This window comes from Kitasatospora sp. NPDC051914 (assembly GCF_040680995.1).
GTDB lineage: Bacteria > Actinomycetota > Actinomycetes > Streptomycetales > Streptomycetaceae > Kitasatospora.
Genome location: NZ_JBFAXX010000004.1, coordinates 110,508 through 166,062, shown reverse-complemented (window position 1 = coordinate 166,062; position 55,555 = coordinate 110,508). Strand labels below are relative to the sequence as shown.

General features: G+C 75.3%; 51 protein-coding genes (2 of these 51 only partly in view). 19 read left to right on the top strand and 32 right to left on the bottom strand.

Annotation, left to right across the window (positions count from 1 at the left end; all coding sequences use genetic code 11):
* The 3 genes in view from AB0M03_RS05005 to AB0M03_RS04995 are tightly spaced (each overlapping or abutting the next) and all read right to left on the bottom strand, a layout consistent with a single transcriptional unit that may run on beyond the window.
* On the bottom strand, positions 1-948 hold the 5' portion of the coding sequence (locus AB0M03_RS05005) for an SDR family oxidoreductase (protein WP_363488500.1). It extends 6 nt beyond the left edge of the window; only the first 948 of its 954 coding nucleotides appear in the window; the start codon lies at positions 946-948; the stop codon falls past the left edge of the window.
* The gene (locus AB0M03_RS05000) at positions 945-1,865 is read right to left on the bottom strand and encodes an alpha/beta hydrolase (protein WP_363488498.1); all 921 of its coding nucleotides are present in this window, start codon (positions 1,863-1,865) and stop codon (positions 945-947) included. The genes AB0M03_RS05005 and AB0M03_RS05000 overlap by 4 nt, the downstream gene beginning before the upstream one ends.
* On the bottom strand, positions 1,862-3,415 hold the full coding sequence (locus AB0M03_RS04995) for an NAD(P)/FAD-dependent oxidoreductase (protein ID WP_363488496.1): 1,554 nt from the start codon (positions 3,413-3,415) through the stop codon (positions 1,862-1,864). The genes AB0M03_RS05000 and AB0M03_RS04995 overlap by 4 nt, the downstream gene beginning before the upstream one ends.
* Before the next feature lie 161 nt (positions 3,416-3,576).
* Between AB0M03_RS04995 and AB0M03_RS04990 the strand changes: the two genes are divergently transcribed.
* The gene (locus AB0M03_RS04990; protein WP_363488494.1) at positions 3,577-4,359 is read left to right on the top strand and encodes a MerR family transcriptional regulator; all 783 of its coding nucleotides are present in this window, start codon (positions 3,577-3,579) and stop codon (positions 4,357-4,359) included.
* Positions 4,360-4,425: 66 nt separating this feature from the next.
* Entirely contained in the window at positions 4,426-5,316 is an 891-nt protein-coding gene (locus tag AB0M03_RS04985; protein WP_363488492.1) for a DMT family transporter, read from the top strand.
* Positions 5,317-5,357: 41 nt separating this feature from the next.
* Here the strand turns inward: AB0M03_RS04985 and AB0M03_RS04980 are convergent, their stop codons facing one another.
* The gene (locus tag AB0M03_RS04980; protein WP_363488490.1) at positions 5,358-6,053 is read right to left on the bottom strand and encodes a (2Fe-2S)-binding protein; all 696 of its coding nucleotides are present in this window, start codon (positions 6,051-6,053) and stop codon (positions 5,358-5,360) included.
* A 455-nt stretch (positions 6,054-6,508) separates the two neighbouring features.
* Here AB0M03_RS04980 and AB0M03_RS04975 point away from each other — a divergent pair, with 455 nt between their 5' ends.
* The 5 genes from AB0M03_RS04975 (at position 6,509) to AB0M03_RS04955 (ending at position 13,366) form a co-directional block, all read left to right on the top strand.
* Positions 6,509-7,705: an ATP-grasp domain-containing protein gene (locus tag AB0M03_RS04975; RefSeq protein ID WP_363488488.1), complete on the top strand. Its 1,197-nt coding sequence runs from the start codon at positions 6,509-6,511 to the stop codon at positions 7,703-7,705.
* Between the two features lie 83 nt (positions 7,706-7,788).
* Positions 7,789-9,417 carry an IucA/IucC family siderophore biosynthesis protein gene (locus AB0M03_RS04970; RefSeq protein ID WP_363488558.1) on the top strand — a complete coding sequence of 543 codons (1,629 nt, stop codon included), beginning with the start codon at positions 7,789-7,791 and terminating at the stop codon, positions 9,415-9,417.
* Between the two features lie 47 nt (positions 9,418-9,464).
* Positions 9,465-11,216, top strand: coding sequence for an IucA/IucC family protein (locus tag AB0M03_RS04965; RefSeq protein WP_363488486.1), 1,752 nt, complete (start codon positions 9,465-9,467; stop codon positions 11,214-11,216).
* The gene (locus AB0M03_RS04960; RefSeq protein WP_363488484.1) at positions 11,213-12,412 is read left to right on the top strand and encodes an alanine racemase; all 1,200 of its coding nucleotides are present in this window, start codon (positions 11,213-11,215) and stop codon (positions 12,410-12,412) included. The genes AB0M03_RS04965 and AB0M03_RS04960 overlap by 4 nt, the downstream gene beginning before the upstream one ends.
* A 147-nt stretch (positions 12,413-12,559) precedes the next feature.
* Positions 12,560-13,366, top strand: coding sequence for an inositol monophosphatase family protein (locus AB0M03_RS04955; protein WP_363488556.1), 807 nt, complete (start codon positions 12,560-12,562; stop codon positions 13,364-13,366).
* A gap of 39 nt (positions 13,367-13,405) precedes the next feature.
* On the opposite strand, the gene AB0M03_RS04950 is transcribed toward AB0M03_RS04955, so the two are convergent.
* From AB0M03_RS04950 to AB0M03_RS04935, 4 genes are all read right to left on the bottom strand, one after another.
* Positions 13,406-14,611, bottom strand: a complete 1,206-nt coding sequence (locus AB0M03_RS04950) for a cytochrome P450 (protein WP_363488482.1) — start codon at positions 14,609-14,611, stop codon at positions 13,406-13,408.
* Between the two features lie 29 nt (positions 14,612-14,640).
* Positions 14,641-15,360 carry a tRNA-dependent cyclodipeptide synthase gene (locus tag AB0M03_RS04945; RefSeq protein WP_363488480.1) on the bottom strand — a complete coding sequence of 240 codons (720 nt, stop codon included), beginning with the start codon at positions 15,358-15,360 and terminating at the stop codon, positions 14,641-14,643.
* Positions 15,361-15,785: 425 nt separating this feature from the next.
* Positions 15,786-17,264: a pyridoxal-dependent decarboxylase gene (locus AB0M03_RS04940; protein WP_363488478.1), complete on the bottom strand. Its 1,479-nt coding sequence runs from the start codon at positions 17,262-17,264 to the stop codon at positions 15,786-15,788.
* The gene (locus AB0M03_RS04935) at positions 17,261-18,622 is read right to left on the bottom strand and encodes a diaminobutyrate--2-oxoglutarate transaminase family protein (protein ID WP_363488475.1); all 1,362 of its coding nucleotides are present in this window, start codon (positions 18,620-18,622) and stop codon (positions 17,261-17,263) included. The genes AB0M03_RS04940 and AB0M03_RS04935 overlap by 4 nt, the downstream gene beginning before the upstream one ends.
* A gap of 225 nt (positions 18,623-18,847) precedes the next feature.
* Here AB0M03_RS04935 and AB0M03_RS04930 point away from each other — a divergent pair, with 225 nt between their 5' ends.
* Positions 18,848-19,447, top strand: coding sequence for a class I SAM-dependent methyltransferase (locus tag AB0M03_RS04930; protein ID WP_363488473.1), 600 nt, complete (start codon positions 18,848-18,850; stop codon positions 19,445-19,447).
* Here the strand turns inward: AB0M03_RS04930 and AB0M03_RS04925 are convergent, their stop codons facing one another.
* Positions 19,448-20,146, bottom strand: coding sequence for a response regulator (locus AB0M03_RS04925; protein WP_363488471.1), 699 nt, complete (start codon positions 20,144-20,146; stop codon positions 19,448-19,450). It abuts the gene before it with no gap.
* Positions 20,143-21,777 carry a sensor histidine kinase gene (locus AB0M03_RS04920; protein WP_363488469.1) on the bottom strand — a complete coding sequence of 545 codons (1,635 nt, stop codon included), beginning with the start codon at positions 21,775-21,777 and terminating at the stop codon, positions 20,143-20,145. Before AB0M03_RS04920 ends, AB0M03_RS04925 begins: the two co-directional genes overlap by 4 nt.
* Positions 21,778-21,930: 153 nt before the next feature.
* Here AB0M03_RS04920 and AB0M03_RS04915 point away from each other — a divergent pair, with 153 nt between their 5' ends.
* Complete coding sequence (locus AB0M03_RS04915; protein WP_363488467.1) at positions 21,931-23,295, top strand: cation:dicarboxylase symporter family transporter; 1,365 nt, start codon at positions 21,931-21,933, stop codon at positions 23,293-23,295.
* Positions 23,296-23,396: 101 nt separating this feature from the next.
* Here the strand turns inward: AB0M03_RS04915 and AB0M03_RS04910 are convergent, their stop codons facing one another.
* The 11 genes from AB0M03_RS04910 to AB0M03_RS04860 all read right to left on the bottom strand — a co-directional run bounded on the left by AB0M03_RS04910 (position 23,397) and on the right by AB0M03_RS04860 (position 35,989).
* Entirely contained in the window at positions 23,397-24,326 is a 930-nt protein-coding gene (locus tag AB0M03_RS04910; protein WP_363488465.1) for a hypothetical protein, read from the bottom strand.
* A 750-nt stretch (positions 24,327-25,076) separates the two neighbouring features.
* On the bottom strand, positions 25,077-25,757 hold the full coding sequence (locus AB0M03_RS04905) for an HAD-IB family hydrolase (protein WP_363488463.1): 681 nt from the start codon (positions 25,755-25,757) through the stop codon (positions 25,077-25,079).
* A gap of 391 nt (positions 25,758-26,148) precedes the next feature.
* Positions 26,149-26,802 carry a TetR/AcrR family transcriptional regulator gene (locus tag AB0M03_RS04900; RefSeq protein WP_363488461.1) on the bottom strand — a complete coding sequence of 218 codons (654 nt, stop codon included), beginning with the start codon at positions 26,800-26,802 and terminating at the stop codon, positions 26,149-26,151.
* A gap of 339 nt (positions 26,803-27,141) precedes the next feature.
* On the bottom strand, positions 27,142-27,762 hold the full coding sequence (locus tag AB0M03_RS04895; RefSeq protein WP_363488459.1) for a ScbR family autoregulator-binding transcription factor: 621 nt from the start codon (positions 27,760-27,762) through the stop codon (positions 27,142-27,144).
* Positions 27,763-27,995: 233 nt separating this feature from the next.
* Positions 27,996-28,589, bottom strand: coding sequence for an ATP/GTP-binding protein (locus AB0M03_RS04890; RefSeq protein WP_363488457.1), 594 nt, complete (start codon positions 28,587-28,589; stop codon positions 27,996-27,998).
* Positions 28,570-28,899, bottom strand: coding sequence for a DUF742 domain-containing protein (locus AB0M03_RS04885; protein ID WP_363488554.1), 330 nt, complete (start codon positions 28,897-28,899; stop codon positions 28,570-28,572). Before AB0M03_RS04885 ends, AB0M03_RS04890 begins: the two co-directional genes overlap by 20 nt.
* Before the next feature lie 104 nt (positions 28,900-29,003).
* A complete protein-coding gene (locus AB0M03_RS04880; RefSeq protein ID WP_363488455.1) occupies positions 29,004-29,414 on the bottom strand; it encodes a roadblock/LC7 domain-containing protein in 411 nt (136 codons plus the stop codon).
* Complete coding sequence (locus AB0M03_RS04875) at positions 29,411-32,089, bottom strand: ATP-binding protein (protein WP_363488453.1); 2,679 nt, start codon at positions 32,087-32,089, stop codon at positions 29,411-29,413. The genes AB0M03_RS04880 and AB0M03_RS04875 overlap by 4 nt, the downstream gene beginning before the upstream one ends.
* Before the next feature lie 54 nt (positions 32,090-32,143).
* Entirely contained in the window at positions 32,144-32,941 is a 798-nt protein-coding gene (locus AB0M03_RS04870) for an MHYT domain-containing protein (protein ID WP_363488451.1), read from the bottom strand.
* 518 nt (positions 32,942-33,459) lie between these two features.
* Entirely contained in the window at positions 33,460-34,806 is a 1,347-nt protein-coding gene (locus tag AB0M03_RS04865) for a cytochrome P450 (protein WP_363488449.1), read from the bottom strand.
* A gap of 115 nt (positions 34,807-34,921) precedes the next feature.
* On the bottom strand, positions 34,922-35,989 hold the full coding sequence (locus AB0M03_RS04860; RefSeq protein WP_363488447.1) for an RNA ligase (ATP): 1,068 nt from the start codon (positions 35,987-35,989) through the stop codon (positions 34,922-34,924).
* A gap of 224 nt (positions 35,990-36,213) precedes the next feature.
* Between AB0M03_RS04860 and modA the strand changes: the two genes are divergently transcribed.
* The 3 genes from modA to AB0M03_RS04845 are packed head-to-tail and all read left to right on the top strand — an operon-like array spanning position 36,214 to position 38,934.
* Positions 36,214-37,035: a molybdate ABC transporter substrate-binding protein gene (gene modA / locus AB0M03_RS04855; RefSeq protein ID WP_363488445.1), complete on the top strand. Its 822-nt coding sequence runs from the start codon at positions 36,214-36,216 to the stop codon at positions 37,033-37,035.
* Between the two features lie 50 nt (positions 37,036-37,085).
* Positions 37,086-37,856, top strand: a complete 771-nt coding sequence (locus AB0M03_RS04850; protein WP_363488552.1) for an ABC transporter permease — start codon at positions 37,086-37,088, stop codon at positions 37,854-37,856.
* A 16-nt stretch (positions 37,857-37,872) separates the two neighbouring features.
* Positions 37,873-38,934 carry an ABC transporter ATP-binding protein gene (locus tag AB0M03_RS04845; protein ID WP_363488443.1) on the top strand — a complete coding sequence of 354 codons (1,062 nt, stop codon included), beginning with the start codon at positions 37,873-37,875 and terminating at the stop codon, positions 38,932-38,934.
* Positions 38,935-38,943: 9 nt separating this feature from the next.
* Here AB0M03_RS04845 and AB0M03_RS04840 read toward each other — a convergent pair whose 3' ends face one another.
* A complete protein-coding gene (locus tag AB0M03_RS04840) occupies positions 38,944-39,591 on the bottom strand; it encodes a response regulator transcription factor (RefSeq protein ID WP_363488441.1) in 648 nt (215 codons plus the stop codon).
* On the bottom strand, positions 39,588-40,751 hold the full coding sequence (locus AB0M03_RS04835) for a histidine kinase (RefSeq protein WP_363488439.1): 1,164 nt from the start codon (positions 40,749-40,751) through the stop codon (positions 39,588-39,590). The genes AB0M03_RS04840 and AB0M03_RS04835 overlap by 4 nt, the downstream gene beginning before the upstream one ends.
* Positions 40,752-40,879: 128 nt before the next feature.
* On the opposite strand from AB0M03_RS04835, the gene AB0M03_RS04830 reads away from it, so the two are divergent.
* The 3 genes from AB0M03_RS04830 (at position 40,880) to AB0M03_RS04820 (ending at position 43,706) form a co-directional block, all read left to right on the top strand.
* Complete coding sequence (locus AB0M03_RS04830; RefSeq protein ID WP_363488437.1) at positions 40,880-41,794, top strand: ABC transporter ATP-binding protein; 915 nt, start codon at positions 40,880-40,882, stop codon at positions 41,792-41,794.
* On the top strand, positions 41,791-42,528 hold the full coding sequence (locus tag AB0M03_RS04825) for a hypothetical protein (RefSeq protein WP_363488435.1): 738 nt from the start codon (positions 41,791-41,793) through the stop codon (positions 42,526-42,528). The genes AB0M03_RS04830 and AB0M03_RS04825 overlap by 4 nt, the downstream gene beginning before the upstream one ends.
* A gap of 212 nt (positions 42,529-42,740) precedes the next feature.
* Complete coding sequence (locus tag AB0M03_RS04820; protein ID WP_363488433.1) at positions 42,741-43,706, top strand: EamA family transporter; 966 nt, start codon at positions 42,741-42,743, stop codon at positions 43,704-43,706.
* 212 nt (positions 43,707-43,918) lie between these two features.
* Here AB0M03_RS04820 and AB0M03_RS04815 read toward each other — a convergent pair whose 3' ends face one another.
* Genes AB0M03_RS04815 through AB0M03_RS04805 form a run of 3 tightly spaced genes read right to left on the bottom strand, consistent with a single transcriptional unit; the run spans position 43,919 to position 46,323 of the window.
* On the bottom strand, positions 43,919-44,659 hold the full coding sequence (locus tag AB0M03_RS04815; RefSeq protein WP_363488431.1) for a methyltransferase domain-containing protein: 741 nt from the start codon (positions 44,657-44,659) through the stop codon (positions 43,919-43,921).
* 2 nt (positions 44,660-44,661) lie between these two features.
* Positions 44,662-45,372 carry an aminoacyl-tRNA hydrolase gene (locus AB0M03_RS04810; protein ID WP_363488429.1) on the bottom strand — a complete coding sequence of 237 codons (711 nt, stop codon included), beginning with the start codon at positions 45,370-45,372 and terminating at the stop codon, positions 44,662-44,664.
* 30 nt (positions 45,373-45,402) lie between these two features.
* Entirely contained in the window at positions 45,403-46,323 is a 921-nt protein-coding gene (locus AB0M03_RS04805; RefSeq protein ID WP_363488427.1) for a hypothetical protein, read from the bottom strand.
* 218 nt (positions 46,324-46,541) lie between these two features.
* On the opposite strand from AB0M03_RS04805, the gene AB0M03_RS04800 reads away from it, so the two are divergent.
* Positions 46,542-46,913: a YbjQ family protein gene (locus tag AB0M03_RS04800; RefSeq protein ID WP_363488425.1), complete on the top strand. Its 372-nt coding sequence runs from the start codon at positions 46,542-46,544 to the stop codon at positions 46,911-46,913.
* Positions 46,914-46,971: 58 nt separating this feature from the next.
* Positions 46,972-48,075: an FAD-dependent oxidoreductase gene (locus AB0M03_RS04795; RefSeq protein ID WP_363488423.1), complete on the top strand. Its 1,104-nt coding sequence runs from the start codon at positions 46,972-46,974 to the stop codon at positions 48,073-48,075.
* A gap of 38 nt (positions 48,076-48,113) precedes the next feature.
* Here AB0M03_RS04795 and paaE read toward each other — a convergent pair whose 3' ends face one another.
* The 6 genes from paaE to AB0M03_RS04765 form a co-directional block, all read right to left on the bottom strand.
* Positions 48,114-49,181 carry a 1,2-phenylacetyl-CoA epoxidase subunit PaaE gene (gene paaE / locus AB0M03_RS04790; protein WP_363488421.1) on the bottom strand — a complete coding sequence of 356 codons (1,068 nt, stop codon included), beginning with the start codon at positions 49,179-49,181 and terminating at the stop codon, positions 48,114-48,116.
* A complete protein-coding gene (paaD, locus tag AB0M03_RS04785; RefSeq protein WP_363488418.1) occupies positions 49,182-49,664 on the bottom strand; it encodes a 1,2-phenylacetyl-CoA epoxidase subunit PaaD in 483 nt (160 codons plus the stop codon).
* A complete protein-coding gene (gene paaC / locus AB0M03_RS04780; protein ID WP_363488416.1) occupies positions 49,664-50,545 on the bottom strand; it encodes a 1,2-phenylacetyl-CoA epoxidase subunit PaaC in 882 nt (293 codons plus the stop codon). Before paaC ends, paaD begins: the two co-directional genes overlap by 1 nt.
* Before the next feature lie 31 nt (positions 50,546-50,576).
* Positions 50,577-50,870 carry a 1,2-phenylacetyl-CoA epoxidase subunit PaaB gene (gene paaB, locus AB0M03_RS04775; protein ID WP_030265759.1) on the bottom strand — a complete coding sequence of 98 codons (294 nt, stop codon included), beginning with the start codon at positions 50,868-50,870 and terminating at the stop codon, positions 50,577-50,579.
* Positions 50,867-51,814, bottom strand: coding sequence for a 1,2-phenylacetyl-CoA epoxidase subunit PaaA (gene paaA / locus AB0M03_RS04770; RefSeq protein ID WP_363488414.1), 948 nt, complete (start codon positions 51,812-51,814; stop codon positions 50,867-50,869). The genes paaB and paaA overlap by 4 nt, the downstream gene beginning before the upstream one ends.
* A 236-nt stretch (positions 51,815-52,050) precedes the next feature.
* Positions 52,051-53,445: a M20 family metallopeptidase gene (locus tag AB0M03_RS04765; protein WP_363488412.1), complete on the bottom strand. Its 1,395-nt coding sequence runs from the start codon at positions 53,443-53,445 to the stop codon at positions 52,051-52,053.
* 536 nt (positions 53,446-53,981) lie between these two features.
* Between AB0M03_RS04765 and AB0M03_RS04760 the strand changes: the two genes are divergently transcribed.
* Both AB0M03_RS04760 and AB0M03_RS04755 read left to right on the top strand, forming a co-directional pair.
* Positions 53,982-54,989 (top strand): aldo/keto reductase, encoded by a 1,008-nt coding sequence (locus tag AB0M03_RS04760; RefSeq protein ID WP_363488410.1) that lies wholly within the window; start codon positions 53,982-53,984, stop codon positions 54,987-54,989.
* Between the two features lie 36 nt (positions 54,990-55,025).
* Positions 55,026-55,555: the 5' portion of a TetR family transcriptional regulator gene (locus AB0M03_RS04755; RefSeq protein ID WP_363488408.1), read on the top strand. The gene runs 58 nt beyond the window's last position; 530 of the gene's 588 nt are visible here — the first part of the coding sequence; it begins with the start codon at positions 55,026-55,028; its stop codon lies beyond the right edge, outside the window.

Genomic DNA, 55,555 nt, shown 5'->3' with positions numbered 1-55,555 from the left:
GGCCGCCGGGTCCACCGGACGCGCCGCCGCTTCACCCGAAAGCCGGGCACCTGAAAGTGGGGCACCCGGGTGCTCCCGGGCCGCGGTGTCGGCGGCGCCGCCCGCCCCCACCGCCTGCAGCCGCTGACCCGCGGTGGCCTTCAACTCCGGCTCCAGCCTGACCATGTCGCGGCGTCCTCCGAGTGCCACCACCGAGGGCACCAGCCAGCGGACGGGCTGCATGCCGCGCAGCCAGGCCTGGGCGTAGACGTGCACCGAACGGCGGGCGATGCCGGCGATCAGCCGGTCCACCGCGGGGCCCAGCGGGTAGGTCTTGTTGGCCGGCCACGGCAGCCGGGCCCGCATCTGCTTCAGCACGGTGTCCTGGTCGGCGCCGCGCACCATGTCGGTGTCGGTCCAACTGAGGTAGCCGACGCCCACCCTGACCCCCTGGTGGGCGACCTCCGCGCGCAGCGCGTGGGCGAAGGCCTCGACGCCCGCCTTGCTGGCGCAGTACGCGGACATCAGCGGGGCCGGGGTGAGCGCGGCCAGCGAGGCGATCTGCAGCAGGTAGCCGCGGCTCTCGGTGAGCGCCGGGAGGAAGGCCCGGGCGGTGGCGACGCTGCCCAGCAGGTTGACCTCGATCACCCGGGTGAAGGCCCGGTGGTCGCTGTCCAGCAGCGGGCCGCCGATGGCGATGCCGGCGTTGGCGACCACGGTGTCGATCCGGCCGTAGCGGTCCTGGATCTGCCGGGCGACCGCGGTCAGTGCGTCCAGATCGGTGACGTCGGCCTCCCAGGCGGAGGCGTGCGGACCGCACTCGGCGGCGACCGTCTTGAGCTCGGCGGGCTCCAGGCCGACCAGGGCGACCTTGGCGCCCTGCGCGGAGAGCCGGCGGGCCATCAGGGCGCCGATGCCGCGGGCGGCACCGGTCACCACCACGACCTGGGAGGACAGGGGCGGGTTCATGCGGTGGCACTCCTCGGGGTGTCGGCGGTCAGGGTGACGATCCGGCGGATCTCGGCGGCGACCTCCGAGGGCCGCTCCATCGGGGACATGTGGCCGACCCCGGGCAGCTCCAGCAGGCCCCGCCCGTCCGGCAGGGCCGCGGCCATTCGGCGGGCGTGCACCGGCGGGGTGAGCCGGTCCCGGCTGCCGACCACCACGGCGGTCGGTGCGGCCAGCTTCGCCAGACCCGCCGTCACGTCCAGTTCGCCGAGCACCTTCGCCCAGCCGTGCCGGACGGCGGTGGGGCAGGCGTGCACGATCCGCGCGCAGGCGTCCACCCGGGCGGCGGGCGTGCCGGGGCCCATCGTGGCGTACTTCAGCAGGGCGCGGCTGACGCCGTTGACCGGGCCGAGCGGCAGCTTGGACTCCAGCACCAGCCGGTGCAGCGCCCGGCGCAGCCCGGGGGCGCGCACGGCGGCGGGCACCACCAGCAGTTCGGCGACCAGGTCGGCGGGGCCGGTGCTGATCAGGACGGCGCCGGCGGTGCGGGCGGCGACCTCGCCGCGGTCCGCGGCGGCCATGATCGTCATACCGCCCATGCTGTGGCCTGCCAGTACCGCGCGCCCGCCCGCCGGGACGACCGCGGCCAGCACCGCCTCCAGGTCGTCGGCCAGCTTCGCGGTGCCGTACCCGGCCGGGCCGGCCGGCACGTCGCTGCGGCCGTGGCCGCGCTGGTCGTAGGCGACCACCCGGTGGTCGGCGGCCAGCAGGTTGACCACCGGCGCCCAGAACGGGGTGGAGCACGTCCAGCCGTGGGCGAGCACCACCAGGGGCGCGCCCTCGGGCCCGTACACCTCCACGTTGAGGCCGGTGCCGTCGGCGGAGCGGACCCGGCGGACCTCGGCGGGGTCGGGCAGCACGCAGTCGGCGGGGATCACGCCGGCACCTCCTCGGCGAGCGGGGCCGCGGCGAGCGGGGCGGTGCGCTTGATCAGCTCGTACTCGGCGAGGTCGACCCGGCGGGTGGCGCGGCGGAAGGCGGTGGTGGAGGCGGGCCACAGCACGGTGTTCTTCCCGCCCTCGTCCAGGTACCAGCTGGTGCAGCCGCCGGTGGTCCACACGGTGCGGTCCATCCGGTGCTGGAGCTCGAGGTTCCAGTGCTTCTGGGCGCGGGCGGTGGGCTGCATGGCGGTGGCGCCGACCGAGTCCAGGGTGGTGAGCGCGTCGACCAGGTAGTTCAGCTGGGACTCGATCATGAGGATCATCGAGCTGTTGCCGAGGCCGGTGTTCGGGCCGATCACGAAGAACAGGTTGGGGAAGCCCCGCACGGTGGAGCCGCGCAGCGCCTCCATGCCGCCCTTCCACTCCTCGGCGAGGCTCTGCCCGCCGATGCCGAAGACCCGCCGGGCGATCGGCATGTCCGTGACGTGGAAGCCGGTGCCGAAGACGATCGCGTCCGCCTCGTGCTCGCTGCCGTCGGCGCCGACCAGGGTGGAGCCGCGGACCTCGGCGAGCCGGGAGGCGACGAGGTCGGTGTTGGCCGCGGCCAGCGCCGGGTAGTAGGTGTTGCTCAGCAGGATGCGCTTGCAGCCGATCCGGTAGTCCGGGGTGAGCCTGGCCCGCAGGGCGGGGTCGGCGACGCCCTGCGCGATGTGCCGCTCGGCGATCTTCTGAACCAGCTTCAGCAGACCGGGGCGGCGGACGAAGGCGTCCACCTGGAGCTCGCGCAGCGCGAAGAGCGCGCCGCGGCGCAGCGCGCCGGTCGGCGGGAGGGCGCCGTGCAGCCACTTCTCCAGGCCGGTGATCTCCCGGTCGCGGCGGGGCAGCACCCAGGCGGGGGTGCGCTGGAACACGGTGAGCCGGCCGACCCGGGGCTGGATCGCCGGGACGATCTGGGCGGCGGAGGCGCCGGTGCCGACGACGGCCACCCGCTTGCCGGCGAGGTCGTAGTCGTGGTCCCAGCGGGAGGAGTGGAAGACCTTGCCGGGGAAGTCCGCGAGGCCGGGGACGTCGGGGATCTGCGGGTCGGCGAGGGGGCCGGCGGCCGAGACCACGGCGTCCGCCGTCCAGGTGCCGGCCGTGGTGGTGATCCGCCAGCGGGCCGGGCCCTCCTCCCAGCGGGCCTCGGTGACCTCGGCGTCGAACCGCAGGTGCGGGCGGAGCCCGAAGGTGTCGGTGACCCGCTCCAGGTAGGCGCGGATGTCGGGCTGGCCGGAGAAGCTGCGCGGCCACTCGGGGTTCGGCGCGAAGGAGAAGGAGTAGAGGTGCGAGGGGACGTCGCAGGCGCATCCCGGGTAGCTGTTGTCGCGCCAGGTGCCGCCGACGGCGGCGGCCCGCTCGAGGATCACGAAGTCGGTGATGCCCGCGCGGCGGAGCCGGACGCCGGCGCCGAGGCCGCCGAAGCCGGAGCCGATCACGGCGACCCGCACGTGCGGGTGGGCGGCCCCGTCCGGGGCGGGTTCTGAGGGCTTCTTGCTGCGGGATGCCATGCGGCGGCTCCAGGGCAGGTGGGGGACGGCGGGCGGCGGGCACGACCATTGAAACCATGCCAGTAATCACTGGCACGATTGGCAGGGTAGCCGCTGCCGCCCCGGCGGGGAAGAAGGCGGGACAGGACCCGGCCCACCGGAGCCGTCCTATGCTGAGCGGCGTGGCGGAGATCACCAGCAGCACCGGGCAGCCCCGCGAGTACCGCGTCGAGGAACTCGCCGAGGCCGCCGGCATCACCACGCGGACCCTGCGTTTCTACCGCGAGCGCAAACTCCTCCAGCCGCCGCGCAAGGAAGGCCGGATCGCCTGGTACGGCGAGCACCACCTCGCCCGGCTGCGGATGATCGGCGAACTGCTGGAACGCGGCCACACCCTCGGCGGCATCACCGAGCTCATCGGCGCCGGAGAGAGCGGCCGCGGCGTCGCCGACCTGATCGGCCTGCGGGACGAGATCGCCGCCCCCTGGTCCGACGAGACGCCCGTCCGGCTCGGCTGGGACGAACTGCTCGCCGCCTTCGGCGACCAGCTCACCCCCGAGAACACCGCCGAGTCCATCGCCCAGGGCTACATCACCGTCCAGGACGACGGCATCACCCACATCAGCCGCCGCCTGATGGACGCCACCCTCGCCCTGGTCGCCGAGGGCGTGCCGCTCGCCGCCGTACTCGCCGTCAGCCGCCGGTCCCAGGAGCACCTGGACGCGGTCGCCGAGGCCTTCACCGAACTCGCCCGCGACCACCTGCTCGGCGGACTCGCCCACGTCGACGACCTGACGCCCGGGGAGGCCGCCGAACTCACCGAGCGCATCCGCCGCGTCCGCCCGCTCGCCCGCGCCACCGCGGACGCCCAGTTCATGCTGGCGATGGACCGCAAGGTCGGGGCCGCCCTCCGCGGCCTGCTCACCGAGAACGAGAACGAGGGCGGCGACGACGGTGACGGCTGATGCGGGCCCGTTCCCGCGGCGGTAAATCCGTCGGCGCCGAACCGTCCCGCCGGTAGCGTGCGCGGCATGGACAGCACCCCCACCGACCTCGCCGCACCGCTCGACGGGCGCGCCCTCGCCGCCGCAACCACCACCGTCCTGCTGTGGGCCTCCGCCTTCGTGGTGATCCGCGACGCCGGCGCCCACTTCGGGCCCGGTGCGCTCGCCCTCGGACGGCTGGCCGTCGGCGCCCTCGCCCTGACCGCGCTGTTGCTGGTCCGCGGCGAGGGGCTGCCGCCACGGGCCGCCTGGCCCGGCATCGCCGCCTCCGGGGTGCTCTGGTTCGGGCTGTACATGGTGGCGCTCAACTGGGGCGAGCAGCAGGTCGACGCGGGCACGGCCGCGATGGTCGTCAACGTCGGACCGCTGCTGATCGCACTGCTCGGCGGGTGGCTGCTGCGGGAGGGCTTCCCGCGGGGCCTGGTCGCCGGGCTGGCGGTGTCCTTCACGGGGGCCGTCGTCACCGGGCTGTCGATGTCCGGCGGGGCCGGCGGGGGCTCGTTCCTCGGCATTGCGCTCTGCCTGCTGTCGGCGGGCGCCTACGCGGCGGGCGTGGTGCTCCAGAAGCCCGCGCTGCGGCACGCCACTCCCCTGCAGGCCACCGCCTTCGGCTGTCTGATCGGCGCGGTCGCCTGCCTGCCGTTCGCCTCCGGCCTCTGGGACGACCTCACCCGGGCGCCCGCCTCCGCCACCCTCGGCCTGGTCTACCTCGGCCTGTTCCCCACCGCCCTGGCCTTCACCACCTGGGCGTACGCGCTCTCGCGCACCACCGCCGGCCGCATGGGCGCCACCTCCTACGCCGTCCCCGCCCTCGTGGTGGCCATGGCCTGGCTCCTCCTCGACGAACTCCCCGCCCCCGGAGCCCTCGCCGGCGGCGTCCTCTGCCTCGCCGGCGTGGCCGTCTCCCGCCGCACCTGAGGCGATCGCCCAGGGGCGCGGGCCGCCCTCGAGGTGCCCCTTCAGGCCTCCAGGCGGCGGATGCGTTCCGCGTCGGGCGTGCGGGGGCAGGTGGTGCAGGCCTCGTCGGGGCGGACGGCGTAGTAGAGGCAGCAGCCCTGGCGGGTGCGGGTCCAGTGGGTGCGGCCGGCCGTGCCGGGGAGGCGGCGGAAGGAGGCGGCGCCGTTGAACGGCGGGGTGCCGCCGGGCAGCAGGGCGGAGGCGGCGGCCACCCCGCGGCCCTCCTCGCCCAGCACCCGGCCGAGGTACCAGAGGGCGGAGACCAGATCGTCCGTCACCATCCCCCACAGTGCGTGCGGGCCGCGCCTCACGTACGGCTGGAAGGCGCCGAGGACGGGCCCGGCGTGGGCGGCGACCGCGGCCCGCAGCCCGTCCGGTCCGGCCGGCCCGTCGGAGGGCAGGTCGGCGAGCAGGGCGAGGTCTCCGGTGGACTCCTCGATCCAGAGGGCGCTCGGCGCGATCCGGGCGGCGCACCCGTCGAGGTACCAGGGCCCGGCGGTGAGCAGGCACAGCGACCAGAGGTAGTGGTGCAGCAGCCGGGAGGCGGCGACGTGGGGGCGCGGTGCGGTGCCGTGCGCGGCGGCGATCCGGGCGGCCTCCGCCGCGACCAGTGCTCCGGCGCGGGATGCCAGGGCGTCCCCGGCGCACCACCGTTCGCGGTCGGACGGGGGCCGGTCGAGCAGGGTGACGGGCAGCACCGGGCAGATGTCGACAAGACGCCGAATCGATGCCGGTGCTCCCACGGCGGCGCCACTGCGCACAGCCGTCAACTGGAGCATCGGAGGACTCCCGAGATCAACTAAGGTATGCCTCACCTTACATGCACCTGACGGTCCGTCGGAACAGCGGCACCCCCACCGCTCGGCCGATTTGACGTGATTAGGTACGCCTAACCTAATGTTCCGTTCCGTGCCCATCACGGAACCCCGCGTGGCCGCCGGACCCGCCGCGACCTGCGCCGACACCCGCACCGCGCACCCGCGCCGACCGCGCCGCGGTTTCCGGGCGCCGCCCCCGGGCACGATCGACCGCACCGGGCAGGCCGCCTGAACACCCGTCGGGCGACCGCACCCGGCCGTCCGACGCCTACCCGTGCCCGCACCGGACCCGCTCCCCGCGGGACCTCGCCACCCACACCGAGGACGACGCCCACATGCGGCTGTACCTGCTCGCCCTGAACCCCACCGACTCGGTCACCGAGGGCTTCCTGCCCGCCGCCGCCCGGCTCGGCCTGGCGGTCACCGTGCTCACCGACCAGCCGGACGCGCACCGCGCCGCGTACACCGGTCCCGCCGACCCGCCGGAGGTGCTGCACTGCGAGGTCCGCGACTTCCGCGAGGTCGTCGGGCTGATCTCCCGCCACCACCCCGCGGACGCGGTGTTCAGCAACAGCGACCACCTGCAGACCCAGACCGCACTCGCCGCCGACTACTTCGGGCTCCCCGCCAAGGACTGGCGGGCCACCCTGCGGGCCAAGAACAAGGCCCAGCTCCGCCGCCACCTCGCCGCCGCCGGCCTGGACGCCGTCCGCGCCCTCGAACTCGCCCCCGGACAGCCGGTATCCGAGCTCGACCCGCCGTTCCCCTGCGTGGTCAAGCCGCGCGAGGGCGTCGCCAGCGAGGACGTCGCCCTGGTCGCGGACGCCTCCGAACTCGCCGCACGCTGCGCGGAGATCAGGCAGCGGCGGCCGCAGGACGCCCTGGTCGTCGAGGAGTTCCTGACCGGTGAGCTGCACACCCTGGAGACCCTCGGCGACGGCGTCCGCCGCCATGTGCTCGGCGGCTTCCGCACCCGGCTCTCGCCGCCGCCCCACTTCGTCGAGGAGGCACTGGAGTTTGTCCCCGAGCACCCCCGGCCGGTGGTCGACCAGGTGCTCGCCCAGCTGGACGCGCTCGGCGTGGGCCTCGGTGCCTGCCACACCGAGTTCGTCGTCCAGCCGGACGGCAGGGCCCGCCTCATCGAGGTCAACTACCGCGCCATCGGCGACCAGTGCGACCTGATGCTGGCCCGGCTGCTGGACATCCCGTACTTCGAGCACGTGCTCCGCGTCCACCTCGGCGGCACGCTGCCCGCCGACCTCGGTGCCCGCTCCGGCCGGCACGGCTACAACCGGCCCGTCCTCGCCGACCGGGCCGGCACCCTCACCGCCGCACCCGCCGCCCAGGAGCACGAGGACGACGGCGTGCAGCTGGTCTACCGGCCGTTCCGCGCCCTCGGCGAGCACCACGAGCACCACCGCACCAACCGGGACTACCTCGGCGTGGTCTGGGCCGTCGGCAGCGACCGGCGGGCGGTGGACGGCGCCGTCGACCGGTTCCTCGCCGCCAACCGCTGGGAGATCACCCCGTGACCGCAGCCGTCCGCCCCGCCCCGGAAGCCGCCGAGGACCCGACCGACCCGGCGGACCGGCTCACCCGGCGCGTCCTCGCCGCCCTGCACCGCGAGGACGTGCTCGGCCTGCGCACCGGCGGCCTTCTCGAACAGCGCGCCGACGGCCCCTGGCTGCGCGGCGGACGGCTCGCCCTGCCGGTCGCCGAGGACGGCTTCCAGAGCCGCTGGACCGCCCGCCGGCCGCTCCTGGAACTCGACGGCCGCCCGCTCACCGCGCTCGACGACGTGCTCGCCGCCGTCGCCTCCCTCGCCGACCCGCGCGACCGCGACGGCCACACCGCCTTCGCCGAGGAGTGCCGGCAGGCCCTCGCCACCATGCGGCTGCACCGGAGCGCCCGGCCCGGCGTGCTCGCCGCCCTCGCCGACCGTTTCGGCCCCGACCCGGCCGACTGGACGGGCCCCACCGCCTCGCTCGGCTTCGACACCCTCGCCGCCTACCTCGACCACCCCGTGCACCCCGCCGGGCTCGGCCGGGCCGGCCTCACCGAGGACCATCTCCGGGCCCACGCACCGGAGTTCCACCCCGCCTTCGAGCTGCGCTGGCTGGTGCTGCCCGAACGCGCCCTCACCGTGCACGGCACCGGGCCGCTGCCCGCCTGGTGGCCCACCCCCGCCGACCTCGGCTGCACCGGCCGCGGCCTCACCCTGCCCGTCCACCCGCTCACCGCGGCACCGGAGCTGGCCGCCCTCGCCCCCGGCGCGCACCTCGCCGAGCGCCGCTACCTGACCGTCCGGCCCACCCTCTCGATGCGGACCGTCGCAGTCGTGCAGGACCCGTCCCTACACCTCAAACTGCCGCTCGCCACCTCCACCCTGGGCCTGCACAACCGGCGCACCATCAAGCCCGGCAGCCTGGTCGACGGCGCCGCGGGACAGCGCCTGCTCGCCGCCGTCACCGCCCGCGAGCCCCGCTTCGCCGAAACCGTCCTGCACGCCGACGAACAGTGCTTCGCGCACGCCGGCCACGAACTGCTCGCCGTCCTGCTGCGCCGCCAACCCGCCGGCCTGGACGAGGCGGTGACCGTCCCACTGGCCGCCCTGCTCGCCACCGCGCCCACCGGACGCACCGTCCTGGACCACCTCGCCGACCGCTTCCACGGCGGCGACGTGCTGCGCCTCTACGACGACCTGCTGCGCCTGCTGCTCGACTGGCACACCGCACTCTTCTCGTACGGCATCGCCCTCGAGGCCCACCAGCAGAACACCTCGCTGGTGCTGGACAGGCCCGGCGGCCGCACCCGGCTGCGGCTGCTGCTCAAGGACGACGACGGCCCGCGCATCAACACCGCCCGGCTCGGCGAACTCGCGTCGCACAGCCGCGAGTTCGCCGACGCACGGATATCCGGCACGGACGACCGGCCGGTCACCGACCTGTTCGCCACCATCACCGGCCACCTGTGCACCGGCTCGCTCGCCTTCGGCCTCGCCGAACTCGGCCGCGCCCCGCTGGCGCACACCCTCGGCCTGCTGCGCAGCCGCCTCGCCGAGGCCGTCGACCGGATCGGCCCGGCCGGCGCACCGCTGCGCGCCGCCCTGCTCGACGCCGAGGAACTGCCGGTGAAGGCCATGGTCACCGCCGGCACCCTGCTCAGCAAGGAGCGCTCGGGCGCCGCCGACATCAACAAGCACTACACCACCGGGCCCAACTACCTTCGGGCGGCGACCGGGTGAGCCCTGCCGCCGGTGCCCGCCGACCACACCCGCGAGGGAGCAACCGTATGACCCCACGGCTCGACGCCCGCCACACCTGCGCCCCGACCGGGCTGCCCAGCGCCGACCACGCCGTCGCGCACACCCTGCTCAACTGCCTGCTGCGCGAGGTCTCCGCGCCCGAGCACCAGACCGCGGTCATCGACGACCACCTGCTCGTCCGGCTGCCCCGCCGCGGCGCCCTGCTGCGGGTGGCCCTGCGCCGCACCTCGCTCTCCGGCGCGCACCGCTTCACCGGGCCCGTCCACTCGCACGGCCCGGACGGGCCCCGCGAGGTCGGCTGGCGCGAACTCGCCGAGCACGTCCAGGCCGAGCTGGGCCTGCGCGGCGGCTCCGGCAACGACGAGTTCCTCGCCCAACTCGCCTCCAGCCACGCCGGGGTGGCCGCCGCACTGCACGGCCGGCCGTCCCCGGGCCCGGACCGCTACCTGGAGTCCGAGCAGGCCCTGGTCTACGGCCACCGCTTCCACCCGGCGCCCAAGGCCCGCTCCTCCGGCCGCACCGGCGACAGCGGCGCCTGGGCCGCGTACGCCCCCGAGGCCCGCGCCGCCTTCCGCCTCCGGCACCTCGCCGTCCGCACCGCACTGCTCGCCGAGGACACCGCCGACCCGTCCGCCACCGCCCTGCTCGACGGCCTGCGCAGCGGCCTCCCCGAGGGCTACCGGCTGCTGCCCGCCCACCCCTGGCAGTACGCGCTGCTGCGCGACCACCCGCTGCTGACCGCCGCCCTCGCCCGCGGCGACGTGCTCGATCTGGGCCCCGGCGGCAGCCCGTTCACCGCCACCGCCTCCGTCCGCACCCTGTACGGCTCCGGCGCGTTCCTCAAGTTCAGCCTCAATGTGCGGATCACCAACTGCCTGCGCAAGAACGCCGCGTACGAGCTCGCCGGCGCCGTCGCGCTGACCCGCCTGCTCGAGGCGCCGTTCGCCGACCTCACCCGCCGCTTCCCGGACGCCGCCGTGCTGCGCGAACCCGCCTTCCGCACCCTGGCCCTGCCGGGCCCCGGCGGCCGCCCCGACACCGCGCTGTACGAGGGCCTCGGCCTGATCGTCCGCGAGGGCCTGGCCGGCGCCGTCCGCCCCGGCCTCACCCCGCTGCTGGCCGCCGCCGTCGCCGACGAGTACCCCACCAGCTCCGCCCAGGTCGCCGCGCTGCTGGACGGCGCAGGGCCGGCCGCCGCCCGCGACTGGTGGGCCCGCTACCTGCGGCTGGTCGTCCCGCCGGTGCTGGCCGCCTACACCGACCACGGCGTGGTGCTGGAGCCGCACCTGCAGAACGTGCTGATCTGCGTGGACGGCGACGGCCTCCCCGCACAGGTGCTCTTCCGCGACCTGGAGGGCACCAAGCTGCTGCCCGAGCACCACGCCGGCGCCCTCGCCGCACTGCCGCCCGAGGTCGCCGCCCCGATGACCTACGACGCCGACCGCGGCTGGGACCGCGTGGTGTACTGCCTGCTCGTCAACCACCTGTCCGAGCTGCTCGCCGCCCTCGCCGACCAGGCCCCGCCCACCGGGGCAGCCCGGCTGGAGGCCGCGCTCTGGGCCGAGCTGCGGACCGTCCTCGCCGAGTGCGCGGACGCCCTCGGCCGCCCGGCCAGGCTCACCGCCCTGCTGGACGGCGCCCCGCTGCCCGCCAAGGCCAATCTGCTCACCCGGTGGGAGCGCCGCCCGGACCGCGAGGCCGGCTACGTACGGCTGCCCTCCCCGCTCGCCCCGCGGGTGCTCGCCGAGGCCGCCCGCACCTCCGGGGCGGCCCGGTGAGCGCCGCCCCCGGCGCGCTCGTCGCCGCCCGTGTCGACGCCCTGCCGTCCGAGCAGCTGCCCGCCTACCTGTACGACCTGCCGGCGCTGCGCGCGCACGCCGCCGCCGTCCGGGCCGCCCTGCCCGGGCGGGTCGAGCTGTACTACGCGGCCAAGGCCAACCCCGAGCCGGCCCTGCTCACCGCACTGCGGCCGTACGTGGACGGCTACGAGGTCTCCTCCGGCGGCGAGGCCGCGCACGTGCGGGCCGCCGTCCCGGGCGCGCCGACCGCCTTCGGCGGGCCCGGCAAGACGCCCGCCGAGATCGCCGCCGCACTGGCCGCCGGGGTGCACCGCTGGCACGTGGAGAGCGTCCACGAGCTGCGGCAACTCGCCGCCTCCGGGCAGCCGGTGGACATCCTGCTGCGCGCCAACCTGCCGGTCGCCGAGGGCGGCCTGGCGGGTGTCGCCCTCGCCATGGGCGGCCGGCCCAGCCCGTTCGGCATGGACCCGGACGGCATCGCCGAGTGCCTGCGGCTGCTCGACTCCCCCGGCTTCGGCCGGCTGCGGCTGCACGGCATCCACGCCCACCTCGCCAGCGGCCTCGATGCCGACGCCCAACTCGCCCTCACCGAGCGGATCGTGGACTTCACCGACGGCCTCGGCCTGGGCGAGGCCAACGTCGGCGGCGGAATGGCCGTGGGCTACGCCGACCCCGGCCGCCGCTTCGACTGGACGGCCTTCGGCACCGGCCTGGAGAAGCTGCTGGACCGCCGCCCCGGGATGCGGCTGCGGATCGAACCCGGCCGGTCGCTCACCGCGTACTGCGGCTGGTACGCCACCGAGGTGCTCGACCTCAAGCACAGCCACGGCGAGGACTTCGCGGTCGTCCGCGGCGGCACCCACCACCTGCGCACCCCCGCCACCCGCGGGCACGCCCAGCCGTTCGCCGTCCGACCCTCCGAGCACTGGCCGCACCCGTGGGAGCGGCCGGCCGCCACCGGGCCGCTGGTCACCCTCTCGGGCCAGCTCTGCACGCCCAAGGACGTGCTCGCCGGGCGGGTGCCCGCGGCCGGGCTGCGGGCCGGCGACCGGGTGCTGTTCGCCATGGCCGGGGCGTACGCCTGGAACATCTCGCACCACGAGTTCCTGATGCACCCCCGGCCGGGCTTCCACGTGCTGGACGGGCCGGGCGGGGCGGCTGACGCCGAGCGGTAGCGGCCGGCGCCCGCCGTCCGGGGGTCCCCTCCGCCCCCGGACGGGGCGCCCCCGCCGGCCCGCGCGGTCCGGGAGCCGGACCGCCGCAGGTCGCCCCCGCCCGGGCATGGGAGAGTGGTACCCGGCGAAGGGAGCGTTCGGGTGCTGATGGAGAAGGTGGCGGAGATCCTCGCCGAGGCGTCGGCGGAGGCGGTCGAGCCCCGGTTCCGGGCCCTGTCTGCGGGCGAGGTGCTGGAGAAGGCACCCGGCGAGATCGTCACCGTCGCCGACCGGGAGGCCGAGGTGATCATCTCCCGCCGGCTGCGCGAACTGCTGCCCGTCCCCGTCGTCGGTGAGGAGGCCGTGGCGGCCGACCCGTCGCTGGCCCTGGCGCTCTCCTCGGAACCCGCCTGCTGGCTGGTCGACCCGGTCGACGGCACCGCGAACTTCGTCGCCGGCCGCCCCGACTTCGCCGTGATGGCCTCGCTCGTCCGGGCCGGACGCACCGTCGCCTCCTGGATCTACCAGCCGGTCGGCGGCGTCTCCTACGCCGCCGAACTCGGCGCCGGTGCCTGGCGCGACGGGAAGCGGATGGTCCGGCAGCCGGCCGGCTCCGAGCCGGAGAAGTGGCGCGGCTCGGTGAAGAGCCGCTACCTCGACCCGGTCATGCACCACCGGCTGCAGACCAACGCCCGGGTGTTCGGCGAACTGTCCACCGGCCTGCGCTCGGCCGGCATGGAGTACCCGCAGATCGCCGACGGCCGACAGGAGTTCATCCTCTACTGGCGCACCCTGCCCTGGGACCACGCCCCCGGCTCCCTGTTGGTCACCGAGGCCGGCGGAGTCTCCGCCCGGCTGGACGGCAGCGAGTACCGCCCCGAACCCCCGGGCGGCCTCGACGGCCTCCTGGTCGCCTCCGACCCGGCCGTCTGGGACCGCACCCAGGAAATCCTCCTCGCCGCGGCCCTGCACTAGCAGGGGTCACCGGGGCGGACGGCCAACCCGCAGGAGCCCCTACCAGAGCACCGGCAGGCGTTCGGGCAGCCGCTTGATGAAGCCGGGCCGCCAGGCCAACTGCTCCACCGGCAGGGCGAGCCGGAGTTCGGGGAGCCGCTGCACCAGGGCGGTCAGGGCGATCCCGGCGTGGGTGCGGCCGAGCGCCGAGGCCGGGCAGAAGTGGCGGCCGGCGCCGAAGGCCAGGTGCGGGTTCTCCGGGCGGTCGAAGTCGATCCGCTCCGGGTGCGGGAACACCTCCGGGTCGTGGTTGGCCCCCTCGACCAGGACGAGCACCAGCTCGCCCTCCCTGACGAGCACCTCCCCCAGCTGCACATCGGCCAGGGCCAGCCGCGGCAGCGCGTCCCCGATGGACAGGTTCCAGCGCAGCAGCTCCTCCACCGCGCGGTCGACCACGCCCGGCTCGCTGCGCAGCCGCTCGGCGAGTTCGGGCCTTTGCACCAGCATGATGACCGCGTGCAGCAGGAACGACGAGGTGGAGACCGCTCCGGCGCCGAACAGCGAGAGCGCGACGGTGGCGAGGAGTTCGTCGGGGATGCGGTCGGCGGCGTCCGGCGAACGGCGCAGCTCGGCGAAGCGGCCCAGCAGGCCCTCGGTGGGCTCCGGGTCGGCGTTGAGCCGGTCGACCATGTAGCCGAGGTCCTTGTACCAGTTGGCCGCCGAGCCCTCGAACGGTGCCGGGCTGGTGAGGAAGGCGACGTCGATGCCGGCCATCAGGCGCCGCCAGTCGTCGGTCGGGATGCCGAGCAGCCGGCAGTGCAGGGCGGCGGAGTACGGCTCGGTGAAGCCGTCCCGCAGTTCGCCGGGGGCGCCCTGCTCGACCAGCCGGTCGAGCAGCCGGTGCGCCTCGGCGGCCAGCCAGGGTGCCAACTCGCGGTCGGCGCGCGGGTTGAGGGTCTTCATCACGGCCTGCCGCAGGCCCGCGCTGTTGATGTTGCCCATGTTGTTCACCACCTCGGGCGGGATGGTGAGCGCGTACTGGCGCGGCACGCCGGGGTTGGCGGTGTCCTTGAGGCTGAAGCGCTCGTCCTCCAGCACCTGCTTGGCGAGGGCGAAGCTGCTGACCAGCCAGGCCTCGTCGCCGGTCATGGTGCGGACCTTGGCCACCGGGTGCTTCTCCCGCAGCACGGCGACCTCCTCGGGGACGATGTCGCCGCGGCGGGAGAGCGGGAACTCGAACCCGGGCTGCTGGTCGGTGACGGTCATGGAACTCCTCTGGCAGGGGCGGGAACTGGTCAGGCTGCGGTGCGGCCGGCCGCCGGGTCGGCCGGGCGGACGACGGCGTAGGCCTGTCCGGCGGCTGCGCTCAGCCCTTCGGTACGGCCGAACAGCACGGCGGTGAGCGGCAGTTCGAGGTGGTAGCAGGCGACGGAGCTGGGCACGCCGAGCAGGGCCGGGGTGTCCAGGAAGAACGGGAGTTCGGCCGCTATGTAGTCGACGGCGGCCGCGAGGTGCTCGGGATCGGGGGTGCCGCCGTCCAGCCGGGAGCGGAGGAAGCCGTGCGCCATCCGCTCGGTGGCCTCGCGGAACGGCGGGTCGGTGGCGAGTGCGTCCAGGGCCGCGCCGTGCAGGCGGCGGTAGGCCGCGCTGCCGGTGAAGTCGGAGAGCGCATGGGCGCGGACGCCATCGCGCCCGGCGTCGGCGACGCCGCGCTCGATGCGGCGCCGGGTCGTCTTGACCTCCTTGGCGGCGCGGCGGAGGGCGGCCTCGGGCGGGTAGCCCTGGGCGCCGAACTGGGCGTCGACGTGCAGGTCGGCGTGGACGATGTCCACGGCGTCGAAGAACTCCTTTCCCCAGTGCACGAGTTCGGCGATGCGGCGGGCACTGAAATAGCTGTTCCCGGGGCTGACGCCGATCAGCAGGTGGTCGCCGCGGGCGAACACCCGGCGGCACCGTTCGGAGAACGGAAAGGCCTGGAATCCTTCGATGGTGGTGCTCAGCAGTGTTTCGCTCATGCCGATTCCTCCGCCGGACGGGGACGGGTACGGGCGGCGCCGGCGACGGCCGGCGCGGTGGTCGGGATGCAGGGCGGCCGCGCAGGTCCGAACGCCGGGGGTGGGGCGCTGCGGACGGGGCCGAAGGGAGGGGCGGGCAGGCTCAGATCGCCCGCGAGCAGGCCGAGAACAGCACGGCGGAGCCCCCTTGCGCCGCTAGTCCCAGGGGGCCGTGTGCTCCCGGTGTGGCGGCGACCACGAGAAGCTACCGCCGATCTTCACCGGCCCGGCAAGCCTGCCGCGGGGATTGGCGGAATTCACACCCGGTGCGGCCGAAAAATGCTGGACAACCCACAGTCGGTGTGTCCACGGAACACCATTCGTCGCATAGCAAATCTACACCTGGAATGACATTGTTTCTTCCTCCGAACGGAACTGACCGAACGTCACGTTCCGCTGTACATTTCCTCCGCCCGGCGTCCGGCCCGGACGATGTCGGCGAGCAGCCCGGCGATGTCCTCGGGTGCGGTGTGCGGGTTCAGCAGGGTGAGCTTGAGGCGGACGCGGCCGGGGCCCTCGCCCGGCAGTTCGGTGCGGCCGACGACGGCCCGGCCGGTGCGCAGCAGGTCGCGGCGGAGCTCGGCGTTGAGGCGGTCGAGGAGCACCGGTTCGGCGCCTTCGGGGCGGTACCGGAAGACCGCGGCGGTGAGCACCGGCGGGCAGTGCAGCTCCAGCGCGGGCTCGGCCTCGACCGCCTCCGCGGTGAGCAGGGCGAGCCGGTGGCAGGCGTCGACCAGGGCGCCGAGGCCGGAGCGGCCGAGGGTGGCGAGGGTGACGGCCAGCTTGAAGGCGTCGGGGCGGCGGGTGGTGCGCAGCGAGAGGCCCAGCAGGCTGGGGTAGCCGGCCTGTTCGTCGTCGGCCGGGTTGAGGTAGACGGCCCGCCGGGCCAGCGAGGCGTACGTCTCGGCGCGGCGGACGAGGAAGACCCCGGCGGCGGCGGGCTGCCAGCCGAGCTTGTGCCAGTCCAGCGAGAGCGAGTCGGCGCGGGCGATGCCGTCGAGCAGCGGGGCGAGCCGGTCGGAGAACAGGGCGCCGCCGCCGTACGCGGCGTCGACGTGCAGCCAGGCGCCGTACTGCGCGGCGAGGTCGGCGGCGCGGTGCAGCGGGTCGACGGCGCCGGTGTCGGTGGTGCCGGCGGTGGCGACCACGGCGATCGGGGTCCCGCCCAGTCGGGCGGTGTCGGCGAGCGCCTCGGCGAGGGCGTCGCCGTCCATCCGCAGGGTCCGGTCGACGGGCACGGTGCGGACGGCCCGCTCGCCGAGGCCGAGGACGGCGGCGGCGCGCTGCACCGAGAAGTGCGCGGCCTCGGAGGCGAGGATGCGGGGGCGCCGGCCCTCCGGCAGGCCGTCCAGCTCGACGCGGCCGCCGAGCACCCGGTCGCGGGCGAGCATCAGGCCCATCAGGTTGGACTCGGTCCCGCCGGAGGTGAGCACGCCCGCGGCAGTGGACGGAAGCCCGGCCAGGCCGGCGAGTTCGGCGAGCACGGCGGTCTCCAGGGCGGTCGCCGCCGGGGCCTGGTCCCAGGAGTCCTGGGACGGGTTGAGGGCGCTGACCGCGAGGTCGGCCGCGGCGGCGACCGCCAGCGGCGGGCAGTGCAGGTGGGCGGCGCAGGCCGGGTCCGCCGGGTCGGCGGCGTACGCGGCGAGCAGGCGGGTGAGCCGGGCGAGGGCGCCGGGGCCGGGCGGTTCGGCGAGGGCCGCGGCGACCTGCCGGGCGATCTCCTCGGGGCGTCCGGCGGGGATCGGCCCGGCGCGGTCGGCGGCCCCGGCGGCGAGGGCGGCCAGCACCTCGTCCAGCAGGGGCCGCAGCGCCTCGGGGCCGGCCGTGCCGCCGGAGAGTGCGTCGGCGCCTGCCCCGGGTCTCATGCCCGCGCCCGGGAGGCGGACTCGAGGGCGTCGGCGAGCCGGTCGAGGACGGCCTCGGCCTGCTCGTCGGTGATGGTGAGCGGGGGCAGCAGGCGGAGCACCGCGCCGTGCCGGCCGCCGAGTTCGACGATCAGGCCGCGCTGCAGGCAGGCCTCGCGGACCCGGACGGCGAGCTGCGGGTCGGCGGGCAGGGCGCCGCAGCTGTCCGGCGCACCGGCCGGGTCGACGAGTTCGACGCCGAGCATCAGGCCGCGCCCCCGGGCGTCCCCGATCGCCGGGAGGCGGCTCTGCAGCCCGGCGAGCCGGGCGGCCATCCGGGCACCGACCACCCGGGAGCGCTCGACCAGCCCGTTGGCCTCGACGTACCGCAGGGTGGCGGCGCCGGCCGCCATGGCGAGGGTGTTGCCGCGGAAGGTGCCGGTGTGCGCGCCGGGCCGCCAGCCGTCGTAGTCCTCGCGGTAGACGACGGCGGCGAGCGGGAGGCTGCCGCCGATGGCCTTGGAGAGCACGATCGCGTCCGGCTCGATGCCGCTGTGCTCGACCGCCCACATGGCGCCGGTGCGGCCGACGCCGGTCTGCACCTCGTCCACGATCAGCGGGATGCCGCGGTCGGCGGTGATCCGCCGCATGGCGCGCAGCCAGTCGTCGGGGGCCGGGACGACGCCGCCCTCGCCCTGCACCGCCTCCAGGATCATCGCGGCCGGGGCGGTGACCCCGCCCGCCGGGTCGTCCAGCAGCCGCTCGGTGTAGGCCGCGGAGAGCTGCGCGCCGAGGTCTCCGCCGACCCCGAACGGGCAGCGGTACGGGTACGGGTAGGGCAGCCGGGTGACCTCGCCGCCGCCGGGCAGCGGGGACTTCACGGCGACCGAGCCGGTGACGGCGAGCGCCCCGGCGGTCATGCCGTGGTAGGCGCCGGTGAAGGCCAGGGCGCCGCGCCGCCCGGTGGCGGTCTGCATGAGCTTGAGGGCGGCCTCCACGGCGTCGGTGCCGGCCGGGCCGCAGAAGTGCACCTTGGCGCGGGCGGCGAAGGCCGGCGGGAGGGCCTCGAAGAGGGCGGTGGTGAAGTCGTCCTTCTCGGCGGTGGCGAGGTCGAGCAGGTGGAGCGGGGCGCCGCCGTCCAGGGTGCGGCGGATGGCCTCCAGCACGACCGGGTGGTTGTGGCCGAGGACGAGGGTGCCGGCCCCGGAGAGGCAGTCGAGGTAGCGCCGGCCGTCGGCCCCCTCCACGGTCATGCCGTTGGCCCGGACCGGCACGATCGGGAAGGACCGGGCGTAGGTGCGGGCGGCGGACTCGCGGATGCGCTGGCGGCGCAGGACGGCGTCACCGGCCGGGGCGGCGGTGTCGGCGGTGGGGCTCACGGGCAGGCTCTCCTCATTAAGTTAGGTAAGCCTAACTTTACTGGTCGGAGCCGGTCCGCCGCCGCCGGACCGGCCGGCTTCCACATCCGGGGTGCAGCCACGCCCGGGGTGCAGCTCCGCCCTGCCCCAACGAGCGACCCGCCCGGAGGTCACGCACGAATTCCGGGAAGCCGCCCGGGAGGTCGCCCGCCCCCGGGCGGTCCGTGTGCCCCTAGGCTTCGGGGTATGGCGGACGATCGTGCAGAGCGGGTGCGGACCCGGGAGTTCTTCGGCGAGCGGGCGGCGGGGTGGGACGCCAAGTTCCCCGACGACGGGCCGCGTTACGCCGCGGCCGTGGCCGAGATCGCCCCCGGCGAGGGCGCCTTCGTGATCGATGCGGGCTGCGGCATCGGGCGGGCACTGCCGCTGCTGCGGGAGGCGGTCGGGCCCCGCGGGACGGTGCTCGGGGTGGACCTCACCCCGGAGATGCTGGCGCGGGCCGCCCGGCACCGGGCGTACGCGGCGCTGGTGCTGGCCGACTGCGCGGCGCTGCCGCTGCCGGACGGAGTGGTGGACCTGGTGTTCGGCGCCGGCCTGATCTCGCACCTGCCGGGCCCCGCCGAGGGCCTGCGCGAGCTCGCCCGGGTGACGGCGCCGGGCGGCCGCCTGGCGCTCTACCACCCGATCGGACGGGCCGCGCTCGCCGCGCGGCACGGCCGGGCGATCACTCCGGACGACCTCCGCGCGGAGCCCAACCTCGGTCCGCTGCTGGCCGCGAACGGCTGGCGGCTGGTCTCCTACACCGACACTGACGAGCGTTTCCTGGCCGTGGCCGAGCGGGTCTGATCAGCTCCGCCAGCGGTAGCACAGTTCGGGCCTCCCGACCTGGCCGTACTGCGGCTCCCGGACGGCGAGGCCGGACTCGACCAGGTGTTCCAGGTAGCGGCGGGCGGTGATCCGGGAGACGCCCGCGGCGGCGCCGGCGGCGGCCGCGGACAGTCCGGTGTCGGCGGCGCGCAGCACGCCGGCCACGGTCTCCAGGGTGGGGGCGCTCAACCCCTTGGGGAGGGCGGTCCGTTCCGGGGTGCGGAGCAGCGCGAGGGCCTGGTCGACCTCGTCCTGTCCGGTGGCCTCGCCGTGCCGGCCGAGGCTGGCCCGGTAGCGGGCGTACCGGTCGAGGCGTTCGCGCAGTGCGGCACCGCTGAACGGCTTGAGCAGGTACTGCACGACGCCCTCGGAGACCGCCTGGCGGACCATTGCCAGGTCGCGGGCGGAGGTGACCGCGATGATGTCCGTGGTGTGGCCGGCCGCCCGGAGGGTGCGGCACAGCCGGAGGCCGTGGCCGTCGGGCAGGTAGAGGTCGAGCAGGGCGAGGTCGACCGGGGTGCCGGCGGCCCGGGCCCGTTCCAGGGCGCGGAGAGCCTCGGCGCAGCTGTGCGCGGTGGCGGCGAGCCGGAAGCCGGGGGTGCGGGCGACGTACAGGCCGTGTGCGTCGGCGGCCACCGGGTCGTCCTCGACCACCAGGACGGAGATCTCCGCGGTCATCGGGCGGCCTCCCGCTGGAGCGGCAGCCGGACGGTGAGCACGGCGCCGCGCTCGCGGCCGATCTCGACGGTGCCGCCGTTGCGGCGGGCGGTCTGGGCGACCAGGGCGAGCCCGAGTCCGCGGCCGTGCTGCTTGGTCGTCCAGCCGCGGCGGAAGACCTCGCCGGCCGCGTCGGTGTCGATGCCTGCGCCCGAGTCGGCGACGCGGAGCAGCAGTTGGCCGGCGTCGACGCGGGCGGTGACGGTGACCTCGGGCGGGCCGGGGTGGGCGGCGGCGTTCTCGACGGCGGCGTCGACGGCGTTGTCGATGAGGTTGCCGAGCACGGTGACGAGGTCGCGCGGGGCGAGGGCCGGGGGCAGCACGCCGTCGTCGATCCGGCTGTCCTCGGTGAGTTCGAGGTCGACGCCGCGTTCGGCGGCCTGCGAGGCCTTGCCGAGCAGCAGAGCGGCGAGGACGGGTTCGCCGACGGCGCCGACGACCTTGTCGGTGAGCCGCTGGGCGAGCTCGAGTTCGGCGGTGGCGAACTCCACGGCCTCCTGGTGGCGGCCGAGTTCGATCAGCGACACGACGGCGTGCAGCCGGTTGGCGGCCTCGTGGGCCTGCGCCCCGAGGGCGTCCGCGAAGCCCCGGACGCTGTCCAGTTCACCGGTGAGCGACTGGAGTTCGGTGTGGTCGCGGAGGGTGAGGACGCTGCCGAGGCCGGTGCCGATCGGGGAGGTGTTGAGCACCACCACGCGCTCGGCGGTCAGGTGCACCTCGTCGTGCGCGGGCCCGCTGCCGAGCACCGCCCGGACGAGCGACTCGGGCAGGCCGAGCGCGTCGAACCGCAGGCCCTCCACCTCGCCCTGCAGGCCGAGGAGTTCGCGCGCGGCGTCGTTGCAGAGCACCACCCGCTGGGTGCGGTCGAGCAGGACGAGGCCCTCGCGCACCGAGTGCAGGGTGGCCTGGTGGTACTCGTACAGGTGGCTGAGTTCGTCGGCGCCCATGCCGTGGGTGTGGCGGCGCAGCCGGGCGTTGGCCAGGTAGGTGCCGGCACCGCCGAGGGCGAGGGCGCCGGCCGCGACGCCGACCAGGGCGAGCAGCGGGCCGCGCAGCTGGGCGCTGATGGACTGCAGGGTGATGCCGGCGCTGACCAGGCCGACCACCCGGCCGCGGTCGTCGAGGATCGGGGTGACCACGCGGACGGACGGGCCGAGGGTGCCGGTGTAGGTCTCGCTGGTGGTGCGGCCGGCGAGGGCGCCGTCGATGTGGCCGAGGAAGGGGCGGCCGATCTGGGCGGGGTCGCGGTGCGCCCAGCGGATGCCGTGCGGATCCATGACGGTCACGAAGTCGACGGCGGCGTCCGTCCGGACGCGTTCGGCGTACGACTGGAGGACCGCCGTCGGGTCGGGGCCCGTGGCGGCCTCGCGGACGCCCGGCGCGTCGGCGACGGCCCGGGCGGCGGCGGTGACCTGGCGGACCGCGGCCGCGTGGGTGCGGTGCTCGGTGAACAGGTAGACGAGGACCGCGCCGCCGGCGACGACGGCGGCGACGATCACCACCTGCACGAGGAAGAGCTGCCCGGCGAGGCTGCGCGGCAGGCGGCGCACAGCGCGGTCCGGCGGGGCCGGGCGGCCGGGTCCGATACGCATACCGGCCAGTGTGCACGGTCCCCGCCGGTGTGCGGGATCGCGCGGTGTGAACTCTATGAACGCAAACGTGACCCCCGTCACTCCTGCGCCCATAGTCTTCACCGGCCCTTCCCCCCGGGGCCGTCAGGGACAGCAGGGCGAAGGAGCCGTGGAATGTCGAGCGCAGGAGCAGTCCGGAGCAGAGCCGACCGTACGCACTACCTGTACCTGGCGGTGATCGCGGCGGTGGCCGCGGGCATCGCGGTCGGGTTGGCCGCGCCCGGCGTGGCCGTGGAGCTGAAGCCGATCGGAACGGGCTTCGTCAACCTCATCAAGATGATGATCAGCCCGGTCATCTTCTGCACCATCGTGCTGGGCATCGGCTCGGTCACCAAGGCCGCCAAGGTCGGCCGGGTCGGCGGCCTGGCCCTCGGCTACTTCCTCGCGATGTCCACCGTCGCCCTCGGCATCGGCCTGGTGGTCGGCAACCTCATCGAGCCCGGCTCCGGGCTCCACCTGACCGGCGCGCTCGCCAAGTCCGGGCACGCCCAGGCCGCGGCCGGCGAGGCCACCGACACCGCCGACTTCCTGCTCGGCATCATCCCGACCACGCTCTTCTCCGCCCTCACCGAGGGCAAGGTGCTGCAGACCCTGCTGGTCGCCCTGCTCGCGGGCTTCGCCCTGCAGGCCATGGGCCCGGTGGGCGCACCCGTGCTGCGCGGCGTCGAGCACCTGCAGAAGCTGGTCTTCCGGATCATGTCGATGATCATGTGGGTGGCCCCGATCGGCGCCTTCGGTGCGATCGCCGCGGTGGTCGGTGCGACCGGCACCGCCGCCCTCAAGAGCCTCGCCATGATCATGGTCGGCTTCTACGTGACCTGCGCGCTGTTCGTCGCCGTGGTGCTCGGCCTGCTGCTGCGGCTGGTCACCGGCGTCAACATCTTCTCCCTGCTCCGCTACCTCGGCCGGGAGTTCCTGCTGATCCTCTCCACCTCCTCCTCGGAGAGCGCCCTCCCCCGGCTGATCGCCAAGATGGAGCACCTCGGCGTCAGCCGCCCGGTCGTCGGCATCACCGTGCCGACCGGCTACAGCTTCAACCTGGACGGCACCGCGATCTACCTCACCATGGCCTCGATCTTCATCTCCGAGGCCCTGGACAAGCCGATGTCCATCGGCCAGCAGATCTCGCTGCTGCTCTTCATGGTGATCGCCAGCAAGGGCGCGGCGGGCGTCACCGGCGCGGGCCTGGCCACCCTGGCCGGCGGCCTGCAGTCGCACCGGCCGGAGCTGGTCGACGGCGTCGGCCTGATCGTCGGCATCGACCGCTTCATGTCGGAGGCCCGCGCGCTGACCAACTTCGCCGGCAACGCGGTGGCCACCGTGCTGATCGGGCACTGGACGGGCGAGCTGGACCGCGACCGCCTCGACCGCGTGCTGGCCGGCGGCCTCCCCTTCGACGAAACCACCCTCGTCGACCCCCACGACGCCACCGTCCCCGCCCAGTCCCAGCCCCCGGCGGTCGAGAAGACCACCGCCTGAGGGCAGACGGGGACAACCCCAAGGGGCGCGCAGGGGGCACCTCCCGGCCGACGGCTGGGAGGTGCCCCCTTTGCGCGCCCCTCTGCGGCTTGTCCCGGCCGTCAGGGTTCGGTGCTGCCGGTGACGGCCCAGGCGAGGCCGGTGGCGGGGTCTTCGAGGGCGAGGTGGAGGTGCCAGAGTTCGTCGCGGGGGTCCGCCCAGGTGAGGCAGCGGAGGCGTCCGACCAGGGCGTCCACCTCGGCGGGGGCGGGTCGGCGGGCGCCGGTCATGGCGGTGAGGAGGCGCCAGACGGCGAGCCGGCCGTGGGCGCTGCCGAGTGCGGGCAGGCCGGAGGCGGCCTGGACGAGGGCGGGGTAGGCGGCGGCGAACGGCAGGTGCCCGGCGAAGGCGGAGCGGCCGGGGGCGAGGCGGGCGGCCGCGTCGGGTGCGGTGCCCCGGACACAGACGGCCTGCAGCCATGGGGCGAGGCCGGCCAGCAGCCGGGTGGCGTCCTGCCCGTGGACCTCGTTGCCGGAGGAGGGCAGGTCGAGCGGGCCGAGGTCCTCGCGGGTGGCGGGCAGGGCGAGCAGGGCGCGCCGCGCACCGCCGCGGGGCAGGTACTCGCGGACCCGGCAGGACGCCTCCCAGCCGGCCTCCTCCCAGGGCTGCAGCACCAGCGGAACGCCTTCGGGGTCGGCCTCGGCGCAGCCGGCCGGGTCGTCGCCGAGCAGGGCCCGGGTGTGGACGGCGAGGCGGCGGACGGGGGCGGGTTCGAGGAGGGGGGCCAGCCGGCGCCAGGAGTGCCTGGCGGCGAGCACCTCCCAGAGGGGTCCGGCGTCGCAGTCGTGCTCGCCGGCGGCGGTGCCGGGCCCGGCGTCGCCGTCGAAGAGCCGGGCGGCCACCTCGGGCGGCGCCCCGTACGCGATCAGGTGCCCGACCGGGCCGGCGGCCCGTGGGGATGTGCCGCGCATCCGCCGGAACAGTCCGAGCAGTTCCGGCCAGCGGCCCGCCGCGGCCAGCTCGCCCAGCCGCCGCCCCTCGTACGTGATCATTCCGTCAATGTACGTCGGCGCCCCGCTGACGCGGCGTCGGGCCGCGGTGTGTCGGAGCCGCCGGAAACGCCGAGCGGCACGGCAAAGAATCGACCGCGCGGTACGGAAGCCCGCCCGGACGCACAGGCTTCGTACAGGCCTGGGATGCCCGGCATACCGGGGCATGGGCATGCCGATCGGCCGGCGCCCGGGCCACCGCATCAAGCGCGCCGAGCAGGAGCTGATCACGGCCGAGCATGCGGCACTCCACCCGTTCGAGCCGAGCACGCCGCAGACGACGTCCTCGGTGCTGGGCACCCTGGAGGGCCGGGGGCTGGTCGAGCGCAAGCCGCACGCGATCCACCAGCACATCCTGGAGGCCCGGCCGACCCGCAGCGGCCGGACGCCGCCGGCCGAGGCGGACCAGGCGGCCAAGGTGGTGGAGCAGGCGCCGGCCGCGGAGTTCGACGACGAGGAGCGCGCCGCCCTGTTCGCCCTGCTGGGCCGCTGCACGGAGGTACTGGCGAAGGCCCCGGCCGGGAGTGACCGTCGCCGGCCCGCAGGCCGCGGCCGGGGCCCGACGGAGGGTCAGCCGGTGGGACCGACGCGGAGGCTGCCGCGGGCGACGGTCCCGCCGGCCTGCTCCATGACGACCTCGACGGACGTCCTGCGCGCCGCGGCCGCGCCCGGTTCGGCCCGGACGAGGCAGGGCTCGCCGAACTCGACGTACTCCAGGAAGCGCGCGGACAGCGCGGTGACCGGCGGGGCGGCTCAGACCGCCGCCCCGACCGGCCCGGCGGGCACCAGCCGCCGCCAGCCGGCGAGTTCGGCGTGCGCCGTCAGCACCGGGTCGTGGCCGACCGCCACCGGCCGGCCCACCGCGGAGAGCAGCGGCAGGTCGCTGCCGTGGTCCCCGTACGCCGCGGAGCGGGCCAGGTCCAGGCCGCGGACGCCGGCCACCGCCGAGGCCACCCGGGCCTTCACCTCGCCGATCACCGGGACGACCACTTCGCCGGTGAGCCGGCCGCCGCGGACCACGGGCCGGGTGCCGAACGTCCAGTCGGCCCGCAGCCGCGCCGCGATCGGGTCCAGGCAGGCGAAGAACGAGCCGGACACCAGGACGACGAAGTCCCCGGCCGCCCGGTGCCGTTCCACCTCGGCGACCGCCTCGGGAACGAACAGGCCGCGCTCCGCCGCTCGTTCGAACCACGCCTCGCCGGCCGAGGCGAGCCGCTCGGCGCTCTCCCCCGCGTAGAGGCGGTAGTACTCGCGGTTGACGACCTGCCGCGGGGTGCCGGCGGCAGCGGCGGCCTTGAGGCCGGCGGTGAGCCGCTGGAAGGTGCCCTCCGGCTCGCCTCGGCGGCGCAGGTAGAACTCGAGGAAGTGCAGCATGCTCTTGACCCGGACGAGCGTCTCGTCCACGTCGAAGAACGCACCGGCGGTACTGGGCATGGGTCCTCCGTGGCTGTCGTATCGGTGCGGGGGCCGGGAGCGCCCGGCTGTTGCGACGGCAACTCCCGCCGGGGTACAGCCTCCTGGCTACGAATGCGGGCCAGGGAGAGGACGAACCGGACGATCGACTCGTCGTGCCGGCGGACGTCCACCACGACCGGGAGCCGGGTGGCCGCGGCGCCGGGTCCGGCCTCGTCCAGGTCGAGCGGGCCGCCCTGGGTGCAGTAGGCGTGTTCGCCGGCCCTGCAACGACATGGGGCGCGTCCTCTCACGAATCGACGGTTTCCGGAGCCGCATCCGCGCGTTCCGCGCCCCCACAGGAATGGTTCAATAACCGACCGATCGGTTTGTCAATTGCCGAGGACAGCGGCACCCACGGCGGAGCCGGGAGTCAGAGCCGCACACCCCCGAGCAGAAGCGGACGGTCCGCGTCCGAACATCCGGGCGCCGCCAGCCCCGGCAGCACCGCACCCCACAACCGGGCGACCATGCCGGTGCGGGCCACCTCCGGATTGCGCTCGCAGACCAGCAGCACCCCGACGGCCATGGCGGTCAGCGCCATCCCCACCTCGGCCGGCTCCACGCCGTCCCGCAGCTCGCCGCGCTCCGCCGCGGCGGTGAGCAGGGCGCAGACCGGCGCCATCCACTCCGGGGGCCCGCCGTCGGGGCCCAGCGCCAGCCCTTCCGCACGGTCCAGCCGGACGCCGGCCCGGCACACCGGGTCGCCGTCCAGCAGGCGGGCGACCGCCACGGCCACGTCCACCACCGCGTCCAGCCCGGCCCCGGGGCCGTGCGAGGCCACGCAGGCGGCGGTCAGCCGCCGCAGTTCGCGCCGGGCCTCCTCGCGGACGGCGTCGACCAGCTCGCCCTTGGACCTGAAGTGGTAGTAGAGCGCCCCCTTGGACACCCCGGCGGCCCGGCTGATCACATCCAGCCCGGGCAGCGCCTCGCCGCCGAGCACCTCCACCGGCGGCTCGTCGATGACCGACGCCGCGGCGACGATCAAGCGCCGCCTGGTCCGCTCGGCACGCTCCTGACTGGGCACGGCGACCCCACCTCTCCTCTGCGGTCCCGAAGCACAGCGACCCGCGGAACGCATTGAAGCAGACCGGAGTCGCTGTTATAAACAGTGTCAGCTGACGAGATCGCGACAATTATTTCCCCCTGAACCCCACCCATTCGGAAAACGCGGAACTCGGCACATGCCGTCGGCGCGGGGCGCGCCGAAGGCGCGGGGCGCGCCGAAGGCGCGGGGCGCGCCGAAGGCGCGGGGCGCGCCGAAGGCGCGGGGACGGAACGGGGCCCGGCACGCGGGAGCGCGACACGCGCCGGCCGGGCGCGGGGCAGCCGGCGGGCCGGACGGACCGGCCGGGGTGACGGCCGGTCAGCCGGCCGGCACGGCCTCCGGCGCGTGCAGGCGGAGCCGTCCGATCCGCTCCGGCACGGCCAGGCCCGGCAGGATGAAGGCCCAGAGCTCGGCCAGGCGCTCCTCCAGGTCCTCGCGGCGCGTGAAGACCTGGGACACGATCTGCGCGCCGGTGAACGAGCTGACGACGAACCGGGCCGCCGCGTCGACGTCCAGGTCCATCCGGACGGAGCCCTCGCCCTGGGCGCGCAGCAGGAGGGTCCGGACCAGGTCGATGGAGGCCGTGTACGGCCCGGGCGAGGGCTCGGAGAAGGAGCTCTCGATCGCCAGCCGGATGCTCGCGCGCACGGTCGGGCTCTCCCGCAGGGCCGCCGCCATGGCGTACGAGACGTCGATGACGGCCTGCAGGAAGGGGCCCGACGCGGTGGCGGCGGTCTCCAGGGTGCCGACCTCCGCGCCCTGGATCTCCTCCGCGATGGCCTCCTTGGAGGGGAAGTGGAAGTACAGGGCGCCCTTGGTGACACCGGCCCGGGCGAGGATCTCCGACACGCTGGCACCCGCGAAACCGCACTGGTCGAACACCTCGGCCGCGGCCTCGACGATCTTCTGGCGGGTCCGCTCCGCCCTCTCCTGCCTCACCACGGGCTTCCTCCCGACCTCGCTCCGATTCGGAGCGCATCGTAGTGCACTGCGCAGTACATCCGACGAGGAAACAGTCGATCCCGTAGGTTTGTTTCGCGGCACCAAGGCCCGCCGGTCGCAGAAGTGGGCTTGTCAGCCGAGCGGTGTTCCATCGGTACGAACCGGTCGGTATGTGAAAGCGGCCCGCCCGGAGAGGTCTGGGCGGGCCTGGCGGACGGCTGCCGACGCGGTCAGCGGCGGGTGTCGGCGAGGAGTCTGGCCGCGTGCACCCGGCCGGCGTGCTCGACCAGGTTGACCAGCACCTCCTTGCCCGAGGCGCGCATCCGGGCGTCGCACACCACCACCGGGGTCTCCTCGTCCAGGTCGAGCGCGCGGGAGACCTCCTCCGGGCCGAAGTCCCGGGTGCCGGAGAACCGGTTCACCGCCACCACGAACGGGATGCCCCGGTGCTCGAAGAAGTCCACCGCCGGGAAGCAGTCCGTCAGCCGCCGGGTGTCGGCCAGCACCACGGCGCCGAGCGCCCCCTGCGCCAGCTCGTCCCACAGGAACCAGAAGCGGTCCTGGCCGGGGGTGCCGAAGAGGTACACGGACAGGCCGTCCCGGATGGTGATCCGGCCGAAGTCCATCGCCACCGTGGTGGTGGTCTTCTGCTCCACGCCGCCCAGGTCGTCCACGCCGCGGCCGGCCGCCGTCAGCTGCTCCTCGGTGCGCAGCGGACGGATCTCGCTCACCGAGCCGACCAGCGTCGTCTTGCCCACCCCGAAGCCCCCGGCGACCAGGATCTTCAGGGCGAGCACGGAACCGTCAGAGAGCGCGGAGTCCATTGATGACCTCCAGGAGGATGTGCTCGTCGGGGAGCAGGGCGGGCGGGACGGGCCGGCTGACCCGGATGTACTCGGCTTCGAGCAGGTCGCCGAGCAGCACCCGCACCACGCCGAGCGGCAGGTCCACGTCGGCGGCGATCTCCGCGACGGAGAGCGCGTTGCCGCGGCAGATCTCGAGGATGACGGCCTGTTCGGGGCCGACCGGCAGCTCCACGCCCTCGGGCACGTCGCTGACCACCAGCGCGATCAGGTCGAACTGCTGGCCGGACGGCCGGGTGCGGCCCCTGGTCATCGCGTACGGCCGGACCATCGGGCCGGCCGCGTCGTCGAACCACTGGACGGGGACGTCCGGCTGCGGCGGGTAGCCGAACGGGCTGCCGGGCAGGTAGCGGCGCGGCGGGTACGGCATCGGCGTCAACCCCCCACCGTGCCGCGCGGTGCGGCGTACAGGTGCTCGCCGACCCGGCGCACCAGCCGGGCCATCTCGTAGGCGACCAGGCCGAGGTCGGCGTCGGCGGTGGAGAAGACCGCCAGGCAGGTGCCCTCGCCGGCGGCCGCCACGAAGAGGAAGCCGTGCTCGAGTTCGACCATGGTCTGGCGGACCTCGCCGGCGTCGAAGTGCCGTCCGGCACCCTTGGCCAGGCTGTGGAAGCCGGAGGCGACGGCCGCCAGGTGCTCGCCGTCCTCGCGGCCGAGCCCGGCGGAGGTGCCCATCGCCAGGCCGTCGGCGGAGAGCATCACGGCGTATCTGACCTGGGTGACCCGGGAGACGAGCTCGTCGAGCAGCCAGTTGAGCTCTCCCGCGTGGTGCGTGGTGCCGATCATCTGTGCTCTCCTCCGTCGGTGTTCGGTCGGGTCGGTTGCTCGGTGGCACCGCGGGCCCAGCCGCGCTGGAAGGCGGACATCGCGGCACGCGCCTCCTCGGGGTTGCGGCCGACCGGCTGCCCGCCGTCCCGGCGCGGCGCGGGCCGCGGCTTCTCCGGGGCCTCGCGCAGCTGCGGGACGAGGCTGGCCTGGCGCACCCGCCGGGGCAGTTCGCCGTCGCCGGGGCCGGCCGCGGGCGGCTGCGGGGCCGCCGTCCTCGGTGCGGCGGCCGGGACGGGCGGAGGCGCCTGTACGGGCACCGGGCGGCGTGCGGGGACGGCCGGGGCGGGCCGGGCTCCGTCGGCCCGGAACGGGGTGGGGCGCAGCACCCCGGGGTCGGTGCCGAGGGCGCCGAACGGCGCGGCGGTCGGCAGCGGACGTACCGGCGCCGGGGCGGGCCGGGGTGCCGGGGCGGGCCGGGGTGCCGGGGCTGCGGGCGGGGGCGACTCGACCTGGGCGACGACGGGTGCCGGCTGGTGCACGGCGGCGGGCCGGGGCCGTTCGGGCGCGGCCTCCACCGGCACGCCCTCCACCGGCTCGGCGTCCAGCGGCCCGCCCTCCACCGGACGGGTCTCCAGCAGGGCGTTCGGCAGCAGCACCACCGCCGTGGTGCCGCCGTACGCGGAGGGCCGCAGGGCGACCCTGACACCGTGTCGGCGGGCCAGGCGGCTGACCACGAACAGGCCGAGCCGGTCGCTGTCGAAGAGGTCGACCTGCTCGGAGGCCTCGATCCGCCGGTTGGCGTCGGCGAGCGCCTCGGGGCCCATGCCGAGGCCGCGGTCCTCGATCTCCAGTGCGTAGCCGTTGCCGACCTGCTCGCCGCGGACGTGGACCTTGGTGTGCGGCGGGGAGAATCCGGTGGCGTTCTCGACGAGTTCGGCGACCAGGTGGGTGAGGTCGGCGACGGACTGGCCGGCGACCGCCGCGTACGGCAGCCGGTGCACCTCGACCCGCGCGTACTCCTCGACCTCGGCGACGGCGGCCCGGACCACGTCCACCAGCGGGACGGGCCTGCGCCAGGCCCGGCCGGGGGCGGCGCCGGAGAGGATGATCAGGCCCTCGGCGTGGCGCCGCATCCGGGTGGTGAGGTGGTCGAGCCGGAAGAGGTCCTCCAGCTCCGCCGGGTCCTCGGTGCGCCGTTCCATGGCGTCCAGCAGGGTGAGCTGGCGGTGCACCAGGACCTGGCTGCGCCGGGCCAGGTTGACGAAGACGCCGGAGACGCCGGAGAGCACCTCGGCGCGCTCCACGGCGGCGGTGACGGCGGCCCGCTGCACCCGGCCGAGGGCGCCGTGCACCTGTCCGATCTCGTCGCCGCCGTGCGGGCGCAGCGGCGCCTCCGCCTCGATGTCGATCTCCTCGCCGGCGCGCAGCCGCCGCATGGTGCCGGGCAGGGTGCGCCCGGCGAGTTCGAGGGCGGAGTTGCGCAGGCCGATGAGTTCGGTGACCAGGCCGCGGCCGATCTGCACGGAGATCAGCAGGGAGGCGATCACGGCGGCCAGGCCGAGCAGCACGGCCAGGCCCGCGGGGGTGAACAGGCCGAGCGCGTACGGGTCGGAGCGTTCGGTGGCGGCGCTGCCGGCGGCGTGCTGGACGGCGGCGAGGTTGCGGGCGGTGGCGTCGGCGAGGTCGGCCCAGCGGTCGGCGGGGGCGGCCTGGACGGCGGCCCGGCCGTCGGCCGCGTCCCGGACGGCGTCCTCGGCCCGGGCGAGTTCGCGGTAGTCGGCGCCGCCGGTGACGGCGAGCAGGGCGGAGCGGTCGGCGGGGCGCAGGTCGCGGGCGGCGGTCTGTTCGAAGAGCCGGCGGGCGTAGACGGCGGCGCCGAAGTCGCGGTGCTGGGCCTCGTCGAGGCGGCCGGCGGTCTGGCCGGCCCGCAGCAGGGCGTCCTCGCGGGCGAGCAGTTCGCGGGCGCGGGCGAGTTCCAGCAGGACACGGGCGTCGGAGGCGACGCGGTGGTCCTGCAGGGCGGTGACCGAGCCGGTGACCTCCAGGGCGCGGTCGACCGCGGCGGTGTAGGCGGCGTAGGTCTCCGGCCAGCCGGCCTGGTGCTGGAGGACCTTGGCCCGCAGGGCGGGCAGGGCGGCGACGGCGGCGGTGAGTTCGTCGACGCGGCCGGCGGTCTCGGTGCCGAGGCCCTGGGCGTCGGCCCGGTTGTAGCGGTCGGCGAGGCGGAGCGGGCCCGCGGCGCGGTCGGTGGCGGCCGCGGCGTCGCGCAGGGCGTCCTGGCGGCCGGGCTGCCCGCCGGCGAGCAGCTGCCCGGCGGCGGTGCGTTCGGCCTGGAGGCCGGCGACGGTGGCGGCGACCGGCTCGAGCAGGGTCCGGTCGACGGTGCGCAGCTGCAGGGTGTCCCACACGGAGCGGGCGGTGGTGACGGAGGCGAACGACCACAGCGCCATCACCGAGACCACCGGCACCATCAGCAGGGCGACGATCCTGGCACGGACGGTGCGGGGCCGCAGCCGGAGGCGGTGCGCGCGGGCGGCGGGCGCGGCGGGCACGGCGGGCGGATGTCCGGGCTGCTCCTCGCGGGCGTGGGCGCCGCGGTGGCGGCCTGCGGGGCCGGAACGGCCGGGGCTGCGGCCGGTGGTGCCTGGGCCTGCGGCCGACGCACTGCGCGGGGTGCCGCGGCGTACTCGCATGGGGTGGGGTCCTTTCGGACGGTCGGGCCACGTCGTCGCGGAACGGGCGGCGGGTCAGGCCGCGCGGTCGAGCTCGGTCGGATTGAGGTCCTCGATGGCGAGCTCGCCGGCCTCGCGATAGGCAGCGCGCTCCTGGGCGGTCGGGGACAGTGCGACGAACGCGGAGGTGAGGAAGAGGAAGGAGCCGAGGCCGACCGCCAGCGGGAAGACGAACTGCATCGGGGTGGCACCGCCGAGCTCGGTGCGGGACGGGTCCATGTGCACGTGGACGGCGGCCATGCCGGTGTAGTGCATGCAGCTGACCGCGACGCCCATCACCAGTGCGGCGCCGCCGGCGGCGACCGCGTTGCGGATGGTGACGGCGGCCCAGAGCGCGGCGGTGGCGGCGCCGACGGCGACCGCGACCGACAGCAGGACGGTGGCCGGGGTGTACTCGACGTTGCCGTGCAGCCGCAGGGCCGCCATGCCGAGGTAGTGCATCGCGGCGACCCCGACACCGGTGGTGAGGCCGCCCAGCAGCAGGCTGCGGCCGCGGTGCCGGCCGTAGCCGACGGTGAAGACGCCGATGCCGACGACGACCACGGCGACCACCAGGCTGAGCACGGTCAGCGGGACGTCGTAGCGCAGCTCGGTGCCGTCGACGGAGAAGCCGAACATGGCGATGAAGTGCATGGTCCAGATGCCGGAGCCGATCGCCGCGGCGGCGGTGAGCAGCCAGTTGCGGCGGGAGGGGCCGGTCGCGGAGAGCGCCCGGAGCGTGCACCGCAGCCCGAGTGCGGCGCCGACGCAGGCCATCAGGTACGAGACGGCCGGTGTGATCCAGCCGAAACTGAGGTGGTTCAGGGTTCCCATCGGGGCCTCCGGCGGACGTGACCTGACGGTCGGTCATATGCCGATCGCATGTGCGAAGGGACTCTCGGATGCGGAGGACGCTACCCAGCGTCCGCAAGCAGTCACCCGAAGATGTGAAAAGCTGCCCGCCCTTCGCGGCGAGTGTGCTCGAATGGGGAGGCTCCGTGTGCCGTCCACCCTGACGGGCTGTCATGCCCGGTTGCGGACAGGGCCCGTCGCACGTCCTTCTGCCCGCTCCGGGGCGCCGTTGGGGTCACGCCCACGACGGCCCGCACGACGCGCCCCACCGTTGCGCGGGGGCATCCCTCCCCCACGGTCGCGTCGACCGTGGTGGCCCTCTCCCACCCCCAGCGGGCCCCGTGAAGGAGCCCGTTCCCCCATGCCCCTGTCCTGACCCGTTCCCGGGCCGCCGTCACGGCGACGGCGGTCACCTGCGGCCTGGCGGTGTCAGGGCTCCCCACCCAGGGGCGCGAGGTGTCCCCAGCGCCCCGGGTGCCCAACTGCTTCGGTGGCGAGTGCTACCTCCGGGTGAGGCGGATGCGGACGGGGCCGCGGGCCTCGAGGGTGATGGCCTGACCGAGGGGCACCTCGGTGTCGACGGCCTCCACCTCGAACTCCCGCAGCAGCGCCCCCAGGGCCAGCACCGACTCCAGCATCGAGAAGTGCTGGCCGATGCAGGCCCGCGGGCCGCCGCCGAACGGGAACCAGGCGTAGCGGTGCCGTCCGGCCTCCCGCTCCGGGGTGAAGCGGTCGGGGTCGAAGCGCTCCGGATCCTCCCAGTGGCCGGGGTGCCGGTGCGTCACGTACGGGGTGACCAGGACGTCCGAGCCGGCCGGGATGTGCACCCCGCCGATCTCGCAGTCCACCACCGAGCGGCGGCCGATCACCGCGGCGGCCGGGAACAGCCGCATGGCCTCCTTGAGGACGGTGGTGGTGTACGGCAGTGCGGCGAGGTCCTCGGCGCGCGGTGCGCGGTCGCCGAGGACCGCCTCGACCTCCTCGCGGGCCCGCTTCTGGTGTTCGGGGTGCTTGCCGAGCAGGTGCAGGGCGAAGGCCAGCGAGGTGGCGGTGGTCTCGTGGCCGGCGAGCAGGAAGATCAGGACCTGGTCGCGGAGTTCGGCGGCGTCCAGCTGTTCGCCGTCCTCGCCGCGGGCGGCGGCGAGCAGCCCGAGCAGGTCGTCGGACTCCTGTCCGGCCCGGCGGGCGATGATGCCGTCGCACACGGCGTACAGTTCGCGTTCGGCGGCCTGGGCCTCCCGGTTGCCGGGGGTGGGCCACTGCCGGGGGATGCGGACGGGGGCGAAGCCGCGGTCGCGGACGTAGGCGCCGAGCACCGGGAAGGACCGGCGGACGGCGCCTATCGCCTCCTCCACGTCGGTGCCGAAGAGGATCCGGGCGACGGCGCGCAGCGCGAACCGGGACATCTCCTCGGCCGCGTCGACCACGCCGTCCGGCACCGCGGCCCAGCGCTCGACCAGGGCGGCGGACTCCAGGGCGACGGCGTCCGCGTAGGTGTCGACCCGCCGCTTGGTGAACAGCGGCTGGACGAGCCGGCGCTGGCGCTGGTAGTCGGCGTCCTGCGAGGTGAGCAGGCCGTTGCCGAGGCTGAGCCGGACCTCCTCGTACATGGTGTTGTCCTTGCGGAAGTCCGCGGCGCGGGTGGCGAGCACCTGCTGCGCCCCTTCCGGGGAGAACACCATGAAGAACTCGACGCGCAGGCCGGGCGGCCCGGCGGTGAACCGCACCACGTCGCCGTGCTCGCGGTGGGCGGCGAGGTAGGCGGCCAGCGGGTCGCGGGTCAGGTCGAGCATCGAACCGATCAGCGGCAGCCCGGTCGGGCCCGGTGTCCTCGTGGTGGCCTGCACTGTCTCCCCCTCCGGTTGGATCACTCCTGTGCCCAAGCTAACTGAGCATCCGTCAGGGGGCCAGGGTGTGTCCCGCGGATCGGGACACACCCCGGGCGCCGTACGGCCGGCGGGGTCACTCGTACTCGGTGCCGCCCTTGCGGGTCAGGTAGGCGCCGCCGACGGCCTTGGCCACGGCCCGGCCGCCGGTCACCGGGCTGTACCGCTCGGTCTGCGGCCGGACGACCACGCCCTCGCGGATGTGGAGTTCCTTGCCGGAGACGGTCTCCCGGCCCTCGGCGAGCTCCAGCACGACCGCCTGGTCGTACGGGCCGCGCCACAGCTCGGGGACGACGGGCAGTTCCCCGGCGAGCACCTCGGCGGCGTCCAGCCAGCGCAGTTGCCCGTCGACGACGGCCGACACGTCGAAGACCGCGTAGCCGGGCAGCTCGGTACGGCCGGAGGCGCCGTAGGTGAGGTCCTGCACTCCGGCGCCGAAGACCTCGCCGAAGACGCCGACCCGGCTGGCGCCGAGCCGCTCGGCCAGGGCGGCGGCCACCTCGGGAACACCGTGCGCCCGCACCGCGCGCCAGTAGAGGTTGCCGCCGTCCTCCTTGAGCGCCAGGCCCTGGGCGCCGATGCCCTTGGAGGAGACCTGCACCTCGCCGGACTCGGCGTGGTACGTGACCAGGCAGCAGCTGCCGTGCACCTTCTCGGTGACGACGACGGGCTCGCCGGGCTCGAAGACGGTCGGGAAGCGCTTGAGGTTCTCGATGTCGACCCAGGGCAGCAGGTCGGGGGCGGCCTCGACGTCGCCGTTCATCGCGGTCGGGATCGGCGGCCGCCACTTGGTGATGCCGAGCAGCTCCGCGAAGTCCTCGCCGCTGTCGGCGGCGGCGGACAGGTCGACGGCGTCCAGCGCGCGCGGGCGGCAGACGATGCCCTGGGAGAGCTCGCCGCGCAGCCGTACGGCCTTGACGCGGTCGGCGTTGGAGCCGGCGAGGCGCCCGGTCAGTCCGAGCTCCTCGATCAGGCCGGCGGGCAGCACGGCCTGCTCGGGGATGTACACGGCGGTCTCGCCGGTCCGGTACGCGCCCTTGGCCACCACCGCGCGGTAGAGGCCGATCTGCGCGAGCTCCAGGGCGTCGGCGTTCGGGTGCTCCAGGATGGTCAGGCGTTCCGCGGTGACTCGCAGTGTGGACATGGGCGTCCCTCCCCCGTTGTCGTGAGGGGGACCACTCTGACGGGCGGCCGGCGACCGGGGCCAGGGATTTTCCCGCCGGGGCATCGCACATACCAGCCGGAAGCCATCTGCATGTTGGCCTGTGCGATGAAACAGGGGACGTCCGGACCGCAGGTGCGACAGTATGATCGGCGTTGTCACCGCACCTCCGCGCCTCCCAGCGGCGCGGCAGAAGGGGAACCCCGATGAGCACCGCCAGACGCCGTTCCGCCGTTGCCGTCCTCGCCGCCGCGGCACTCGCCGCCGGCCTCACCGCCTGCGGCAGCAGCGGTTCGGGCAGCACCACCGCACCGACGTCCGCCGCCTCCGCGGGGACCGCGTCCTCCGCCGCCAAGGTGTCCGGCAGCATCACCGTCTTCGCCGCCGCCTCGCTCAAGGAGTCCTTCACCCAGCTGGGCAAGAAGTTCGAGGCCGCCAATCCCGGCACCAAGATCACCTTCAACTTCGGCGGCAGCTCGGCGCTCGCCCGGAGCATCGTCTCCGGCGCGCCCGCGGACGTCTTCGCCGCCGCCAGCCCGGCCACCATGAAGACCGTCACCGACGCCGAGGCGGCGAACGGCGAGCCCGAGGTGTTCGTCAAGAACACCCTCGAGATCGCCGTCCCCAAGGGCAACCCCAAGCACATCACCGGCCTCAAGGACCTCACCGGCGTCGAGGTCGCGCTCTGTGCACAGCAGGTGCCCTGCGGCGCCGCCGCCGTGAAGGCCCTCGACGCGGCCGGTGTGAAGCTCACCCCGGTCACCCTGGAGCAGGACGTCAAGGGCGCCCTCACCAAGGTCGAGCTCGGCGAGGTCGACGCCTCGCTCGTGTACCGGACCGATGTGAAGGCCGATGCTGCGAAGATCGACGGCGTGGAATTCCCCGAGGCCGCCAAGGCCGTGAACGACTACCCGATCGCCGCCCTCGCCAAGGCGCCCAACGCCGCGGCCGCGGCCGCCTTCGTCGAGTACATCCGGTCGCCCGAGGCCGCGCAGGCCCTCACCGCGGCGGGCTTCCAGACCCCGTGACGACCGCACCGGCCGAGACCCGCCGCCGCACCCGGCGCGGCGGCGGGCGGGTGCCGTACGCCCTGCTCCTCCCGGCCCTGCTGGGCCTGGCCTTCCTCGTCCTGCCGCTGGCCGGTCTGCTGGTCCGCGCGCCGTGGAGCGCGCTGCCCGAGCAACTCTCCAGCCCGGAGGTCTGGCAGGCCCTGAAGCTCTCACTGATCTGCGCAACGGCGGCCACGGGGGTGTCGCTGGTGCTCGGAGTGCCGCTGGCCTGGCTGCTCGCCCGCACCGAGCTGCCGGGCCGGCGGCTGGTGCGGGCCCTGGTGACACTGCCGCTGGTGCTGCCGCCGGTGGTCGGCGGCGTCGCCCTGCTGCTCGTCCTCGGCCGCAACGGCATCGTCGGCCGCTGGCTGGACTCCGCCTTCGGCATCACCCTGCCGTTCACCACACCCGGCGTGGTGCTCGCCGAGGCGTTCGTCGCCATGCCGTTCCTGGTGATCAGCGTGGAGGGGGCGCTGCGCGCCGCCGACCCGCGCTACGAGGAGGCCGCCGCCACGCTCGGCGCCTCCCGGCTCACCGCCTTCCGCCGGGTCACCCTGCCGCTGATCGCCCCCGGCATCGGGGCCGGCGCGGTGCTGGCCTGGGCGCGGGCGCTCGGCGAGTTCGGCGCGACGATCACCTTCGCCGGCAACTTCCCGGGCCGCACCCAGACCATGCCGCTCGCCGTCTACCTGGCGATGGAGTCCGAGCCGGAGGCCGCGATCGCGCTCAGCCTCGTCCTGCTCGCCGTCTCCATCGCCGTCCTGGCCGGCCTGCGGGAACGCTGGATGTCGACCCCGTGACCCCCCGGAGCCCCCGATGACCCCGCCCGCCCTGGACGCCCGGCTGCGGGTCGACCGCCCCGCCTTCCGGCTCGACCTCACCCTCACCGCCGCCCCCGGCGAGGTCGTCGCCCTGCTCGGCCCCAACGGCGCCGGCAAGTCCACCGCCCTGCGCGCGCTCGCCGGGCTCCTCCCGCTCACCGCCGGCCGGCTCGCCCTCGACGGCACCGTGCTGGAGGACCCGGCGACCGGGCTGCACACCCCCGCCGAGGAACGCCCGGTCGGCGTGGTCTTCCAGGACTACCTGCTCTTCCCGCACCTCGGCGCCCTCGACAACATCGCCTTCGGCCTGCGCTGCCAGGGCCTGCGCAAGGCCGCCGCCCGGGCGGCCGCCCTGCCCTGGCTGGAGCGGATGGGCCTCGCCGAGCACGCCGCCACCCGCCCGCGCAGCCTCTCCGGCGGCCAGGCCCAGCGGGTGGCCCTCGCCCGGGCGCTCGCGGTGCGGCCCAGGCTGCTGCTGCTGGACGAGCCGCTGGCCGCCCTGGACGCCCGGACCAGGCTGGAGGTGCGGGCCCAACTGCGCCGCCACCTGGCCGAGTTCGAGGCGGTGGCGGTGCTCGTCACGCACGATCCGCTGGACGCCATGGTGCTCGCCGACCGGCTGGTGGTGATCGAGGACGGCCGCGAGGTGCAGTCCGGCGCACCCGCCGACATCGCCCGCCACCCGCGCACCGACTACATCGCCCGCCTGGTCGGCCTCAACCTCTACCGCGGCACCGCCGACGGCCACACCGTCACCCTGCCGGACGGCACCGCCCTCACCACCTCCGAGGAACTCGCCGGCCCGGCCTTCGTGGCCTTCCCGCCGGCCGCCGTCACCCTGCACCGCGGCCGCCCCGACTCCAGCGCCCGCAACGCCTGGCCGCTCACCGTCGCCGGACTCGACCTGCACGGCGACCGGATCCGGGTCGACCTGACCGGCCCGCTGCCGCTCGCCGCCGACCTCACCCCCACCGCCGCGGCCGAGCTCGACCTCACCCCCGGCAGCGAGGTCTGGGCCACCGTCAAGGCCGCCCAGACGCACGCCTACCCGGCCTGATACGGCCCGTCAGGCCGGGGCGACGAAGCCGGATTCGTAGGCGGTGACCACGGCCTGGGTGCGGTCGCGGGCGCCGAGCTTGGCGAGGACGCTGCTGACGTGGGTCTTGACGGTCTGCACGCCGAGGAAGAGCTCGGCGGCGATCTCCGCGTTGGACAGGCCGCGGGCCACCAGGCGCAGCACCTCGGCCTCCCGGTCGGTGAGGCCGGCGCGGGCCACGGCCTCGGCGGCGGACCGGTTGGCGCGGCCCGCGGCGAGGCTGCGGATGGCGGCCGGGAAGAGCAGGGAATCACCGGCCGCGGCGAGCCGGACGGCGTGCACGATCTCGGCCGGACGGGCCCGCTTGAGCAGGAAGCCGTCGGCGCCGGCCCGCAGCGCCTCGTACACGTAGTCGTCGTTCTCGAAGGTGGTGAGGACGAGGATGCGCGGCGGGGCGTCCGCGTCCCGGAGGATCGCGCGGGTGGCGGTGAGCCCGTCCACCTCGGGCATCCGCACGTCCATCAGGACCACGTCGGGGCGCAGCGAGCGGACCAGTCCGAGGGCGGCCGCGCCGTCCGCGGCCTCCCCCACCACGCGCAGGTCGCCCTGGGCCTCCAGGACGGCCCGCAGCCCGGTCCGGACGAGTTCCTCGTCGTCCACCAGCAGGATGTCGATCATTCGGCCAACCGTAGTGGCAGCCGGACGGCCAGCACCCAGTCGCCGTCCTCGCGGCCGGCCCCGGCCTCGCCGCCGAGCAGCGCGGCCCGCTCCCGGACGCCGCGCAGCCCTCGGCCGCCGCCGCGGGCCGGCCGACCGCCGGCCGGGACGGCCACCAGGGCGGTGGCGCAGCGGAGTTCGAGCCGGCCGCCCTCGATCGCGGCGCGGATCCGGATCGGTGCGCCGGGGGCGTGCTTGAGGGCGTTGGTGACGCCCTCCTGGACGATCCGGTAGGCCTCGCGGGAGAGCACGCCGGTCAGCCGGGCGGCGGCCGGGTCGACGCTCGCCTCGACCGGGCTGCCGGCCGCCCGGGCGGCGTCGAAGAGGGCCGCGACCCGGTCGAGCCCCGGCTGTTCGGCGGCGGTCTCCTCGGGGGTGTCGCGGAGCAGGAGGAGCATCCGTTCGAGGTCCTCCATGGCCTGCCGCCCGGTGGTCTCGATGGCCTCCAGGGCCTTGTCCCGGAAGGCCGGGTCGGCGACCTCCCGGGCCGCCCCGGCCTGCAGCACGGTGACGGTGAGCGCGTGCCCGACGGAGTCGTGCAGTTCGCGGGCCAGCCGGTTGCGTTCCAGCAGGCGTTCGGCGCGCAGTTCCGCGGCGGCCAGCCGGTCGGCCGCGGAGGGGCCCAGCAGCCGGACGGCCAGGGCGAGTTGGAGCCGGCCTGCGAGCACGACCAGCCACAGCAGGGCGAGGACGAGCACCGGCAGCAGCAGCGGCCCGTACGGCGGGGCGTGCAGCAGGCGGGTGCCCAGGTCCAGCGCGCGGACGGTCGCCAGGCCGACCCCGAAGCCCAGCGCGACCCGGGCCACCAGCCACAGCGCCGTCCGGCCGCGGTCGGCCCAGCCCGCCGAGGGGGCGGCGCCGATCGACTCCTCCCGGTCGGGCGCCAGCAGCAGCCTGGCCTGCACCCCCTCGGCGCGCCGGGTGGCCGGGAGCAGCGCGGCCAGGCAGAGCAGCGCGGCGTCCAGGGCGGCGCCGAGGGCCACCGTCTCCGGCAGCGGCCGGCCCGGCTCGATGCCCGGGTAGACGAGCAGGACGACGCCGACGAACACCGTGCCGATCAGCAGGTGCAGCCAGCGGGCGTAGGTGGCGGCCCGGAACAGCGGGGCGAGGAAGGGTGGCACGGCGCCATCGTGCCAGGCCGGCGCGGTGGGCGGCCTCCCTCCCGGGAGGGAGGCGGTCCACTCCCGGGAGGGATCTCCCGGCGCCGCCGGCCCGGTTGGCTGGAGGCATCGACCAGGGAGGTACGACGGTGATCGAGGTCAGGAACCTGACCAAGCGGTACGGCGCGACCACGGCCGTGGACGGGCTGGACTTCCGCGTGGAACCGGGCCGGGTGACGGGCTTCCTCGGCCCGAACGGGGCCGGGAAGTCCACCACGCTGCGGATGGTGCTCGGCCTGGACCGGCCGACCGCCGGCGAGGCACTGGTGCACGGCCGGCCGTACGCCGAACTCGAGGCGCCGCTGCGCCAGGTGGGCGCCCTGCTCGACGCCCACGCGGTGCACGGCGGCCGGACGGCCCGCGGCCACCTGCGCTGGCTGGCGGCGAGCAACGGACTGCCGCGGCGCCGGATCGAGGAGGTGCTGGAGCAGGTCGGCCTCGGCGCGGCCGCGGACCGCCGGATCAAGGGCTTCTCGCTCGGCATGCGGCAGCGGCTCGGGGTGGCGGCGGCACTGCTCGGCGACCCGCCGGTGCTGCTGCTCGACGAGCCGGTGAACGGCCTGGACCCGGAGGGCATCCGGTGGATCCGCACCCTGCTGCGCGGCCTCGCCGCGGAGGGCCGGGCGGTGCTGGTCTCCTCCCATCTGATGGCGGAGATGGCGCTCACCGCGGACCACCTGGTGGTGGTCGGCCGGGGCCGGCTGCTGGCCGACCTCACCACCGACGGGTTCCTGGCGCGGCACGGCCGCTCCAGGGTCCGGGTCCGCGCGGTCGACCCGGTCAAGCTGGCCGACCTGCTGCGCGGTTCGGGCACGGCGGCCGAGCCGGTCGAGGGCTCCGGCGGGGCCTGGGAGGTCTTCGGCACCACCTCGGAGGAGATCGGCGCGCTGGCCGCCCGGCACGGCGTCGCCCTGTACGAACTGTCCGTCCAGCAGGACTCGTTGGAGGAGGCTTTCATGCGGATGACCGCGGACGCCGTGGAGTACCGGGCGGTGGCGGCATGACCACCTCGCTCGCCCTGCGCGCCGAGTGGGCCAAGTTCACCACGCTGCGCTCCCAGTGGATCACCCCGCTGATCGCGGTGCTGCTCACCGCCGGCATCACCGCGGCGGTGCAGGCCGCGTACGGCGAGGTCGACCGTTCCCTGAGGGACGACCCCGCCGAGGGCATCTACTACGGCATGCTCTTCGGCCACGTCGCGGTGGTGGCGAGCGGCATCCTGCTGATCGGCCAGGAGTACGCCTCCGACACGGTACGGGCCTCGCTGGCGGCGGTGCCGCGGCGCGGCCGGTTCTACGCCGGGAAGCTGATGCTGGGCACCGGGATCGGACTGGTGGTCGGCCTGCTCTCGGTGGCGGGCGCGCACCTGGCGACCTCCGCCACCGTAGGCCTCGACCTCGGGCAGCCCGGCGCGGTGCGCAGCATCGTGGCCGGGGTGCTCTACCACCCGCTGCTGCTGGTCCTCTGCCTCGGCCTCACCGCGATGCTGCGCAACCTCACCGCGGCGATCGGCCTGCTGACGCCCGCGGTCTTCCTCGGCACGACCTTCCTCACCGCGGTGCCCGGGGTCCGCGAGGCGGCGTACTTCCTGCCGGACCGGGCCGGCCTGTACGCGACGCGGTACCTCACCGACCCGGCCGTCCCCTACGGGCACTGGACGGGACTGCTGGTGATGGCGCTGTGGGCGGCCGCCGCCGCCTGGGGCGGGCTGCTCTCGCTGCAGCGGAACGACGCCTGACACCCGAGGGCGCGTGCCGGCGGAGCCGACCCGGACCCGTCGGCATACGCCCTATAGGGTGTGGCCCGTGCACCTGACTGTTCTGCCGCCGCCCGCCGCCTGAGCGGGCGGCGAGGCCACGGAAGACCGTGACTCCGGGGTGAGCCCCCGGGGCGGTCGGCGCTGCCCGCGGACGGGACCACGCGACCGACCTCTTCTGTGGGAGAACACCCATGTCCAACCCCTCCGCCCTGCCCGTCGGCCGGGGCCTGCTCTACATCACCTTCTCCGCGACCGCCTGGGGCACCGCCGGCGCCGCGGCCGCCCTGCTGTACGACGGCAGCGGCCTCGGCCCGCTGGCGCTGACCTTCTGGCGGTCGCTCGGCGGGGTCGTCCTGCTGCTGGCCGTTTGGGCCTGCACCGGCCTCGGCAACCGGAGCGACCGTGGCCCGCGGCCCGCCGGGGCCGCGCTGCCGTGGCGTCGCCGGGCGGTGCGGATCGCCGTCAACGGCCTCGGGCTGACCGTCTTCCAGGCCGCCTACTTCGTGGCCGTCCAGCAGACCGGGCTGGCCGTGGCCACCGTGGTGACGCTGGGCTCGGCTCCGGTGCTGATCGCGATCGGCGCCCGGCTCGCCATGGGCGAGCGGCTCGGCGGCGCGGGCGCGGTGGCGGTCGGCGGCGCACTGGCCGGCCTCGCGGTGCTGGTGCTCGGGGACGGCGGCAGCGGCGAGGTCCGGCCCGCCGGGGTGCTCTGGGCGCTGGTGTCGGCCTCCGGGTACGGCTGCATCACGCTGTACACCCGGTGGCTGGGCCGGGCCGGCGAACGGCAGAGCGCGTCGTCGACCACCCTCTGGTCGTTCGCGGTGTGCACGGTGTGCCTGCTGCCGTTCGCGCTCGCCGAAGGCGTGCTGCCGCAGGCCGAGGGCCTCGGCCGGACGGCGCTGCTGCTGGTCTACCTGGCCTCGGTGCCGACGGCGCTCGCCTACGGCCTGTACTTCGCGGGTGCCGCGGTCGTCCGGGCCACCACCGCCTCGGTGATCGCGCTGATCGAGCCGGTGAGCGCCACCGTGATCGCGGTGCTGCTGCTGGGCGAGCACCTGACCCCCGCGGCGGCCGCCGGGACGGCGGTGCTGCTGGCCTCCGTCACCGGCCTCGCCGTCGCCGAGACCCGCCCGGCAGCCCGCCCCCGCCCTGCCTGACCCGACCTGACCCGACCGGATAAGGGTGCACCCCCGAGGGCGCTCGGGTGGTCGATTCAGGGGCGCGTGGGGGCACCTCCCGGCCGAAGGCTGGGGGAGAACTGCGCAATCCGAGTGTGGGCGTCACGACGGCATGGGCCGAGCCATGACCTGTACGGTGGCCCGCATCCGAATTGCACGGTTCCCCCCGCCTCTCGGGTACACCCCGCGGTTCAGGTGCGTTCGAGGGCGAGCAGGCGGTAGCGGGGTTGGGGGCGGGGGCGGTGCTGGTCGGGGAGGGCGGCGAGGTCCCGGCAGAGGTCGGCGGTGCGGTGCGGGCCGGCCGCGGCGGCCCAGGGGATGCGGCCGGCTTCGATCACCCGTCGCCAGTCGGCGGGGCTGCGGCCCTGGCCGGTGCCGTCGAAGGCGGTTTCGGCGGCGGGCCGGAGCCCGTACCGGGCGCCGAGCTCCAGGACCCTGCGCCGGCCGTCGGCGGGAGAACGGCCGTGGGCCTCCCGCAGGGGTGCGGTGACCCGGGCGACGTCGCTGTCGGCGCCGAAGGCGGCCCGGTTCTTGTCGACCGTGGTGATCAGGACGCCGCCCGGGCGCAGCGCACGGGCGGCGTCGGCGATCACCGGTTCGGCGTCGTCCAGCAGGTGGAGCAGCCAGACCAGCACGACGGCGTCGACCCGGCCGGTGCCGACCGGCAGCCGGGCGGCGTCGCCGAGCACCACGCCGCCGGGCATCCGTCCGGCGGCGACGGCGGCCATTCCGCGGGAGCGGTCGACGCCGAGGACGGCCCGGCCGGGGCGGCGGAGCCGGGCGGTGACGATGCCGGTGCCGCAGGCCACGTCGAGCACGGTCGCGGCGCCGGCCGGCAGCAGCCGCTCGACGGCCTCCGCGGCGGCGGCCGCCCGTTCCTCCCCGCCGCGGGTGGCGTCGTACGTCGCGGCCTCGCCGTCGTAGTCGAGCACCGCTACCGCAGGGCGGGGTGGTCGGCGACGACGGTGCAGCTGCCGGGGGCGATCTCGGTGAAGCCGGCGTCCCGGACGAGCGGCAGGCCGCTCGCGGTGAGGCCGGCCCAGGCGTCCGGGTCGGCGGTGCGGACGGCCAGGGCGAAGCCGGCTTCGGCCCACTCCTTGCGCCGGGTGTCGTCCAGGCGCCACCAGGCGAGCTGGGCGGCGTGGCCGGTCTGGGCCATGGTCTTGCCGGCGCTCATCTCCAGGTCGGGGTTGAGCCAGAGCACGGGCAGGCCCTCGGCGGGTGCGGCCGGCGCCTCGGGGTCGTCCAGGTCGGTGCCGGAGACCTGGAGCTTGGCGAGCTCCTTCGGCCAGCCGTCCAGCGGGACCGGCGGGAAGACGCGGACCTCGGCCGCGGCGCCGGTGACGGTGATGCCCGGCAGTTCGCCGGCCTTGCGCCACTCCCCGCCGCGGGCCCGCCGGACGACCTTGCGGATGCGGGCGTCCTCCCAGGCCGTGACGCGCTCGGCCCATTCGCCGTCGCCGTCGGTGACCCGCGGGTCGGCGAGCAGGGTCAGCACCGCCCGGGCGGAGGTCTCCAGGGCGTCGGTGCGGGCGGGCGGGTCGGCCCGCTCGATCCGGACGACCAGGGGCAGTACGTACTGCTCCTTGCTGTCGCGGTCGACGGGCTCGTCGGGGCTGCTCGGGGCGTCGAAGGGTGAACTCACCCCACCAGCATGCCAGCAGCCCCCGGGCCGTCAGCGCCGGTATCCGCGCTGGGGATCGCGCTCCTCGGCGTCCTCGTAGCCGAGGAACCAGCCCTCGGGGTGGGTGGCGGCGAGCAGCTGGTCCGTCCGGTCGGCGGTCTCCAGGTCCGGGTCGCCCTCGTCGGGGCCGTAGACGCCGAAGAGCTCGTCGGCGCAGCCGTCCCAGTCGTAGTCGTACAGGTCTGCGGGGAGGTCGCCCATCATGTCGGCGACCGATTCGGGCTGGGCGCCGAGCAGGCTGCGGGCGTCGGCGAGGGCCATCCGCAGGGCGACCTCCTCGGCGAGGCAGCGGGGCAGCGGCCACTCGCCGAGGGAGAGGTCCTCGGCGAGGTCGTCGAAGGTGCGGGCGAAGGCGCGCCGCCAGGTGCGGTGCATGGGCCAGGTGCGGCGGGGCAGCCGGGCGTAGACCGTCCAGTCGGGTTCGTCGCCCTCGGTGACGGGCTCGTCCTCGTGCTCGTCGAGGTCGTCGTAGGCGGCGTCGGCGAGGCCGACGAGCTGGGTGTGCAGGAGACAGGCGGTGCGGGGGGTGAGCGTCCAGTCGCCGCCCTCGCCGTCCTCGCCGTCGAGCGGGAAGAGCTCGGCGAAGTCGGGGGCGAAGTCGTCGGTGACGCTGATCTCCAGGGTGCCGCCGAGCGCCTCGATGCCGGGGACGGCCGCCACCAGCCGGTCGGGGTGGAGCAGCACGCCGAGGGCGGCGTTCGGGTCGTCGGCGACCTCGCGGAGCAGCTCGGTGCGCTGCCCGGCCGGGTCGGCCCCGTCGAAGTCCAGTTCGTCGACGGCGGCCAGCGCGGCGGCACGCAGCGCCGGCCAGTCGGTGATGCGGATGCCGAGCACCACTGTCGCCTCGATCTCCTGCGCGCTGGAGTCCTCCGCCGCGCCCGGCCCCTGCGGATGATCGCTTCGCTCGCCCATGCGCCTACAGTACGGCCAGGGCGGCCCGGGAATCACCGGTGTCCGCCACCTTCTTCGGCACGGCCCGAAGCGCGCGCCGGGGTGCCGGGGCGGCGGCGGAGCCGGTGAATCCGCCGGACGTGGCCGGCGGCCGTGGCGGGGGCCTGTCGGAGGACGTCCGGTCGGTGCACCGGCGAGCCGGAGCGGGCGCCCGGGCCCGGGTGCCCGAGGGTGGGGGCATGGGAAACATCGACGAGTACGGCGGCGGGCAGCGCCCGGACGCCGAGGTCCTGGTGGTGACCACCAACGACGTACCCGGGCACCGGGTGGAGCGGGTCATCGGGGAGGTGTTCGGGCTGACGGTGCGCAGCCGGCACATCGGTTCGCAGATCGGCGCCGGGTTGAAGTCGCTGGTCGGCGGTGAGCTGAAGGGCCTGACCAAGACCCTGGTGGAGAGCCGCAACCAGGCGATGGGCCGGCTGATCGAGCAGACGAAGGCGCGCGGCGGCAACGCGGTGTTGATGATGCGCTTCGACGTGTCGGAGGCTGCCGACGTGGGCACGGAGATCTGCGCGTACGGGACGGCGGCGGTGGTCGCTCCGCTCGCCTGACGCCTCGCTCCGGGCATCCCGCAGGGAACACGGGCCGCGCGTGCAATGTTCCACTGGCATGACCGTTGAAGCCGAAACGACCTGGGGCCACGAGCTGCCGCGCGAGGTGGACGTGGTGGTGATCGGCGCCGGGCAGGCCGGGCTGTCCGCCGCCCACCACCTGCGCCGCCGCGGATTCGAGCCGTACCGGGGCTTCGTGGTGCTGGACGCGGACGAGACCCCGGGCGGCGCCTGGGCGCACCGCTCCCCCTCGCTGCGGATGGCCACCGTGCACGGCTTCCACGACCTGCCGGACTCGCAGCTCCCGGCGCCCGACCCGGACGCCCCGGCCCGCGAGGTGGTGCCGGTCTGGTTCGCCGCGTACGAGGCGGAGCACGCCCTGCCGGTGGTGCGGCCCGTCCGGGTGCGGGCGGTGCGGTCGCTGCCGGACGGCCGGCTGCGGGTGGGAACCGACCGCGGCGACTGGACGGCGCGGGCCCTGGTCAACGCCACCGGCACCTGGACGCGGCCGTTCCTGCCGCACTACCCGGGGCACTTCGCCGGCCGGCAGTTGCACTACGCGGACTACCGCGGGCCCGAGGAGTTCGCCGGGCAGAAGGTCCTGGTGGTCGGCGGCGGCGCCTCGGCGATCCAGGTGCTCTCGGAGCTCGGCCCGGTCGCGGAGACGGTGTGGGCGACCCGGCGTCCCCCGGTCCACCGGGACGGCCCGTTCACCCCGGAGGCCGGGCGGGCGGCGGTGGCGCTGGTGGAGCAGCGGGTCCGCGAGGGCCTGCCGGTGCGCAGCGTGGTGAGCGTGACCGGGCTCGGCCCGTCGGTGGCGTACCGGCGGGCCGAGGAGCTGGGCGTGCTGAACCGCCGCCCGATGTTCGACCGGCTGACCGAGCACGGCGCGGTCTGGGACGGCACCGAGGAGCACCTGGACGCGATCGTCTGGGCCACCGGCTTCCGGCCCGAGATCACCCACCTGGCACCGCTGGGCCTGCGCGGCCCCGGCGGCGGCATCCGGTTGGAGGGCACCCGGGCAGCCGCCGACCCCCGCATCCACCTGGTCGGCTACGGCCCCTCCGCCAGCACCGTCGGCGCCAACCGGGCCGGCCGCACGGCGGTCAACGACATCGTCCGGCTGCTGGGCACACCCCGACCGGTGCCTGTGCCGGCCTGAAGCCACTCGGGTGACCGCTCGGGGGCGGTGGCCCGGTCTCAGGCGTCGAAGTCGATGGTGACCTTGTCGGTGACCGGGCGGGCCTGGCAGGTCAGGACGTAGCCGGCCGCGACCTCCTTCTCCTCCAGGGCGAAGTTGCGCCGCATCTCCACCTCGCCCTCGCAGACGAGCGCGCGGCAGGTGCCGCAGACGCCGCCCTTGCAGGCGAACGGCAGGTCGGGGCGGGAGCGCTGGGCGCCGTCCAGCACCGAGCGGTCGCGGGGCAGCGCGAGCACGCTGGAGCGGCCGTCGAGGACGACGGTGACCTCGCTGAGGTCGCCGGAGACGGGGGCCTCCTCGCCGCGCTCGTACTCGGGCTCGTCCTCGGCGTGGAACAGCTCCTGGTGGACGCGGTCGGCGGGCACGCCCAGCTCGCCGAGCAGGTGCTTGGTGCCGACGACCATGCCGTACGGGCCGCAGAGCCACCAGTGGTCGACGGTGGGCACGTCGACGAGGGCGCCGAGCAGGGCCTTCGTCCGCTCCGGGTCGAGCCGGCCGCTGAGCAGTTCGGCGTCGCGGGACTCCCGCGAGAGCACGTGGACCAGCTGGAACCGGTCGAGGTGGGTGTCCTTCAGGTCGGCGAGTTCGTCGGAGAACATCACCGTGTCGCTGCGGCGGTTGCCGTACAGCAGGGTGACCCGGGAGCCGGGGTGGGCGGCGAGCACCGAGCCGGCGATGGACAGCATCGGGGTGATGCCGGAGCCCGCGGCGACCAGCACGTGCTCGGCGGCCTCGCCGAGTTCGGGGGTGAACAGCCCGGTCGGCGGCATCACCTCGACGGCCTCGCCGACCCGCGCCTCACGCACCAGCCAGCGGGAGAACAGGCCGCCGGGCACCTCGCGCACCGCGATCCGCAGCGACCCGCCGACCGGCGAGCAGAGCGAGTACGAGCGGCGCTCGTCGGCGCCGTCCACGATCCGGCGCAGGGTGAGCGTCTGGCCGGGCCGGAAGGCGAACTCCCCGGCGAGGCCGTCCGGCACCTCGAAGGTGACCGCGACGGCGTCCTCGCAGAGCGGTTCCAGCGCTGCGATGCGCAGCTCGTGGAAGGTCGGGCGGCGGACGGCCATCTAGATCTCCTTGATCCGGTCGAACGGCTCGCGGCAGCTGCGGCAGCGCCAGAGCGCCTTGCAGGCGGTGGAGCCGAAGCGGGAGAGCTCCTCGGTGTCGGCGGAGCCGCACTGCGGGCAGTGCACGGCACGCCGGGTCGGGCCGAGCTGCAGCAGGCCGCCGGCGGCCGGGGGTGCGATGCCCGCCTCGGCGAGCTTGCGGCGCCCCTCGGCGCTGATCAGGTCGGTGGACCACGGCGGGTCGAGCCGCAGCCGCACCCGGACGTCGGCGTAGCCGGCCTCCCGCAGCCGGGCGTCGACGTCGGCGGCCATCTCGGCGACCGCCGGGCAGCCCGAGTAGGTCGGGGTCAGCCAGGCGGTGACGGTGTCGCCCTGCTCCTCGACCCCGGCGAGCACGCCCAGGTCGGCGAGGGTGAGCATCGGCAGTTCCGGGTCGGTGACGGCGGCGGCCGCCTCCCAGGCACGGGTGGTCGTGGACGTCATCACCAGGTCGCCCCCGGGTGGGCGCGGGCGACGACCTGCAGCTCGGCGAGGAGCAGGCCGAGGGCCTCGGTGTGGACGCCGTCGCGCCCGGCCCGCCCGCCGACGTACGCCAGCGGAGCGGCGTCCGGAACGGTCAGGGTCGCCTCCGCGATGTCGTCGGTGAGCAGCGCCAGCACGGGCCCGCGCAGGGCGGCCGGGTCGGTGCCGAGCCGCAGCTCGACCGGGTGCGGGGTGAACAGTTCGTCGAGCAGCGGCCAGACGGCGTCGAGGCCGGCCTGCATCCGCTCGTGCGAGTACGGGGTGCCGTCGCCCAGGCGCAGCAGCCACTCCTGCGCCCACTCGCGGTGGTAGGCGAGCTCCTTGACGCCGGCCGCGGCGACCGCGGAGAGCACCGGGTCGGCGTGCTCGACGAGCCGCCGGTACAGCGCCTGTCGGGCGGTGGCGAAGACCAGGATCCGGGCGACGGTGTGCGCGAAGTCGCCGTTGGGCACCTCGACCAGCCGCACGTTGCGGAACTCGTGGTCCTCGCGCCGGTACGCGAGGTCGTCCTCGGTGCGGCCGGAGCCGTCCGCCTGGCCGGCCCGGGTGAGCAGCCGGCGGGCCTGGCCGAGCAGATCGAGGCCGAGGTTGGCGAGGGCGACCTCCTCCTCCAGCTCCGGCGCCCGGGTGCACCACTCGATGAGCCGCTGGGCGAGCACGAGGGCGTCGTCGCCGAGCATCTGGCAGTAGGCGGCGAGGTCGGCGCCGTCCACACCGGCCGGCAGGGCGGTGTCGACACCCAGCAGCGGGTCGGCGAAGCCGGTGCCGTACGCCCAGCGGGCCTCGCCCTCGGGCTCGGGCCCGGCCTCGCTGAGCGTCAGGTAGACGTGGTCGTCGGTCATGTCGGCATCCCCTGGTCGGACGGGCACTGGCTCAGATGTGCGGGACATCCTCGGGGATGTCGTAGAAGGTCGGGTGGCGGTAGACCTTGTCCCCGCTGGGGGCGAAGAACGGGTCCTGCTCGTCCGGGGTGGACGCGGTGATCGCCGCGGAGGGCACCACCCAGAGGCTGACGCCCTCGTTGCGGCGGGTGTAGAGGTCGCGGGCGGCGAGCAGCGCCATCCGGTCGTCGGCCGCGTGCAGCGAGCCCACGTGGACGTGGTTCAGGCCGCGCCGCGGGCGGACGAACACCTCGTAGAGCGGCCAGCCGGCCCGGTTCGCGTTCACTGTGCGCTCCGCTTCTTCTCCGCGTACGCCAGGGCCGCCTCGCGGACCCAGGCGCCGTCCTCGTGGGCGGCCCGGCGGCGCTCGACGCGCTGCGTGTTGCACGGGCCCTGCCCGGTGATCACCTTCTTGAGCTCCGACCAGTCGGGCTCGCCGAAGTCCCAGCTGCCCCGGTCCTCGTTCCAGCTCAGCGCCGGGTCCGGGAGGGTGACGCCGAGGTGCTCGGCCTGCGGCACGGTCATGTCGACGAAGCGCTGGCGCAGGTCGTCGTTGGAGTGCCGCTTGATCCGCCAGGCCATCGACCGGGCGCTGTTCGGCGAGTCGTCGTCCGGCGGGCCGAACATCATCAGCGACGGCCACCACCAGCGGTCCACCGCGTCCTGCACCATCCGGCGCTGGGCGTCGGTGCCGGCCATCATCGTCATCAGCAGCTCGTAGCCCTGCCGCTGGTGGAAGGACTCCTCCTTGCAGATCCGCACCATCGCCCGGGCGTACGGGCCGTAGGAGCAGCGGCACAGCGGCACCTGGTTGCAGATCGCCGCGCCGTCCACCAGCCAGCCGATCACGCCGACGTCGGCGAAGGTCAGCGTCGGGTAGTTGAAGATCGAGGAGTACTTCTGCCGACCGCTGATCAGCTTCTCGGTGAGCTCCGCCCGGTCGACGCCGAGGGTCTCCGCCGCCGCGTACAGGTACAGGCCGTGCCCGGCCTCGTCCTGCGCCTTGGCCAGCAGGATCGCCTTGCGGCGCAGCGAGGGGGCCCTGGTGAGCCAGTTGCCCTCCGGCTGCATGCCGATGATCTCCGAATGCGCGTGCTGCGCGATCTGGCGGACCAGGGTCGCCCGGTAGGCGTCCGGCATCCAGTCCCGCGGCTCGATCCGCTGCTCGGCGGCCACCACCGCGTCGAAGCGCCCTTCCAGGGTCGCCTCGCTCAGCTCTGTTGCCGTCACTCAACCCACCTCCCGACTGACCGTTCGGTCGGTCCCATTCTGTACGCCGACCCACCGCCCTGACAAGGCACAGCCAAGGTGACGAGAGGGACACGGGAGAAACCGCGCCACAAGGGGGATCCGGGGGGCGGCGAGGGAGGAGCAGGAAGTGCGGGTCCCGGCGGCGGGCGCGGGGTTCCGGGCCCCGGGTGGCCGGTCCGGGCGGGGTGGCCGCCCGGACCGGTCTCGGGCCCGGGTCAGGCGCGGTCGCGCAGGCGGGGCAGCGGTACGGCGAGGAGCGCCGCCAGCAGGGCGATCCGCGGGGCGAACTGGTCGACCAGCACGTGCTCGTGGCGGGCGTGCGGACCGCGGCCGACGGCGCCGAGGCCGTCGAGGGTGGGCAGGCCGCGGGCGCCGGCCAGGTTGGTGTCGCCGGCCCCGCCCGCGGGGGCGCCGTCGAGCTGTTGCCCGAGTGCGGCGGCGAGCGAACGGACGTGCCGCAGCAACGGGTTGGCCGACCGCTCCGGCCAGGCCGGACGGCTGGAGAGCACCTCCGCGCAGACCTTGGCACCGGGCCGCAGGGCGGTGAGGTGGGTGAGGGTGTCGAGGGCGCGGCGCTGCGCCTCGGCGGTGGAGAAGCGCAGGCCGAGTTCGGCCTCCGCGCGGCCGGCGACCACGTTGGCACGGGTGCCGCCGGTGATCCGGCCGGTGTTGAGCTCGGTACCGGGCTGCCGGCCGAGGCTGCGGACGGCCACCAGCTGGTCGACCAGCTCGTCCACCGCGGAGACGCCCTCGGTGGCGTTGTTGCCGGCGTGCGCCTCCCGCCCGGTGACGCTGAGCAGGACGCGGGTGGAGCCGCGCCTGGCGGTCTTGAGCCGGCCGTCGGGGTGCGGCGGTTCCAGGCCCAGGACGGCTGCGGCGCCGGGGAGTTGGCGTTCGACGACGCGTCGGCCGTCCGGGCTGCCGACCTCCTCGTCGGCGACCACCACGAGCCGGACCGACCGGTGCGGGCGCTGGCCGAGGTCGGCGAGGAGGGCCATGGCGCCCTCCAGCAGGGCGAGTCCGGCCTTCATGTCGAGGACGCCGGGGCCGCTGAGCCGCCCGTCGCGCTCCTCGACCGGCCAGTCGGCGAGGGTGCCGACGGGCCAGACGGTGTCGTGGTGCCCGACGACGAGCAGGTGCGGCAGGGACTCGTCCCGGCCGGGCCATTCGAGTACCAGGTGGTCGCCGGCCGGGCCGCTCTCGCGGCGGGATCCGGCCCCGGTGGCGCGGAAGCCGGCCGACAGTTCCTCGGCGAGGGCGTCGAGTCTGGGTGCGTCGCCGGTGGGCGACTCCATGGCGGCGAGGGCGGCGCAGCGGCGGCGTACGGCGCCGGCGAGGGTGCGGGCCCGGGTGGTGAGCGCCTGCGGGAGGCCCGGCAGGGCGGGCAGTCCGGGGGCGGCGGCGGTGCCGCTCGGCGGGGTGCCCGGGGAGGGGGCGGGGTCGGCCGCCGGGTCGGCGGGGCCGGAGGGGGCGGGCCCGGTCACGGGCGCGGGGCGGGCCGCGGTATTCGCTGGTTCGCCGTCGGCGGCGCGGTCGGCCGCGGGTTGTCCGGCCGCGGCTCCGGCCGGTGCGCTTCCCGGCTCGGCCGGGAGGACGGTATGCGGGCTCACCTCGCACCTCCACAACCCGTGGCGGTCCGGGCGGCCGGCCGGGGTTGTGGCGGTTGTTGCGGACTGCGGGCTGCTGCCGGGTCGGGCATCCGGCTGGGTGACGGCCGATGGTGCAACCTCGGACTGGGTGACACGTCGTCCTCCTCGCTCGCTCCGGCGGCCCCGGTCGTCCGGGGCCGGTGGACGGCGCCCCCGGTGCGCGGTGCGGCCGGGCACCGGCCGCCGGGGAGGCCCGGACGTGAGCCTAGAAGACCGGTTCGTCTCCGTGCGAGGTGGCCCGGCGGTCCGCGCCCCGCAGGCGAACGGGTTCGCGCGTCCCGCCTCCCACGATGGACCTGCGGCGACGCTTCGGCAGGACGAACCGCCTGCGGACGGGCGATCCACGTCCGACGGGTGACGGCCGATCAGCCTTTGGTATCGGTCACACCTCTGTTCCCCGTCCCGCGCGCATCGGATGACAAATATTGAAATCTGTCATCCGAAATGCCATAGTCGAATCACGGAGCCTTCCGTCCACAGACACCAGGGAGACCGCCATGCCCGCCACCCCCGCACGCACCACCCTCGGCGCCACCGGGCCGGAGACCTCCGCCCTCGGCCTCGGCCTGATGGGCATGTCCGACCTGTACGGGCCCGCCGACGAGGCCGAGTCGATCGCCACCGTCCGCGCGGCCCTCGACGCCGGCGTCACCCTGCTCGACACCGGCGACTTCTACGGCATGGGCCACAACGAGCTCCTGCTGCACGACGCCCTGCGCGGCCGCGACCGCGGATCCGTGCAGATCAGCGTGAAGTTCGGCGCCCAGCGCGGCCCCGACGGCAGCTGGCTCGGCTACGACGCGAGCCCGGCCGCCACCAAGACCGCACTCGTCTACTCGCTGCGCCGGCTGCGCACCGACCACATCGACGTCTACCGCCCCGCCCGCCTCGACCCGGACGTCCCGATCGAGGAGACCGTCGGCGCCATCGCCGAGCTGGTGAAGGCCGGGTACGTCCGGCACATAGGCCTCTCCGAGGTCGGTGCCGACACCCTGCGCCGGGCCGCCGCCGTGCACCCGATCAGCGACCTGCAGATCGAGTACTCACTGATCTCCCGCTCGCTGGAGGCCGACGTCCTGCCCACCGCCCGCGAGCTGGGCATCGGCATCACCGCGTACGGCGTGCTCTCGCGCGGCCTGCTCAGCGGCCACTGGAGCGCCGAACGGGAGATCGGCACCACGGACTTCCGCGGCTTCAGCCCGCGCTTCCAGGGCGACAACCTGACCCGCAACCTGGCCCTGGTCGAGGCGCTGCGCTCGGTCGCGGAGGCGAAGGGCGCCACCGTCGCGCAGACCGCCATCGCCTGGGTCGCCTCGCGCGGCGCGGACATCGTGCCGCTGGTCGGCGCCCGCCGCCGCGACCGCCTCGCCGAGGCGCTCGGCTCGCTGGAGATCACCCTCACCGCGGAGGACCTCGCCGCCGTCGAGGCCGCCGTGCCCGAGGGTTCGGCGGCCGGCGACAGGTACGCTGCGGCACAGATGGCGCTCCTCGACAGCGAGCGCTGAGCAGCCGCCGCCGAACGACCCGAAGGACGTCTCCCCGTGGCCACGGACAACGCACTCACCGCCGAGCAGATCCTGAGCGCGGCGGAGGACGTCCTGCGGCGGTTCGGCCCGGCGAAGGCCACCGTGGTCGACATCGCCCGTGCCCTCGGCGTCAGCCACGGCAGCGTGTACCGGCACTTCCCCAGCAAGGCGGCGCTGCGCGAGGCCGTCACCCAGCGCTGGCTGGACCGCGCGCACGACGAACTCGCCGCGATCGCCGCCGAACCGGGCCCGGCGGCCGAGCGGCTGCACCGCTGGCTGGCCACGCTGTTCGCCGCCAAGCGGCAGAAGGCGCTGGAGGACCCGGAGATGTTCGCCACCTACATGACGCTGGTCGGCGAGGTCAGCACCACCGTGGAGGCGCACATCGAGACCCTGGTCGCCCAGATCCGGGCGATCGTCGAGGACGGCGTCCGCCGGGGCGAGTTCCGCGACACCCCGGCCGGGCCGGTGGCCCGCTCGGTCTTCCTGGCCACCGCGCACTTCCACGACCCCGCCCACGCCGCCGAGTGGTCCCGCCCGACGGC

Excerpts from the sequence above, each read along its gene's own strand:
- AB0M03_RS04975 (WP_363488488.1), top strand. The coding sequence starts at position 6,509 with ATGCGGCTGTACCTGCTCGCCCTGAACCCCACCGACTCGGTCACCGAG.
- AB0M03_RS04860 (WP_363488447.1), bottom strand. The coding sequence starts at position 35,989 with ATGTCCACACTGCGAGTCACCGCGGAACGCCTGACCATCCTGGAGCAC.
- AB0M03_RS04890 (WP_363488457.1), bottom strand. The coding sequence starts at position 28,589 with ATGGACTCCGCGCTCTCTGACGGTTCCGTGCTCGCCCTGAAGATCCTG.
- AB0M03_RS04845 (WP_363488443.1), top strand. The coding sequence starts at position 37,873 with ATGACCCCGCCCGCCCTGGACGCCCGGCTGCGGGTCGACCGCCCCGCC.
- AB0M03_RS04870 (WP_363488451.1), bottom strand. The coding sequence starts at position 32,941 with ATGGGAACCCTGAACCACCTCAGTTTCGGCTGGATCACACCGGCCGTC.
- AB0M03_RS04955 (WP_363488556.1), top strand. The coding sequence starts at position 12,560 with ATGGAGAAGGTGGCGGAGATCCTCGCCGAGGCGTCGGCGGAGGCGGTC.
- AB0M03_RS04995 (WP_363488496.1), bottom strand. The coding sequence starts at position 3,415 with ATGGCATCCCGCAGCAAGAAGCCCTCAGAACCCGCCCCGGACGGGGCC.
- AB0M03_RS04800 (WP_363488425.1), top strand. The coding sequence starts at position 46,542 with ATGGGAAACATCGACGAGTACGGCGGCGGGCAGCGCCCGGACGCCGAG.
- AB0M03_RS04925 (WP_363488471.1), bottom strand. The coding sequence starts at position 20,146 with ATGACCGCGGAGATCTCCGTCCTGGTGGTCGAGGACGACCCGGTGGCC.
- AB0M03_RS04760 (WP_363488410.1), top strand. The coding sequence starts at position 53,982 with ATGCCCGCCACCCCCGCACGCACCACCCTCGGCGCCACCGGGCCGGAG.
- paaE (WP_363488421.1), bottom strand. The coding sequence starts at position 49,181 with ATGGCCGTCCGCCGCCCGACCTTCCACGAGCTGCGCATCGCAGCGCTG.
- AB0M03_RS04940 (WP_363488478.1), bottom strand. The coding sequence starts at position 17,264 with ATGAGACCCGGGGCAGGCGCCGACGCACTCTCCGGCGGCACGGCCGGC.
- AB0M03_RS04965 (WP_363488486.1), top strand. The coding sequence starts at position 9,465 with ATGACCCCACGGCTCGACGCCCGCCACACCTGCGCCCCGACCGGGCTG.
- AB0M03_RS04915 (WP_363488467.1), top strand. The coding sequence starts at position 21,931 with ATGTCGAGCGCAGGAGCAGTCCGGAGCAGAGCCGACCGTACGCACTAC.
- AB0M03_RS04805 (WP_363488427.1), bottom strand. The coding sequence starts at position 46,323 with ATGGGCGAGCGAAGCGATCATCCGCAGGGGCCGGGCGCGGCGGAGGAC.
- AB0M03_RS04875 (WP_363488453.1), bottom strand. The coding sequence starts at position 32,089 with ATGCGAGTACGCCGCGGCACCCCGCGCAGTGCGTCGGCCGCAGGCCCA.
- AB0M03_RS04840 (WP_363488441.1), bottom strand. The coding sequence starts at position 39,591 with ATGATCGACATCCTGCTGGTGGACGACGAGGAACTCGTCCGGACCGGG.
- AB0M03_RS04905 (WP_363488463.1), bottom strand. The coding sequence starts at position 25,757 with ATGCCCAGTACCGCCGGTGCGTTCTTCGACGTGGACGAGACGCTCGTC.
- paaC (WP_363488416.1), bottom strand. The coding sequence starts at position 50,545 with ATGACCGACGACCACGTCTACCTGACGCTCAGCGAGGCCGGGCCCGAG.
- AB0M03_RS04795 (WP_363488423.1), top strand. The coding sequence starts at position 46,972 with ATGACCGTTGAAGCCGAAACGACCTGGGGCCACGAGCTGCCGCGCGAG.
- AB0M03_RS04880 (WP_363488455.1), bottom strand. The coding sequence starts at position 29,414 with ATGATCGGCACCACGCACCACGCGGGAGAGCTCAACTGGCTGCTCGAC.
- AB0M03_RS04945 (WP_363488480.1), bottom strand. The coding sequence starts at position 15,360 with ATGAGCGAAACACTGCTGAGCACCACCATCGAAGGATTCCAGGCCTTT.
- AB0M03_RS04820 (WP_363488433.1), top strand. The coding sequence starts at position 42,741 with ATGTCCAACCCCTCCGCCCTGCCCGTCGGCCGGGGCCTGCTCTACATC.
- modA (WP_363488445.1), top strand. The coding sequence starts at position 36,214 with ATGAGCACCGCCAGACGCCGTTCCGCCGTTGCCGTCCTCGCCGCCGCG.
- paaD (WP_363488418.1), bottom strand. The coding sequence starts at position 49,664 with ATGACGTCCACGACCACCCGTGCCTGGGAGGCGGCCGCCGCCGTCACC.
- AB0M03_RS04920 (WP_363488469.1), bottom strand. The coding sequence starts at position 21,777 with ATGCGTATCGGACCCGGCCGCCCGGCCCCGCCGGACCGCGCTGTGCGC.
- AB0M03_RS04985 (WP_363488492.1), top strand. The coding sequence starts at position 4,426 with ATGGACAGCACCCCCACCGACCTCGCCGCACCGCTCGACGGGCGCGCC.
- AB0M03_RS04950 (WP_363488482.1), bottom strand. The coding sequence starts at position 14,611 with ATGACCGTCACCGACCAGCAGCCCGGGTTCGAGTTCCCGCTCTCCCGC.
- AB0M03_RS04825 (WP_363488435.1), top strand. The coding sequence starts at position 41,791 with ATGACCACCTCGCTCGCCCTGCGCGCCGAGTGGGCCAAGTTCACCACG.
- AB0M03_RS04885 (WP_363488554.1), bottom strand. The coding sequence starts at position 28,899 with ATGGTCCGGCCGTACGCGATGACCAGGGGCCGCACCCGGCCGTCCGGC.
- AB0M03_RS04910 (WP_363488465.1), bottom strand. The coding sequence starts at position 24,326 with ATGATCACGTACGAGGGGCGGCGGCTGGGCGAGCTGGCCGCGGCGGGC.
- AB0M03_RS04930 (WP_363488473.1), top strand. The coding sequence starts at position 18,848 with ATGGCGGACGATCGTGCAGAGCGGGTGCGGACCCGGGAGTTCTTCGGC.